This is a genomic window from Nocardioides sp. NPDC058538 (assembly GCF_042719275.1).
Lineage (GTDB): Bacteria > Actinomycetota > Actinomycetes > Propionibacteriales > Nocardioidaceae > Nocardioides.
Genome location: NZ_JBHXNY010000023.1, coordinates 1 through 54,763 on the forward strand (window position 1 = coordinate 1; position 54,763 = coordinate 54,763).

Below are 54,763 nucleotides of genomic sequence, written 5' to 3' on the forward strand. Positions count from 1 at the left end.
GACCAACACGGTCCCCTCGAGCGCGAGAGCGGACCGTGTTGGTCTCGACACGCCTCCGCCTAGCGGCTCCGGCGGCTCGACCAGCGGGGACGGCAAGGTTGCGGATCCGCTGCGGCACCACGGCGACGTCGAGGTGGGGGAGGGGCTGCTCGACTTCGCGGTGAACGTCTACCCGGGCGCGCGGCCGGTGTGGCTGGACGAGGCGCTCCACGAGTCGCTAGCGTCGGCGGCCTACCCCGACGAGGAGCCGGCGCGGGCAGCGTTGGCCAAGCACCACGGCCGCGAGCGGGCGGAGGTGCTCCCGACGGCGGGGGCGGCGGAGGCGTTCACGCTGGTCGCCAGGGCCAGGCCATGGCGGCGGCCCGTCGTCGTCCACCCCCAGTTCACCGAGCCCCACGCGGCGCTCGAGCAGGCCGGCCACACGGTCACCGAGGTGCGTCTGCGTGCCGAGGACGGGTTCGCCCTCGACCCGGTGGCGGTGCCCGACGACGCGGACCTGGTCGTCGTGGGCAACCCGACCAACCCCACCGGTGTGCTCCATCCCGCCGACACCCTCCGAGAAATCCTTCGGCCAGGCCGGCTGGTCGTGGTCGACGAGGCGTTCATGGACGCGGTCCCCGGCGAGCCCGAGACCCTCACCGCGGAGCGCGCAGAGGGTCTGCTGGTCATCCGGAGCCTGACGAAGCACTGGTCGATCCCCGGCGTACGCGCCGGCTACGTTGTCGGCGACGCCGACACGATCAGAGACTTGGAGGCGGTGCGTACGCCGTGGTCGGTCTCGGCCACCGCGGCCGCCGCGATGCTCGCCTGCGCCACCGAGCGCGCCAGCGCCGAGGCCCGCGAGCGCGCCGAGCGGATCGCCACCTGGCGCGACCATCTCGAGACCGGTCTGCGGGACCAGCAGATCGAGTACGTCCCCTCGGCCGCCTCCTTCGTCCTGGCCCGCCCGGGCGCCGGAGTCCGTGAGGCCATGCGCGACCATGGCATCGCCGTACGCCGTGCCGACACCTTCCCCGGCCTCGGCCCGGACTGGGTGCGGATCGCGGTACGCCCCGAGGGCCCGACCGACCAGCTCCTGGCCGCGCTGCGCCGGACCCGGGAAACCCCGTGAGCCCGCGGGCGATCGGGCTCCTGGCCGGCTTCGCGCTGGACCGCCTGCTCGGGGACCCGCGGCGATACCACCCGGTCGCCGGCTTCGGCACGGTCGCGATGAAGGTGGAGCACGCCTGGTACGCGGACGAGCGAGCCCGTGGCGTCCTCCACACCGCGACGCTGGTCGGGGGAGCGGTGGCCCTCGGAGCCGCCGCGGAGCGACTCGCTCCAGGCCGGATCGGGACGACCCTGGTGACCGCGGCCGCGACCTGGGCCGTCCTCGGCGGCCGCTCGCTCGAGCGAGAGGCGCTTGCCGTCCACGAACATCTAGACCGCGACGACCTGCCTGCCGCCCGGCAGCGGCTGACCCACCTCGTCGGCCGGGACACCGCCGAGCTCGACGCCTCCGACGTCTCCCGGGCCGTGGTCGAGAGCGTCGCCGAGAACACCTCCGACGCCGTGGTCGCACCGCTGGTGTGGGGCGCCGTCGCGGGCGTACCCGGCCTGCTCGGCTATCGCGCCGCCAACACCCTGGACGCGATGGTCGGGCACCACAACGACCGCTACGAGCGCTTCGGCTGGGCCAGCGCCCGCCTCGACGACCTGCTCAACCTGCCCGGATCCCGCCTCTCCGGCCTGCTCACGCTGGCCGCCGCGCCGTCACGGGCCAGGCAGGGGTGGGAGGCCTGGCGCCGCGACGCCGCGCGGCACCCGAGCCCGAACGCCGGCGTCGTCGAGGCATCCTTCGCCGGCGCCCTCGACATCCGCCTCGGCGGTACGAACCGCTACTACGGCAACCGGGTCGAGCACCGTGCGGTGATGGGCGACGGCCGCGCCGCCGCCCCCGCCGACGTCGTCAGCGCCACCACCCTGGCACGCCGGGTCGGCATCGGCGCGGCCCTGGTCGCGGCCGGGTACGCAGCGGTGACTCAGCGCCCGTGACGGAAGGCCCGTGCCATGACCGCGGGCGGAGCGTCGGCGATGCCCGGCCCGCCGGCGCGGGTCCACTGGGCCAGGGCGTCGGCGACTCGGGCCGAGCCGGCCCGGGCGACCCAGACCGGCCGCGCGCCGCGCTGCCGTCCCTCGGGTGAGGGGCCGACGACCACGACGTCGGCCCGCTCGCAGGGGCCGAGGCAGTCGGCGACACGTACCGTCGCCGACTCCCCGGCCGCGGTGTTCAACGTGGTCAGCACGGCGGCATGGTCCACCCCGGGCGACTTCCGCTCGGTCCCGCAGCAGCAGCCGCGGCAGACCGTCAGCGTCGGCCGCTCGAGGGCGGGGTCGCTCATCCTTCGCAGGCCTCGCAGTCGGGGCCGTTCTCGATGGCGCAGACCGCGGCGTCGCTCCAGTCGTCCCAGCTGAGGTCGTCGATGGCGTCGGTGGTGGTCGGGTTCTCGTTCATGGTCATGCCCCTGTGGTCGAAGTGGTCGAAGTGGACTGCTTGCTGGCCTGGATGCCGGCCCGGGAGCGCAGGTAGTACAGGCTCTTGATGTTCGGGTCGAGCAGCGCGAGCTTGTGGATCTTGCTGATGTACTGCGGGGTCGCGTCGGCCTGGAAGAACAGGTTGAGCGACTGGGCCTGGTCGATGTAGACCTGCCGGTCCGACGCGCGGGCGAGCAGGATCTCCTGGTCGATCTCGTAGCCGGTCTTGAAGACGTCCTTCTCGTGCTCGTCGAGCCAGTCGACGTGCTGGACCGAGCCGCCGTGGTCGACGATGTCGTCGATGTGCGCCTGGTCGTAGACCCCGCGCTCCTCCATGACCTCGACGAGGTTCTGGTTGGCCCGCGGCATCTCCCCGGCCGAGGTGGTCTGGTTCCAGACGCATGCGACGTACGGCTCGATGCCCTGGCTGGTGCCGCCGACGATCACCGCGGTGCTCATCGTGGGTGCGATCGCCATCAGGTGGGAGTTGCGCCGCCCGACGCACCACTCCGGGATGCCCGCGACCGAGCCCATCCACCGCGACGCGGCATCGGCATCGGAGGAGATCCGCTCGAAGATGTCCTTGTTGAGCGCGGCCGCCTTGTCCGACTCGAACGGCACCCGCTGCTTCTGCAGGTAGTCGTGGTAGCCCATCACGCCCAGCCCCAGGCTGCGGGCCTTCTCGGTGTAGCGCACCGCCCGCTCCAGGCCGCGGATGGTGCGGGCCTTGCGCAGGAACGCCTCGGCGACCGCGTCGAGGAAGACGGTCGCGACGTACGCCGTGTCCTGGTCCTTCCACTCGTCATAGGTCGAGAGGTTCAGCGAGGAGAGTACGCAGGTGTAGGAGTGGTCCTCGTCGCTGAACAGGGTGATCTCCGAGCACAGGTTGGAGGCCTTGTTGGCCAGCCCGTTGGCCCGGTAGGACTCGGTCTGGGCGGCGTTGACGGTGTCGACCTTCCAGATGTAGCCCTTGCCCAGCACCACCCGGATCTTGAGCACCCGCTGATAGCGCTCCAGAGCATCGCGATCCCCGGCCAGCATCCGGTCGATGAACGCCTGGCTGAAGATCCAGCCGATGTTCTTGTTGGCGGGCTCGCGGAAGATCAGGTCGGCGAGCTCGTAGAAGTCCGGGTGATCCACCGGCAGGTAGCCGGCCCAGGAGCCGCGGCGGGTGGCGCCCTGGCTGATCTGGTTGGTCATCTCCACGAAGTTGCAGAAGACCGGGACCACGCCGTTGGCCTTGCCGTTGTCGCTGAACTTCGCGCCGCGGGGCCGGACATCGCCGAGGTACGCCGAGGTCCCGAACCCGTTCTGGGAGAGGATCGCCGCCTCCTTGAGGGTCTCGTAGAAGCCCCACACCGAGTCCTCGACGTACGAGCCCTCGCACGAGACGGGCAGACCCCGGTCGGTGCCGAGGTTGGACAGCACCGGCGTCGACGGCGAGAGCCAGCCGTTCCAGATCGCCTCGAAGAACCGCTCCGTCCAGGAGACGCCGTCCTCGCGGGGGTACATCTCGTCGGCGAGATCGCCGGCGGTGCTGGCGATGGTCTCGTAGCGCTCCCGCACGCTCTGGCCCTCGACGGTGTACTTCGCCTTGAACATCGCGTAGCCAGCGGTGGTCATGAAGGCAGGCACCGTGCCCGACGCCTGCAGCGCCTTGCGCTCGGCGGAGAGCGCCTCCCAGTTGTTGTTGCTCATTAGAAGCTGAACTCCGTCTCGCCGATGTTGCGGTTGTATTCGTTGCCGGTGACCTGGAAGAAGTCGTGGAACTGGGTGCCGTTGATGCCGCTGTAGAACCACTCGGCGATCGGGTTGGCCTCGACGTTGAACAGCGGCTCCATCCGCATGTTCTCCAGGGTCATGTCGATGCGGGACCTCACGAAGGTCTCCAGGTCGGCCTGGTCGATGCCGGCGATCGGCCCGTGGTCGAAGAGCATCTCCACGATCCGGGCCTCGTGGGCGTAGAGGTGCTCGGCGACGCCGCGAACCCTCGCGAAGAGGTCGTCACGCTCGGCCTCGAACTTGTCGGCAGGGACGGTCGCGGCGTACTCCTCGAGGGTGGTGTTGAACAGCCAGGCGCCGCCGGTGGCGTGCAGGTTCTCGTCGCGGGCGGAGAAGTTGATGCCGCTGATCACGTTCTGCAGCAGGTTCTTTCCCCCGGACTGGAAGTGCTTGAGGAAGGCGAAGTTGGAGTAGAGGACGCAGTTCTCCATCAGCGTGAAGACGCTCAGCGCGTAGAGCAGGTCCTCGTCGGCGATGGCGTCCCACACGAACGCGATCCGCTCGGCCAGCACCGGGTCGTTCTTGTAGGAGTCGTAGAACTCCTCGGTGTCGATCATCAGCGTCTTGTTGAGCTTCGCGTAGAACGGCGCGTGCATGTTCAGCTCGGCGAACGAGAAGGCGTTGGTCATCATCTGGACCTCCGGACGCGGGAACGCGTGGAAGAGCCGGTCGCCCCACACCTCGCCGCCGAGGATCAGCTCGTAGATGGTGAACAGCTTCAGCGTCGTCTTGACCGCGGCCTGCTCGGCGTCGGTCATGTTGACCAGGAAGTCCTGCTTGTCGTTCTCGACCGGGATCTCCTCGGCGGTCCAGAAGATGCTCCGCTGCTTCTTGGCCAGGTCCTCGGCCATCGGATAGTCGAAGACGTACGCCGACTTCTCGGTGCGGATCGGTAGACCCTCGGTGTCGATCATGTCCGTGCCCTTCTCGCGCGGGCCCCCGGCCCGCTGGATGTCTCGTGCATCCGTGCCGGGGCAGGAGGGGACGGCGTCGTACGCGCTCGATCCCCTGACCTTCCCTCGAGGTCGCGGACCCCACCATGAGGTGGGCACTGGCAGGTCTTCGGACTCGTGGGCGTCTCGTGCTCGGTCCTAGTGGCCGTCGCTTCCCAGGAGCCGGCTTGCTCCCAGTGCTTCGTGACGGCGGTCGTTCCCACTCACCGCTGCGGGGCAGTCCCGGACTCACACCGGGTTCCCTCTTGCCTCTCCCGCCCCGTCGCCGAGGTGGGAGAACCAGCTGCGAGGACCACTATATGCGGGAATTACACCAATGCAACTTCCTAGATCTTGTGTTCAGCCGTGTCGTCGGAAACGTTCCCGACGCCGGCCCCGTGGCCCGTGCTAGCCTCTGCGCCGAGTCGAACGCATCCTGATGGATGCCAGGGAACTCCGGTGTGAATCCGGGACTGGCGCGCAGCGGTGAGGGCGACGGCGATGCCAGCAAGCCACTGGGGACCAGTCCCTGGGAAGGCGGCCTCGCCGGGTGAACCCGAGTCCGAAAACCTGTCGGCTCAGATGTACGTCACGGCCCTCGCGACCAGGGTCCAGAGGACCTGAGAGGCCGACCGCCGTGGAAACGCTGTCCCGCGAGACCCTGAGTCCGCGCCGTGCTCGTGACCGCAGACGACGAGTCCCGTTCGTGCCGCTGATGGCCGGGCTGCTGCTCGCCTCGGCGCTCAGCGCCGTCGCGTCCCTGGCCTTCGGGTCCGAGCGGATACCGATCGGTGAGGTCATCGCGGCGGTCGGCGACCGGCTCCAGGGAGACGCCACGGGGAAGTGGGACGTGATCGTGTGGGAGCTGCGCGTCCCCAGGGCGCTGATGGCGCTCGCCGTGGGCGCCGGCCTGGCCGTGGCCGGTGCCGGCATGCAGACCCTGGTGCGCAACCCGCTCGCCGACCCGTTCCTGCTCGGGATCAGCTCGGGCGCCTCGGTGGGAGCGACGGCGGCGATCACCACCGGGGCGCTGGGCGGCCTCGGCATCTACGCGGTCTCCGGCGGGGCGCTGCTCGGGGCGGTCGGCTCGGCCGTGCTGGTGTGGCTGGTCGCCACCGCACAGGGCGGGTTGACCCCGATCCGGCTGGTGCTCTCGGGTGTCGTGCTCTCCTCGGGGCTCTCCGCGATCGCCTCGTTCCTGGTCTTCATGAGCGATGATCCGCGCGCGGCCGACTCGGTGATGTTCTGGATGCTCGGCAGCGTCGGTGGCGCCAGCTGGGAGAAGCTGTGGCTGCCCGCGGTCCTCAGTCTCGTCCTGGGGCTCGGCATGCTGGCGCTGCACCGTTGGCTGGACGCCCTGGCCGCCGGCCCCGAGACCGCTGCCGCGCTCGGTGTGAACGTCGCGGCGCTGCGTACGACTCTGTTCGTCGCGCTGGCCGTGCTGGTCGGGGTCCTGGTCGCGGTCAGCGGTGGGATCGGGTTCGTCGGGCTGATCGTGCCGCACGCGGCCCGGCTGCTCGTGGGCGCCCAGCACCGGGTCGTCCTCCCGGTCGCGGCGCTGGGCGGTGGGCTGTTCCTGCTGTGGGTCGACGTCCTGGCGCGGCTGGTGGCGCGACCGCAGGAGATCCCGCTGGGGGTGGTCACAGGTGTCGTCGGGGCACCGCTGTTCCTGTTGTTGCTGGGCCGTGGGCACTACCGGTTCGGAGGCGGACGATGAGCGGGCACGACGCCGGGACCGTGCTGCGGCTACGTGGCGTCGGCGCCCGTCTGGGCACGCGCGAGGTGCTTCGCGACGTCGATCTGGACGTACCGGTGGGCACCCGCCTCGGAATCGTGGGGGTGAACGGCGTGGGCAAGTCGACCCTGCTCCGGATCCTCGCCGGGGTGCTGCGGCCGAGCGCCGGGCGGGCGCATCTCGCCGACGAGTCCGGCCGGCTCCACGAGACCGCCCGGATCGGCTCGCGTGAACGCGCCCGGCGGATGGCGTACGTCCCCCAGGAAGAGGCGGTCTCCGCCGAGCTGCTCGTCGGGGAGATGGTGGCGCTGGGCCGGGTGCCCCGCACCCGGCCCTGGTCCCGGGGCGGACGGCAGGAGCGCGAGATCGTGCGGGCGGCTCTCGACGCCGTCGGCCTCGCCGACCGCATCGACGACCCTTGCGAGCGGCTCTCCGGCGGCGAGCGGCGCCGGGCGGTGATGGCCCGCGGCCTCGCCCAGGAGTGCCCGGTGATGCTCCTGGACGAGCCCACCAACCATCTCGATGTCGCCTGGCAGCTGCGGTTGCTTCAGAGCGTCGCCGACCGGGCCGAGACCCTGGTCGCGACCATCCACGACCTCGACCTGGCGCTCCGATCCTTCGACCGGCTGGCGGTCCTCGGTCGGCCGCCGGGCAGCGAGCCCGCCGGCGATCCACAGAGTGGCCCGGCGACCGTCGTGGCCCATGGCCCGCCTGCCGAGGTCCTCGACACCATCCGCGTCGAGCACCACTTCGGCGTCGGCTCGGTCCAGGTGCCGCATCCACATCTGGACCAGCCCCACCTTCTCATCCACCCTCGGAAGGACCGATCGGCATGACCCAGCGCATCACCAGCCCCGTACGCCCCGGCCTCGTCTGCCTCGCCGCGCTCGCGCTCGGCACCACGATCCTGACGGCCTGCGGCGCGGAGGATTCCGCCGTCGACGAGGCGGGGGAGGGCACGATCACCGTCGAGAACTGCGGTGAGGAGCTCACGGTCGACGAGCCGGTGAGCGAGCTGTACGCCTACGACGGCGGGATCATCTCGATCGCCCTGGCGGTCGGCGCCCGCGAGGAGCTCGTCGCCGTCACCGGTCTGGCCCGGGACCAGCAGCTCCTCGAGCTCGCCTACCCCGAGGACCGAGTCGACGAGCTCCAGATCGTGGGCGAGGAACACCCCACGCTGGAGACCGTCCTGGCTCTCGACCCGCAGCTGATGTTCGCGGGCTGGGGCTACGGGTTCAGCGAGTCGCGCAACCTGGTGCCCGAGATGGTGCAGAAGCGGGGCATCGACACCTACCTGCTCAGTGAGACCTGCCGCCAGGAGGACGGCGACCGCGGCACCATGGAGGCCTGGACGGCGCTGCGTACCGACCTGCTCAACATCGGCGCACTGACCGGCCACGACGAGACCGCCAAGAAGGTCGTCGCCGACATCGACGAGCGCCGCAAGGCCTTGGAGAGCGCCCCGCGGCCTGCCGAGGCGCCGACCGCGTTCCTCTTCGACTCCGGCACCGACGCGATCTTCACCTCCGGCTCCTTCGGCGGACCACAGGCGATCTTCGACACCGCCGGAGTGACCAGTGCGACCGCCGATGTCGAGGACACCTGGACGGAGGTCGGCTGGGAGCGCTTCGCCGCTGCAGAGCCCGACGTCATCTACTTCGTGGACTACCCGGGGCAGTCCTACGAGGAGAAGGTCAAGGTCCTCAAGGCCAACCCTGCCTCCCGTGATCTGCCGGCTGTCAAGGAGAACAGATTCGTCAACCTGCCCTACGCGATGTGGGTCTCCGGCCCGCTCAACATCGACGCCGCCGAGTGGGTGCGGCGCTCGCTGGAGCACTTCGGTCTCGCCCCCGAGTCCGGGATCGAACCGACGCTCGACATCAGCGATCTCACCAACCTCGCCGGCAACGAGTGGCTCCGCTGAGATCCCGCTATAGTGCACGCAACGGACATGAGGAAGCCGGTGGAACTCCGGCACAGTCGCGCTACTGTGACATCGCCTCGCGGCGGTGGAGTCAGACCCGAGTGTCCGTCCAACCCCAACGAACAGGGACGCAGCTATCCCTGAGGAGGACATATGTCGCAGCACGCTGTGGCGCCCGTCGCCGGCGCAGAACTGCCCACCATCCCGCTCCGTGAGCTGGCCCCCTGGGCCCTCTTCTTCGGTCTGCTCGGTCTCCTGGTGCTCTTCTTCATCAGCGCCGACCAGGGCGCCGTCTCGATCCCGTCCGGCACTCTGATCCACGAGTGGGTCCACGACGGTCGCCACCTGCTCGGTTACCCCTGCCACTGATGAGCCCGCGTGCATTTCTCGTACGCGGCCTGCTAGCTGGACTCCTCGCCGGAGTCGCCACCTTCCTGGTGGCGTACTCCGTCGGTGAGCCGCAGGTCGGTGCTGCCATCGCGCTGGAGGAGTCGGCCGGCGCCGACGGGCACTCGCACTCCCATGCCGCCGAAGGTGACGAGGGTGGAGCGGAGGCCGCCGAGGTCTCCCGCACCAACCAGAGCACCTGGGGGCTGCTGACCGGCACCCTGGCCGTCGGCGTCGCGCTCGGGGGCATCCTCGGGCTGGTCGCCGCTCTCGCTCTCGGGCGGATCGGGCGGCTCACGCCGGGACAGTCGACCGCGCTCGTCACCCTGATCGGGTTCGTCGCGGTCGCGCTGGTGCCGTTCCTCAAATACCCGGCGACCCCACCGGCGGTCGGCAGCGGCGACACCATCGGCGTCCGCACCGCGGTCTACTTCGCCTTCCAGGCGCTCTCGGTCGTGGCGGCCGTGGTCGTGACGTACGCCGCCGTGCGGCTGCGCGGGCGCTTCGGCACCTATCTCGCCGTGGTCGGCGCGATCGCGGCCTACCTGGTCGTGATGGTCGTCGCGGGGGAGCTGTTCACGACGGTCAACGAGGTCGGGGACTTCCCGGCCGACACGTTGTGGTTCTTCCGCCGGGCCTCGCTGATCACGCTCGCCACCATGTGGGGTGTGATCGGAGTGGCGCTCGTCGGCCTCGTCGGCCGGCTCTACGCGCAGGAGCGGGCCGTTGCCGAGCGCAAGGCACTCGCTGCCACGTTGTGACCCACGCCGAGTCGGGTCAGGATGAGCCGACTCGGCGGTCAACGCGGGAGGCGGTAGGCCTCCACGGGGCGGCCGTCGGCCAGGTGATCACGCACGATCACCCGGGCGGCGGCCGCTTCCACGTTCCCGTACCAGACATCGTCGGGCTGGACGCTGAGCACCGGCGCCTGGTTGCACGGGAACTGGCACCCGGTGTGGGTGATCAGCAGGTCGTCGTCGCCGAGACCGACCTCCATCGCGCCCAGGATCACCGCCCTGGCGGTCTCCTCCGAGCCCTTCGCGGTGCAGCGCGGGCCGCGGCAGACCAGCACCTGACGTACGTGTTCGGGGACTCGTTCCCAGGCGGGCGAGGTCAACCCGGGCTCGGTGCCGGTGATCGGCCGGGTCTCGATCAGCACGTCGGCGAGGTCGTCGTGCGTGGTCGCCAGCCGGGTCGCGACCTGGATCTCGGGGCGGTCACCGGCGCGCTCACGCCACCAGTGGGCGGCGATCCGGCGCAGCCAGGACTGCCCGGGGGCGAGCGGGCCGAGGCTGACGCCGGCCAGCGTGATGGTTTCGGCTCCGGAGTCGGCGATCCGGGTCAGCTCGGCGGAGAGCGAGGGACCGCCCATCTGCAGGAACGCGAGGCTCGCGTCGAGCTCACCGGCCCAGCCGAGCAGGTCCTGACGCCGGGCGACGTCGGTCACCGACATCCCGACGACCACTCTCATCCGAGGCTCCGGACCCAGGCGACCGCGTCGGCGACGTCGTCGACGGTGCGGACGCCGTCGGCGGCAGTGGGGCGGCGTACGACCACGACGGGCACCCCGAGCTCGGCCGCCGCGGCCATCTTCGGCCAGGTGAAGGAGCCGCCGGAGTCCTTGGTGATGAGCACGTCGGTCCCGTGCTCGCGCATCAGTGCCAGCTCGCCCTCGATCTGGTAGGGGCCACGGCTGGTCAGCAGTGTCCACGGCTCGGGAAGCTCGAGGTCGGGCCGGTCGACCACCCGGGCGAGAGTCGCGTGGGCGGCGAGCGCGGGGACGAAACGGGCCAACTCCTGGCGCCCGACGGTGATGAAGGGACGCGTCCCGAGACCGGCGGCGAGCGTGGCGGCCTGGTCGTGGGTGTCGACGTAGGCCCAGGACGGGTCCGCGGGCCAGCCCGGCCGCTCCAGCCGGAGCAGCGGATGGCCGGTCCGCGCGCAGGCCGCGGCCGCGTTGGCCGAGATCCCGCGCGCGAACGGGTGCGTCGCGTCGACTACCGCGTCGAAGTGGTCGAGAGCCCCCCTCAAGCCCTCGACCCCTCCGAAGCCGCCGATCCGCACCGCGCCCACCGGCAGCCGCGGCCGGGCCACCCGTCCTGCCAGCGAGGAGGTGACGTCCACGCCCTCCTCGACCAGCCGCGCCGCCAGGTCCCGAGCCTCCCCGGTCCCGCCCAGGATCAGGAGCCTCATTGGATCCCCTCGCTGGTCGAGCCGTCGCCCTCGCTGGTCGAGCCGCTTCCCCCGCTGGTCGAGCCGCCGGAGCCGCTAGGCGGAGGCGTGTCGAGCGTTGTATCGAGCTTGTCGAGATGACCAACACGGTCCCCTGTCGCGCTCGATGGGACCGTGTTGGTCTCGACACCACGTCGTTCGTCCCTCACGACGTCGGCTCGACCAGCGGTGGCGGCTCGACCAGCGGGGGAAGCGGCTCGACCGACGGCGGAGACGGCCAGGTCGAGCAGGGCGTCGACGTCGAGGTGCTCCTCGACGAGGTCGCCGATCAGGTCCAGGCGGCGTTCGCGGGCGGCCGGGAAGGAGACCGTGGACGGCTCGCGGCCGAGCGTCGCGGCGAGGAACGCACCGCGCAGCGCGTCGCCCTCCAGGCTGCCGTGCCACATCGTCCCGAAGACCTGTCCCGAACAGGCACCGCCGAGGAATTCCGAAACCCCATCGCCGCGGGTGATCCGGCCGTGGTGGATCTCGTAGCCGCTCGCCTCGACGCCGAGCGCCGACCCGGTGGGCAGGCGAAGGTTCTTGGCGGGGGTGAAGTCGGTGCGTACGTCGAGCAGACCCAGCCCCTCGACCTCTGCGACCGATCCCTCGACGCCGTCGGGGTCGGCGATGACGCCGCCGAGCATCTGGAAGCCGCCGCAGATCCCGAGGAGCGGGCGGCCGCGGCGTACGTGCTCGGTCAGGGCCACGTCGAGGCCGCGCGAGCGGAGCCAGGCCAGGTCGCTGATCGTGGAGCGGGTGCCGGGCAGGACGACCAGGTCGGCGTCGGCGACGTCGGCGGGCGAGGAGGCGAACACGACGTCGAGGTCCGGCTCCAGGCCGAGCGCGTCGACGTCGGTGAAGTTGGAGATGCGGGGAAGGCGTACGACCGCGACCTTGCGGGTGGCACCTGCCGCCGAACGGCGCCCCTCGAGGTCGAGCGCGTCCTCGGAGTCGAGCCACAGCGACGGCTCCCAGGGGAGCACGCCGAAGACCCGGCGCTGGGTGAGCGACTCCAGCGAGTCGAGTCCGGGCTTGAGCAGCCCGGCGTCGCCACGGAACTTGTTGACCACAAAGCCGCTGATCAGAGCCTGGTCCTCAGGCTCGAGGAGCGCCAGGGTGCCGTACATCGCAGCGAACACCCCACCCCGGTCGATGTCGCCCACGACCACGGTCGCCAGCCCTGCGTGCCGGGCCAGGCCCATGTTGACGTAGTCCCCGGCTCGGAGGTTGATCTCGGCCGGGCTCCCCGCGCCCTCGGCGACGATGAGGTCGAAACGCGAGGCCAGATCGTCGTACGCCGCGTGGGCCGCGGTCGCCAGATGCCGGCGCCCCGCCTCCCAGTCGTGCGAGGACACCTCGCCCGCGGGATGCCCCATCAGGACCACGTGGCTGCGGCGGTCGGAGCCGGGCTTGAGCAGCACCGGGTTCATCGACGGCTCCGGGGTGACCCGCGCCGCCAGCGCCTGTACCCACTGCGCCCGGCCTATCTCGGCGGTCGTCCCGTCGCCTCCTCCGGGGGTCGAGCCTGTCGAGACCACCATCGAGTTGTTGGACATGTTCTGGGCCTTGTAGGGCGCCACCTTGACGCCGCGGCGGGTGAACGCCCGGCACAGCCCGGTCGTCACGACCGACTTGCCCGCATCCGAGGTGGTGCCGGCGACCAGCAGCCCGCTCATCGGGGCGTCCGCGGAGCCCGCAGGAGGTAGACGTCCATGACCCAGCCTGACGTCTCCCGCAGCCGCGTGCGAGCCGACTCGATCGCCGGCAGGACCTCGCCGACGGTGCCCGCGACCAGCTCCTCCTCGGGGGTGCCGAGGTTGCCGCCCCACCAGATCCGCCAGTCCTCGAGCCCGGGGAGGTCGACGACACGGTTGAGCATCACCACGAGGTTGTCGTGCCCGGCCTCGACGGCCTCGAGCACCGCGCGGCCAGTGGTGACGTAGAGCGGGCGCCCGACGTCATGGAGGACGAGTCGATGGCGGGCGGCGAGCAGCTGCACCGAGGAGATCCCGGGGATGACGTCGACCTCGACGTCGAGCTGTTCAGCGATCTGGTCGACGACCCGGATCGTGGAGTCGTAGAAGGCGGGGTCGCCCCAGACCAGGAAGCCGACGTCGCCGGGGTGCTCGGCCAGCACGTCGAGGTAGCGCTCGACCCGGGCGCGGTGCCAGTCGGCGACCGCCTTCCGATACTCGGCGTCGGTCCCGGTGAACTCCTCACGCCGCTCACGGGGCGCGTCGGCGACCTTCACCACTCGCGCCGGCGTGGACAGATGGCGGTCGAGCAGCTCCTCGCGGGCCCGCACCAGCGGATCCGGCATCCCGCCCTTGGCCGTGCCCGACTTGTCGGTGACCAGGAAGTAGTCGACCGACCGCATCGCGCTCACAGCTTCGAGAGTGACCTGGTCGGGGTCGCCGGGGCCGACGCCGATGATCTTGATCCGACGCGTCACTCTTCCTCCAGGTCACCTTCGATGTCGAGGTAGATCTCCTGCATCTGCGCGACGAGCTCGGGGTCCGGCTCCTCCCAGAGCCCCCGCTCGGCCGCCTCGTGCAGACGCTCGACGATTCCGCGCAGCGCCCACGGGTTCGAGGATCGCATGAACTCCTGGTTGGTCTCGTCCAGGACGTACTCGCGGGCGAGCTTCTCGTACATCCAGTCCTGCACGACACCGGCGGTCGCGTCGAAGCCGAAGAGGTAGTCGACGGTCGCGGCCAGCTCGAAGGCGCCCTTGTAGCCGTGGCGCTGCATCGCCGAGATCCAGCGCGGGTTGACCACCCGGGCCCGGAAGACGCGGTTGGTCTCCTCCTGCAGCGTGCGGGTCTTGATGGCGTCCGGCGAGGTGGAGTCGCCGACGTACGCCTTCGGCTCGCTGCCGGTCAGCGCGCGGACGGTCGCGAGCATGCCGCCGTGGTACTGGAAGTAGTCGTCGGAGTCGGCGATGTCGTGCTCGGCGGAGTCGACGTTCTTGGCGGCGACCTTGATCCGGCGGTAGTTGGCGCGCATGTCGTCGGCCGCCGGGGCGCCGTCGAGGTCGCGGCCGTAGGCGAAGCCGCCCCACGCCGTATAGACGTCGGCGAGATCCTGGTCGGAGCGCCAGTTGCCGGCCTCGATCACCTGCAGGATCCCGGCACCGTACGAACCCGGCTTGGAGCCGAAGATCCGGGACGTCGCGCGGCGCTGGTCGCCGTGATCGGCGAGGTCCTCGAGGGTGTGCGCACGGACGAAGTTGTCGGTGTCCGGCTCATCGAGGTCGGCCACCATCCGGACCGCGTCATCGAGCATCGAGACGACGTGCGGGAATGCGTCACGGAAGAACCCGGAGATGCGTACGGTCACGTCGATCCGGGGGCGGCCCAGCTCTTCGAGCGAGATGACGTCGAGGTGGGTGATCCGGCGGGAGGCCTCGTCCCACGCAGGTGCCACCCCGAGCAGTGCGAGCACCTCGGCGACGTCGTCGCCGGACGTACGCATGGCGGACGTGCCCCACACCGAGAGCCCGACCGATGTCGGGTAGTCGCCGGTCTCGTCCAAGTAGCGCTGGAGGAGCGAGTCGGCCATCGCCTGCCCGGTCTGCCACGCCAGCCGCGACGGCACCGCGCGTGGGTCGACGGTGTAGAAGTTGCGACCGGTCGGAAGTACGTTGACGAGCCCCCGCAGCGGCGAGCCCGACGGCCCCGCGGGGACGAAGCCACCGTCCAGCGCGTGCAGGACGGCGGACAGCTCGTCGGTCGTCCCGTTCAGCCGGGGCACCACCTCGGTCGCGGCGAAGGCGAGCACCTGCCGCACGGCCGGGTCGTCGTGGAGCGTCTCCGCGACCGCCGGGTCCCAGCCGGCGGCGTCCATCCGCTCCACCAGACCGCGAGCCTGGGTCTCGATCTCGTCGACCGCGCGGGTGTCGGCGCCCTCCTTGAGACCGAGCGCCGCACGCAGCCCGGGCACGGCGCCGCCGACGCCGCCCCACACCTGCGCGGCACGCAGGATCGAGAGCACCAGGTTGACGCGTGCCTCACCCTCGGGTGCGGCGCCCAGGATGTGCAGGCCGTCGCGGATCTGGGCGTCCTTGATCTCGCAGAGCCAACCGTCGATGTGGAGCATGAAGTCGTCGAAGTCGTCGTCCTCGGGCCGCTCCTCCATACCGAGGTCACGGTGGAGCTCGGCGGCCTTCATCAGCTGCCAGATCTCGCCGCGGATGGCGGGCAGCTTGGCCGGGTCCATGGAGGAGATCCGGTCGTACTCCTCCATCAGCGACTCCAGCCGCGCGATGTCGCCGTAGGACTCCGCACGCGCCATCGGCGGCACCAGGTGGTCGATGATCGTGGCGTGCGCCCGGCGCTTCGCCTGGGCGCCCTCGCCGGGGTCGTTGACCAGGAACGGGTAGATCAGCGGCATGTTGCCGATGGCCGCGTCCGGACCACACGAGGCTGAGAGCGCGGCGTTCTTGCCGGGCAGCCACTCCATCGAGCCGTGCTTGCCGAGATGGACGACGGCGTCGGCGCGGAAGCCGTTCTCGAGCCAGCGGTAGGCGCCGAGGTAGTGGTGCGACGGAGGCAGGTCGGGGTCGTGGTAGATCGCGACCGGATTCTCGCCGAACCCGCGTGGCGGCTGGATCAGGATGACGATGTTGCCGGCCTGGAGCGTGGCGAGCACGAGCTCGTTGTCGTCGTTGACAAAGAGGTTCCCCGGGGTCGGGCCCCAGGTCTCGACCATCTGTTCACGCAGGTCAGCGGGGAGATCCGTGGTCCACTCGTCGTAGTCGGCCTTCGAGATGCGTACGTGGGCGTCGGTGAGCTGGGCGTTGGTCAGCCACTCCTCGTCCTGGCCGCCGGCGGCGATCAGGGCATGGATCAGAGCGTCGCCGGCCGCGGTGTCGTCCGTGCCGTCGAGGATGCGTACGACCTCGTTGTCCTGCCCCAGGTCATAGCCCTCCTCGCGGAGCCGGCGCAGCATCCGGATCGCGGAGACCGGGGTGTCCAGGCCGACCGCGTTGCCGATCCGGGAGTGCTTGGTGGGGTAGGCGGAGAGCACCAGCGCGAGCCGCTTGTCCGGGTTGGGGGTGTGCCGCAGGCGGGCGTGGTTGACCGCGATCCGGGCGACCCGCGCGGTGCGCTCGGGGTCGGCGACGTAGTGGGGGAGGCCCTGCTCGTCGAGCTCCTTGAAGGAGAACGGGGCGGTGATGATCCGTCCGTCGAACTCGGGGATCGCGATCTGGTTGGCCGAGTCGAGCGGCGTGACGCCGTCGTCGGAGACCTCCCACTCCGCGCGCGAGCTGGTCAGGCACAGGCCCTGGAGCACCGGGATGTCGAGCGCCGCCATCCGCTCCACGTCCCAGGCCTCGTCCTCGCCACCGGCGCTGGCCGAGGCGGGCACCGAACCGCCTGCCGCGAGCACGGTCACGATCAGCGCGTCGAGGGTGCCGAGCGCCTCGTAGAGGTCGTCGGGGGCGGAGCGGAGCGACCCCGCGAAGACGGGTACGCCGGTGGCCGCGCCGGTCGCGTCGATGGCATCGGCCAGTGCGTGCGCGAACGCTGTGTTCCCGCTGGTCTCGTGGGCGCGGTAGTAGAGCACCCCGATGCGCGGACGAGCCTCGGCCGCCGGCTCGGGCCGCTCCGCGAACCCCCAGGCCGGGACGGCCGCCGGCGGCTCGAACCCGAAGCCGGTCAGCAGGACCGTGTCGGAGAGGAAAGCGTGCAGCTGGGCGAGGTTCGTCGGCCCACCCTCGGCGAGATAGCGGTGAGCCTCGGCGGCGACACCCATCGCAACGGTGGAGTGCTCCATCAGCTCGGCGCTCGGCTGCTGCTCGCCGCCGAGCACCACGACCGGCGTGCCGCGCTCCTTGACGGCGCTCAGCCCGTCCCAGAGATCGGTGGGCGAGCCGAGGAGCCGGAAGACCACGAGGTCGGCGTCGGCCACGACCTGCTCCAGATCGGTCGCTCGCGACGGGTTCGCCCAGGCGTAGTCGGCGCCGCTGGCACGTGCCGAGAGCAGGTCGGTGTCCGAGGTGGACAGAAGGGCGATGCGTACGCGTGCAGAGTCGGCCATGCCGAGTTCCTCCTAGGGGTTCTCGCCCCGTCGATCGGTCGGATTGCCCGTGGCCAGTGTCTGGCTGTGTCCGTGCCCAGAAGCTGTACGGACGTCACAGTGGCGGAACCGCCCCGGACTCTCACCGGGTTCCTGCGCCACGAGCGTGCTCGCAGCCTACCTCCTGGGCTGCTGCGTCCTCGGGCCGGTGGCGTCGGTGGCGGAAGTTCGTTCGCGGAGAACAGTGAGCATGTCTTCGACTGATCCGCCCGGGTCGGTGATCGGGGCCTGGACGTGCCGCACGACGCCGTCCGGGTCCAGGAGGAGCGAGACCCTCTTGAGCCGGTCAGCGCCGCCGGCACGGAAGACCGGCAGCCGGTAGGCGCCTGCGGCAACCCCGTCGGTGTCGGAGGCGAGGTCGTACGGCAGGTCGGCATGTTCCGCGAACGCGGCCAGCTGGTCGGGGCGCTGGGTGCTCACCCCGACCACCCGGGCGCCGACCTTCGTGAAGTCGGAGTAGTGCTCGGCATACGTCTGGCACTCCAGCGTGCAGCCCCGGGTCCCGGGGATATCGCCCCAGCCCGGGGGGTAGCCGTGGCTCTTCGGCGCATAGGCACCGGGGAAGAAGAAGGCGACGGTCCAGGTGTCCTCGCCGGTCAGGTGGAGGCGGGTGTCGCGGTGCGAGGTGATCTCGACGCCCGGCGGCGTCGTGCCGAGCAGGTCCTCGAGGCGGCGCTCCTCGTCCGGTCCGGCGGTCGCGGTCAGGGTGCCGTCGCCCATGACGTACCGCGTTCCCCACTCCTGGAGAGCGACCAGGACGGGCAGTAGCCCGCGGCCGCGCCCGGTCAGCTGGTAGTCGTAGCGCAGCGGGCGGTCGGTGTAGGCGTGCTTGGCCAGGACGCCGTCGGCGACGAGCGAGTTGAGGCGCTCTGTGAGCGCGCGGCGGCTGAGCCCGAGCTCACGGACCAGCCCGTCGAACCGGGTCACCCCGGCGGCGCACTCGCGCACGATCAGCAGGCTCTGCCAGTCGCCGATGACGCCGAGCGCCTGCGCGATCCCGCAGTCGGCGTCGGTGAGGTCATCGCGGCGCATCGGCGTCTCCTTGATCGGTCGGGCAATTCGGGTGGCGGCCTCGACGCATACATGGTTGCATATAGTTCCAATTTGGAACTCACTAGGAAGGGCTCGGATGGAAGAGGTACGCCGCGTGGCGCGGTCATTCTGGCTTTACTGGTCCGCCGGCACCTTGAGTGGCGTCGGGACCGCGGTCACTGCCGTCGCATTGCCGCTGACCGCGGTGACGGTGCTGGGAGCGAGCGCGTTCGAGATGGGGCTGCTCGCGGCGGCCGGGTATCTCTCCTGGATCCTCATCGGCCTGCCCGCGGGTGCGATCGTGCAGCGACTCCCGTTGCGCCGCGTACAGGTCCTCGCGGATCTCGCGCGCGCCGCCGCGGTCCTCAGTGTTCCGTTGGTGTGGTGGGCAGGCGACCTCACGCTGGTTCAGTTGCTGGTCGTCGCACTCGCGGTCAACTTCGCCGAGGTGCTCTTCTTCGCCGCGAATACGACGTTCCTGCCGAGCGTGGTCCCGAAAGAGCAGCTGACCAGCCGAAACAGCCTCATCTCCGGCACTCACGCCGCGACCCAGCTGGGTGGGCCGTCGCTCGGCGGTGTGCTTGTCCAGGTGATCGGCGCCGTCCCGGCGCTGTTCGTCGATGCCCTCTCGTACCTCGGCTCAGCGATCCTGCTGCAACGGCTTCCTGAACGTCGTCAGCCCCAGGGCGACACCTCGGAGTCGATCGCATCGATGGTGGCCGAGGGCTGGCGGTTCGTGACCCGGCACCCGGTGATGGCGCCGGCGACATGGTGGGCCTGCGTGGTCAACTTCGTGTGCGGCGTTCAGCTCGCGTTGTTCGCCTACTACCTGGTCCACGAGCTCGACACCCCGCCCGGTCTCGTCGGCATCCTGCTCGCCTCCGAGGGCATCGGCTCGCTGGTCTTCGCCGCGATCACACCCTGGCTGGTTCGTCGATTCGGCTCCGCCAGGGTGCTGATGTTCGAGGGCCTGCTCGGTGCGGTCGGGGCGGCGGTGATCCCGCTCGGCAGCGGCTGGGTCGGCTGGGTCTGCTTCGCTGCCGGAAACCTGCTCTTCGCCGGCAGCGTCGTGCCAGGCAGCGTGGTCACCCGGACCTACCGGCAGGTCGCCAGTCCGCCGGAGCTGCTCTCCCGCGTGATGGCGACCGTGCGGTTCGTGTCGTGGGGAGTCATTCCGGTCGGCAGCCTCGTGGCCGGCCTGAGCGCGGAGCTGATCGGTCCCCGTCTCACGCTCCTCGTATCCGCTGCGGTGCTCCTGCTCGGACCAGTCGTTCTCTGGGGGAGCCCGATCCGGACGCTGCGCAACCTCGAGGACTTCGAGGAACCGGGAGCGAAGGTCGGCCTGTCCGCCGCTGACAGGTGAGGTCCTATCTGCTCTGCTCGGACGCCCACCAGGCCTCGCGGGTGATCTCGTACTCGACCTCGCCGTCGGCGTGCCCGGCGAGCGGTTCCTCGAAGTCCTCGTGGAAGGCGCGTACGAAGCTCATCCCGACGGAGACCATGGTCGCGCGGGACGCTTCGTTGACCGCCATCGTCTGCGCGATCACCCGATCGATCCCGAGGTCCTCGAACCCGTGGCGGAGCAGCTCGAGCGAGCCTTCCTTCGCATAGCCCTTGCGCCAGTGGCGTTGCGGGAGCCGGTAGCCCAGCTCGGCGGCATCGGTGAGCGGCGGGTTGTCCGGCGGCTCGAACATGTAGAGCCCGACGGCCTCACCGTCCGCGTATCCGATCCACTTGCCCAGCGCCTCCGTCTCCTTGGCCACCCGGATCCACTTCTGCATCCGCTCCTCGGTCTCCTCCGGCCTGAGCGCGCGGGTGAACAGATGGCGGAGCACCACGGGGTCCGAGTTGAGCTCGACGAGGAACGGCAGATGCTCCTCGGAAAGCGGGACCAGGTCGAGGCGCTCGGTGCGCAGACGGGCTTGCGGCATGGGGGCGACGCTAGTGAAGACGTACGCCGCAGGCATCTGGTTTCTGGGGCGATCCGGGTGCGACGTCGTGCGACTCTCAATTGACAAATGTGTTTGTCAATTGCATCCTGGATCTTGTGAGCAACGGCATCATCTATGTCGACGAGCCGGACCGGGTGGCCGCGGCGCTGTCGCCTATTCGTCGGCAGCTGCTCGGTCACCTGCAGGAGCCGACGTCTGCTACCCAGCTCGCTGCCGTGCTCGAGCTGCCTCGCCAGCGGGTGAACTACCATCTGCGGGCGCTCGAGTCGGCCGGGTTGGTGGAGCTGGTCGAGGAGCGGAAGCGTCGCGGATTCGTCGAGCGGATCGTGCGTGCGAAGCCGGGTGCGATCGTGGTCGACCCATCAGTGATGAGCCGCGGATCCGAGTCTGCTGAGAGCGCCGGGCGGATCATGGACCAGTTCGCCGCCGACCACCTGGTCGGGGTCGCGGCAGCCACCGTGCGGGATGTGGCCCGTATGCAGGTCAAGGCAGACGAGCAGGGCAAGCGCCTGCTCACGCTCACGATCGAGGCCGCCGTGCGCTTCGCTGACGCCGCCGACGTGCACAGGTTCACCGAGGAGCTGACCGAAGCGCTGCGGCGTACGGCCGAAAGCTTCGACAGCCCGACCGGTCGTCAGTACCGCGTGGTCATCGGCGGGCATCCCGCCCCGGCCGCGGTGACCGAACCGTCCGAACAGGAGCAGAGTGATGAATGACATTCAGCGCGGCGAGACGCCGCGGATCGAGGTCACCGCGTCGGCCTCGGCCGATGCCGCATGGCAGGCGCTGCGGGACCCGGCCGTCATCCGACAGTGGCACGGCTGGGACACCGATGAGACCGAGGCCGAGATCGACTCGATCTACTTCACCGACGTCGTCGAGGAGGCCGACCGGCGCATACTGGTGACCAACGGCGGCGACAGGTTCGAGATCCGGCCGGATGGCGACGGCGTCCGAATCACGCTGACTCGTGCGCCGTTGTCCGGCAACCCGGACTGGGACGCGTACTACGACGATGTCACCGAGGGATGGACGTCGTTCATGCAGCAGCTTCGGTTCGCGCTCGAGCGCCGGCCGGGCATGACCCGCCGCACGCTGTTCTTCGCCGATCGCGGCACCTACCCGGGCACCGTCATCGAGCGGCTCGGCCTCGACGCAGTCGCCGGGCAGCCCCGGGGCAGCCGCTACACAGCGACGATCGCCGGCGAGGACGTGGCCGGCGAGGTGTGGTTCCGCTCGACGCGCCAGCTGGGCGTGACGGTCGACGCATGGGGCGAGGGCCTGCTGGTGATCGCCGACACGGCGCCGTCGGACGCCGACGCGGCCGGCACGTCGATGGCCATCCTCAGCACGTACGGCCTCGAGGGCGCCGACTTCGGGCAGCTCGACACGAGGTGGGCCGGCTGGTGGGCCGATCACCGCGCCGGGGAGTGATCCCCAGCCAGGTGGCGCAGGGCGCGGTGGGCGGCGTGGTAGCCGCACATGCCGTGGACGCCGGCGCCGGGCGGGGTGGCGGCGGAGCAGAGGAACATCCCGGGGATGCCGGTGTCGTAGCCGGCGAGGGTGGGCCGGACGATGAGCTGGCGAAGGGTGTTGGCGCCGGTTGAGATGTCACCGCCGACGTAGTTGAGGTTGTACGCCGCGTAGTCGGCCGGTGTGGTGACGTGCGTCGCCACGATCTGGTCGCGGAAGCCGGGGGCGAAGCGCTCGATCTGGGCCAGCACCGCGTCGGTGGCGTCGCCCTCGTAGCCGTGTGGGACCTGCGCGTAGGCCCAGACCGGGTTGAGGTCTCCCGCCGAACGGGACGGGTCCGCGACGTACTGCTGACCCAGCAGCACGAACGGACGCTCCGGCATCCTGCCCGCCGCGATCTCCCGCTCGCTGGTCGCCACCTCGGCGATCGTCCCGCCGAGATGGACGGTGCCGGCGCGGCCGACCTCCGGGTCACGCCACGGGATCGGCCCGCGGACCGCCAGGTCGAGCTTGTACGCCGCGGGGCCGTGCTGCCACCTCCGCATCGCCCGGCGCGGCCGCTCGGGGAGGGCGGCACCGGCGATGTCGGCGAAGCCGCCCGGACTGGTGTCGAACAAGGTGACATCGGCGTCCGGAAGGTCGGCGAGGTTGCGGACGGTGGTGCCGGTGACGACGGTGCCGCCCAGCTCCTCGAGCCGCTCGGCCATGGCGAGGGTGATCGCGTGGGAGCCGCCCTCGGCGACCGGCCAGCCGTAGCGATGCCCGCTCACCACGAGCATGGTGCCCACGGCGGCCGTGCCCGGGCGGTCCAGCGGCTGGAACGCGTGCGCCGCGCACCCCGCGAAGAGCCCCTTCGCCGCCTCCTCGCGGAAGGCCCGCGCGAGCACGGTGGCCGGTGGCGCTGCGCGCATCCCGAAGCCGGCCAGGCGGAACGGATGCCGGGGGAGTCGCACCATCGGACCGAGGACGTGGTCAGAGATCGCGTCCCAGCCGCGTACGACCGGGCCGAACACCTGCTGCCAGCGCTGTCCGTCGGCGCCGAGGCCCGCGGCCGTCTCATCGACGGAACGGTGCAGCAGCGCGGCCGTGCCTGTGTCGAGCGGATGGGCGAGCTCGACCTCGGGAAAACGCCAGGTCAGGCCGTACTTCTCCAGCTCGAGACCGCGAAGGAAGGGTGAGGCCAGGCCGAGCGGATGGATCGCCGAGCAGATGTCGTGGCGCAGCCCCGGCAGGGTCAGCTCGGCGGTGCGCGTGCCACCGCCGACGGTCTCCGCCGCCTCGAGGACGGTGACCGCCACGCCGTGCTGCGCGAGCACGATCGCCGCCGCCAGGCCGTTGGGTCCGGCGCCGACGACGGTGCCTGAATGCGGCTTCATGGCCCAGTTCTTACGCTGGTCGAGCCGCGAGCGCCAGCGAGCGTGTCGAGACCAACACAGTCCCGTCGAGCGCGACAGAGGACCGTGTTGGTCATCTCGACAAGCTCGATACAACGCTCGACACGCCGTCCTTCGTTCCTCACGACGGCGGCTCGACCAGCGGAGGGCTCATTCGTTCAGGCTCCGTCGTTCAGCACCCGGTTGGCGACGGCGAAGGCGGTGTTGGCGGCAGGTACGCCGACGTAGATCGAGGTCTGCAGGAGCACCTCGATGATCTCCTCGCGGGTCAGTCCGTTGGTGAGCGCGGCGCGGAGATGGAACTCGAGCTCGTCGAAGTGGCGGCCGGCGACCAGGGCGGTGAGGACGCCGATCGAGCGGTCCCGGCGGGCGAGGCCGGGGCGGGTCCAGATCGTGCCCCAGGCATAGCGCGTGATCAGGTCCTGGTAGTCGCGGTTGACGTCGGTGATCGCGGCGGTGGCCCGGTCGACGTGGTCATCGCCGAGCACCTGGCGGCGTACGTTCATCCCGGCCGCGTAGGCCGGGTCCGACGCGGTCACGTGGGAGGTGATCAGCGTGGAGACGGCGTGCGGTGCCTCGGCGGGAGCGAGGTGGCCGACGGCGTCGAGGACGACGAGCCGCCCGTTGCGCACCCCGACGGCGATCTCCTCGAGCGAGGCCGGCGGGGTCGGGGCGTCGTCGACACCCGCGACCGCCAGGACCGGTGCGGCGATCTCGGCGAGCCGGCCGCGGACGTCGTACGCCGCCAGCGCCTCACAGACCAGCGCGTAGCTCTCCGCGTCGGCGTCGCGCAGCGAGTGGAGCAGGGCGCCGCCCCGGGCGGGCTCGCGCTCGAGGAAGCCGGGGGCGAACCAGCGCTGGGTGGAGCCGGCGATCTGGGATGCGGTGCCAGCGGCGCGTACGGTCTCCGCACGGTCGTTCCAGCCTTCGGGCTCGCCGATCTTGGCGCCGGTGTTGGTGAGCACCGCGGCGCTCACCCGGGTGGGTGCGTCGAGCAGGAGCTGGAGGCCGACGGCGCCGCCGACCGAGTCACCGGCGTAGGCGAAGGTGCCGTGGCGCTCGCCGCGGTCGGTGAGGACCCGGTCGACGCAGGCGAGCACGCCGGCGGCGAGGTCGGCCATCGAGAACGGCTCCTTCGCGGGGGCGCCGTGGCCGTGGCCCGGGAGCTCCCAGCCGATGACGTGGAACCCGTCCGCGAGCAGTTCGGCGGTGGCGGCCCAGAGCGCCGTCACTGAGGTGCCGAGGGAGGGCCCGACGACCAGGAGCGGCCTGCTCGGGTCTCCGGCCAGCTCGACGGGGGTGATTCTTGGCGTCATCACAGGTCCTTCCAGATTTCGTGGGCGCGGGTGACCGCGGAGTCGATGAGGGCGTCGGCGGCACCGAGATAGTCGTCCAGGCCTGCGGCGGCCTCGGTCCCGGCAAGGATCTCGCCACCCACGAACCCGGTCAGCGACCGCTGCTCGGCCAGCAGGTCCGCGCCGGCGGCTTCGGCCGTGGCGCGCATCCGGGCGGCGTCGACGCGGAGCCCGGCGAGAAGCTCGGTGGTCTGCGAGGCGGCGACGACGCTGCGGCGAGCAAGGGTCTGCAGGGTCTCCCACTCGACGTGCCAGGCGCCGTCGGGACGCTCGTCGACGTAGGTCGCCGCAGCGGTGTGGAGCGTAGAGGCCAGCGGGGGAGCGGCGAGCGCGTGGCGACGGATGAGGACCGAGAGCACCGGGTTGGCCTTGTGCGGCATGGTCGAGGAACCGCCGCGCCCCTCACCGGCCGGCTCGGCGAGCTCGCCGATCTCCGGGCGGGTCAGCAAGGTGACGTCGGTGGCGATCCGGCCCCAGGTGTCGGCCGCGGTGACCAGCGCGTCGGCGGCCGCGGTCAGCGCGGCGCGGTTGGTGTGCCAGGGGGCTCGCGAGGCCAGTCCGAGGGTGGTCGCCGTGGTCGCGGCCGCCTCGTGGGCGGCGGTCACGGGATCGCCGAGACCGCGGAGCCGGGCCAGGCCGACGACCGCGGCCAGGGTGCCGGCCGCGCCACCGATCTGGGCGGGCAGCGACGTACGCGTCCGGCGCAGGGCCTCGGCGGCGTCGCTCAGGCCGGAGAGCCAGGTCGCGGCCTTGAGCCCGAAGGTGATCGGCACCGCGTGCTGGGTCAGGGTGCGCCCGGACATCACCGTGGCGCGGTGGCCCCGAGCGAGGCCGACCAGCGACCCGGCCTGCGCGGCGAGCTCGTCCTCGACCCGGTCGAGCACATCGCGCAGGCAGAGTATGAGCGCGGTGTCGACCACGTCCTGGCTGGTCAGGCCCTTGTGGAGCCACCGGGCGGCCTCACCGTCGAGCCTTCCACGCAGGAGCTTGACGAGACCGATGACCGGGTTCCCCCCGGCTTCAGCACCTTCGGCAAGCCCTGGGGCATCGTCGGCGGAGACCAGGCCGGCCAGCGGCGTACCTGCTTCCTCGGGGGCGATCCCGGAGGAGACGATCGCGGCCAGCCAGGCTTCCTCGACCCGCACCATCGCGGCGAGGTAGGCGGCCTCGGAGAAGAGATCCCCGGCGCGCTCCTCGCCGGGCCACAGCAGCGACATTCGACTCCTCAGCGGTAGGTGAGAAAGGTGGTCTCGCGGTCGCCCTGGAGGTGGATGTCGAATCGCAAACCGGTTGCGTCCGCGGTTGCCACCAGCGTCGCACGCTCGTCCTCGGACAGCGACACCAGCAGGGGGTCGCCGGCGTTGGCGGGGTGCTCGGGCAGGTAGATCCGGGTGTGCAGCTTGTCGAGCAGCCCGCGGGCGAAGACGGTGAGAGCGAAGAACGGCGCCGAGCCGTCCTCGGACGCCCCCGGGAGCACCGTCGAGAACGTGTAGTGGCCGTTCAGGTCGGTGTCGGCGCGGCCCCAACCGGTGAAGGTCCAGCCGTCGCGGTGCAGCGACCCCTCGGCCTGCGGGACGTTGCCCTCGGCGTCGGTCTGCCAGATCTCGAGGAGCGCGTCGGGGATGGGGTTGCCGGCGCCGTCGTAGACCCAGCCGTGCAGCCGGATCGAGCCGGCGCTGCCCGGCGGGACCAGGTCGGCGTCGCCCTCGTAGGGGAGCGCGTAGCCGAAGAAGGGGCCGATCGTCTGGCCTGGCGTGGCCGAAGCGGAGCCCGGGGCAGTCTGGTTCGGGGTGCTCACAGGTCGCCCTCCTCGGGCTCGGTCCAGGTGCGGCTCGGGCCGGTCAGGACGATGTCCCAGCTGTAGCCCATCGAGTACTCGGGGGTGGAGAGGTCGTGGTCGTACGTCGCGACCAGAGCATCACGAGCCTTCTGGTCCGTGATCGACTGGTAGATCGGGTCGAGCGCGAAGAGCGGGTCGCTGGGGAAGTACATCTGCGTGATCAGCCGCTGCGTGAACGCGCGGCCGAAGAGCGAGAAGTGGATGTGCGCCGGCCGCCAGGCGTTGATGTGGTTGCCCCACGGGTAGGGGCCGGGCTTGATCGTCTGGAACCGGTAGCGCCCCTCGGAGTCGGTGATGCAACGGCCGACGCCGGTGAAGTTGGGGTCGAGCGGTGCCGGGTGCTGCTCGCGCTTGTGGACGTAGCGGCCCGCGGAGTTCGCCTGCCAGATCTCGACGAGCTGGTTGCGTACGGGGCGCCCCTCGCCGTCGGTCACCCGGCCGCTGACCGTGATCCGCTCGCCGATCGGCTCGTTGCTGCCGGCGATGGTCAGGTCGGCCTCGAGCGGCTCCACGTCGGAGTTCCCGAAGCACGGGGCCCACAGCTCGATGGTCTCGGGGTCGGCATGGCGCGGGTCCTTGGTGGGGTGGCGCAGGATGCTGGACCGGTAGGGCGGGTAGTTCAGCAGGGGTTGACGTACGTTCTGGCCCGCGGAGTCGGCCTCGATGCTGTTCGCCTCGAGCTGGGCGATCTCGGCCGAGAGGTCGGCTTGAGTCTCGACTGGTTGTTTCTTGGTGGGCGCTGTCACGCTCCGAACGCTAGGTGCCGGAGGCGTACGATGAAAGCATGGACTTCCGCTGAGCGAAAGGGTTGGGAGAGATGGCAGGAGGCAGCGGAGGCCGTACGGTCGCCTCCCGCGTGCTCGGTCTCATCGGCGCCTTCGACGCCGGTCATCGCCGGCTGACTCTGAGCGAGCTCGCCTCCCGCGCGGACCTCTCCCTCCCGACCGCCCACCGCCTGGTCGCCGAGCTGGTCGAGTGGGGCGCCCTGGTGCGGGAGGTGGACGGGACGTACGCCGTCGGCCGCCGGCTCTGGGACGCCGGTCTGCTCGCCCCGGTCGCAACCGACCTGCGCTCGGTCGCGGCCCCGTTCCTCCATGACCTCTACGGCGCGACGCTGGAGACGGTCCACCTGGCTGTTCGCGAGGACGACCACGTGCTCTACCTCGAGACACTCCGCGGGACCCGCAACGTACCCATCGTCTCCTCGGTCGGCTCGCGCCTGCCGATGTACTCCACCGGCGTCGGCAAGGTGCTCCTGGCCCATGCGCCCGAGGACGTACGCAACCGGGTGCTGGCCGGCCCGCTCAGACCCTTCACCCGCCACACCATCACCACCCCCGGCCTGCTGCGGCGCCAGCTCGACCGGGTGATCACCGAGGGATACGCGACCACCGCCGAGGAGATGACCCTCGGCGCCTGCTCGGTCGCGGTCCCGATCACCACCGGCTCCGGAGTCGTCGGCGCCCTGGGCATCGTCGTCTCCGACCTCCGCCGCAACCGCCTCCGCCTCGTCTCCGCCCTCAAGGTCGCCGCGCAAGGCGTCTCCCGCGCCCTCCCCTGAGTCCGGTAGTCGATCCGTCGTTCCCCGCTGGTCGAGCCGCCGGAGCCGCTAGGCGGAGGCGTGTCGAGCGTTGTATCGAGCTTGTCGAGATGACCAACACGGTCCCGTCGGCGCTCGATGGCGCCGTGTTGGTTTCGACACGCTCGCTGGCGCTCACGGCTCAACCAGCGAGGCCTGGACCCGGCGGGGTGGGGTACCTTGCGCGGGTGACGATCCAGACCCCGCACGAAGACGTACGCCGCGCCGCCGTCGAGCGCCTCGGCGCCCTCGCGACGCCTCCCGGAGCCCTGGGCCGCCTGGGCGAGCTGGCGGTCTGGGTGGCCGCGTGCCAGGGCGAGGTGCCACCGCGGCCGATCGAGAACGTACGACTCGTGATCTTCGCCGGCGACCACGGCGTCGCCCAGCACGGGGTCTCGGCGTTCCCGCCGGCGATCACGGGCGCGATGGTGCGTACGTTCCTGGGCGGCCGGGCCGGAGTCAGCGCGCTCGCGAAGGCGCACGGCGTACAGGTCCGGGTGCTCGACCTCGGCGTCGATGAGGAGTTTCCAGACCTCGACGAGGCCACCCGGGAGGCGCTGACCCAGCACAAGATCCGGCGGGGGAGCGGCGCGATCCACCTCGAGGACGCGCTGAGCGCAGAGGAGACCCGGGCCGCGCTGGAGGCCGGTGCCGCGGTGGCCCGCGAGGAGATCGCCGCCGGGGCGCAGCTGCTGATCAGCGGCGACATGGGCATCGGCAACACCACGCCCGCGGCCGCGATGGTGGCCGCCGGACTCGGGCTGCCCGCGAGCGAGGTCACCGGTCGTGGGACCGGCATCGGCGACGATGCTCTGCGGACCAAGACCGACGTCATCACCGCGGCCCTGGATCGCGCCGGTGAGCGCGCCGGCGACCCGATCGAGACCCTCGCCGCGCTCGGCAGCGCCGACCTGGCCGCGACGACCGGCTACCTCCTCGAGGCCGCCCGCAGCGGCACCCCGGTCCTTCTCGACGGCCTGATGAGCGTCGCCTGTGCCCTCACCGCCGACCGGATCGAGCCGGGCGCCGCGACCTGGTACGCCGCCGGCCACCGCTCCACCGAGCCCGCCCAGTCGATGGCCCTGGAGAAGCTCGGCCTAGAGCCGCTGCTCGACCTCGACCTGCGCCTCGGCGAAGGCTCCGGTGCCGTCGCCGCGGTGCCGGTCGTACGCAGCGCCGTCGCACTGCTGCGCGACGTCGCCCTGCTCTCCGAGCTCGCTCCGGGAGATCCTGCCTGATGCTCGTGCGGGACGCCTGGCGTCTCGCGGTCGGCACGCTGACCGCGATGCCCGTGCCTCCTCCCGAGCACGTCGATCGCCGTCGTGCCGCGGTGGCGATGGCGGTGGCGCCGCTGGCGGTGTTACCGCTCGCGCTGGGGGCCGCCGCTATCGCACTCCTGGGGCAGCTCACCGGACTACCGCACCTGGTCACCGCCCTCCTCGCGATCGGCGTCGTGGTCGCCGGCAACCGAGCGCTCCACCTCGACGGTCTCGCCGACACGGTCGACGGCATGGCCGCCTCCTATGACCGCGAGCGCTCGCTGGCGGTCATGAAGACCGGCACCTCCGGCCCCGCCGGCGTCACCGCGATCGTCCTCGTCCTCGGTCTCCAGGTGGCGGCACTCGCCTCCCTGCTGGAAGGGGAGGTCGTACGCACCTCGGTGCTCGCCGCTGTCGCCGTCTGCGCCTCGCGCGCGGCCCTGGCGCTGTGTTGCACTCGCGGTATCAGGCCGGCGCGCGAGGACGGGTTAGGGCGTACGTTCACCCAGACCCTGTCACCCCTCGTCACCGTCCTCGTCTGGACCGTCGTCGCGGCCGCCCTCGGCGGCGCCTGCGCCTGGGCTGGACTGCCTTGGTGGCGAGGAGCCCTCGCCGCTGCCGTTGCCGCTGCCGTCGTCGGCGCGATCATCCTGCGGGCGATCCGGCGGTTCGGGGGAGTGACCGGCGACGTCTTCGGTGCGGCCGTCGAATCCACGCTGGCAGCGCTGCTCGTCACCTTGGCCTGACACGCCCCGCTGGTCGAGCCGGATTCGTGAGGAACGAGCGAATCCGTGTCGAGACCAACACGGTGACCTCCGCGCTCGATGGGGCTGTGTTGGTCTCGACACGCTCGGCCGTAGGCGGCCTCGCGGCTCGACCGACGGGGCGGCTAGAGCTTCAGGACCCGTCCGGCGATGACGAGATGCACCTCGTCGCACGCCGCGGCCAGCCGCTGGTTGACCAGCCCGAGCAGGTCGCGGAAGAGGCGGCCCGATCGATGGGCCGGCACGACCCCGAGGCCGACCTCGTTCGTCACCAGCACCACATCGCCGCCCTGCTGCTCCAGTACGGCAGCAGCGTCCTCGACCAGCGCCGAGACCGCCGCGGTCGCCATCTCCGACGTGGCCTCCCACAGCTGGCGGGAATCCATGACGGCCGTGAGCCAGGTACCCAAGCAGTCCACCATCACGGCGTCGCCGTCGGTCAGCCCCTCGGCCAGCGCCCCCGCGAGATCCCGAGACTCGACCGTACGCCACCCCTCCGGCCGCCGAGCCCGATGCGAGGCCAGTCGTGCAGCCCAGTCAGGATCCGGCTCCTCCTCGACCGTCGGCCCCGGCGCGACGTACGCGACCGAAGTCGCCGCCGCGAGCAGCGACTCGGCGTGCCGGGACTTCCCCGACCGCACCCCACCCGTCACCAGAATCCTCACTCTGTCAGTCTCCCAGCCATCGCATAGCCTGCGCCCATGACCCCAGAGCGCATCGCGCTGATCTCGGACGTACACGGCAACCTGACCGCCCTGGAAGCCGTCCTCGCAGACATCGACGCGAGAGGGATCACCCGGATCTTCAACCTGGGCGACTACGTCGGCAAGGGCCCGCGAGGCCGAGAGGTGGCGGAGATCTGCCGAGAGCGGTGCGAGGTCAACATCCTCGGCAACTGGGAGGACTTTCTCCTCGCCCCCGAGCCCGACTTCGGCCGCGAGTCGGTGGGGCTGATGTGGTGGCGGCTGCAGGCATGGGAGCAGGCGGAGTGGCTGCGTACGCTCCCGTTCTCCCACGACTTCACGATGAGCGGCCGCCGGATCAGGCTCTTCCATGCCTCCGAGGAGACGGTCCACCGACGGGTCAGGTTCGACCATGACGAGCAGGAGTTCCTGGGCCTGTTCCAGAACACCGAGGCCACCGGCTTCGACCGGCCCGAGCCCGACATCGTCGGCTACGCCGACACCCACGACCCCTACTACGAGACCGACCGGGACCGGCGCACCGTTTTCAACACCGGCAGCGTCGGCAACTGCATGAGCGACCCGACCCCGGTCTACGTCATCCTCGAGGGCGTGATGGACAGCGATCAGGAGGCCCCGTTCGGCATCCAGTGGGTCCGGGTGCCCTACGACGCGGAGGCCGAGATCGCGTACGCCGCCGAGGAAGGCATGCCCGAGCTCGAGGAATACACCTACGAGCTGCGGACGGGCTTCTACCGAGGCAACCTCAGGGACGGCGAGCAGCCGACCTACCACCGCAAGGGGTAGATCGGCTCTTCACCGCTCCAGAAGCTGAAGCCGTCAACTGATCTTGCGCCGGTAGACAGCCATGGCGGCGGCGTACGAGACGACCAGGATGCCCACGCACCAGGCCAGCGCGACCCAGATGTCGTCACCGACCGGCTGCCCCGCGAAGAGTGCCTGGATGGTGTTGACGATCGAGGTGACCGGCTGGTTCTCGGCGAAGGCGCGCACCGGGCCGGGCATCGTCTCCGTCGGCGCGAACGCCGAGCTGATGAACGGCAGGAAGATCAGCGGGTAGGAGAACCCGGTGGCCCCCTCCATGGTCTGGGCCGCCAGCCCGGGGATGACCGCGAGCCAGGTCAGCGCCAGGGTGAGTAGCGCCAGGATCCCGGCGACCGCGAGCCAGGCGCCCAGGTCCGCCGAGGTGCGGAACCCCATCACGAACGCGACGCCCAGGATGATCACCATGGTCAGCATGTTGGCCACCATCGAGGTGCCGACATGCGCCCACAGCACCGCCGAGCGGGCGATCGGCATCGACTGGAACCGCTCGAAGATCCCGCTCTTCATGTCGGTGAAGAGCCGAAGCGCGGTGTACGCGATGCCCGAGGCGATCGCCATGACCATGATCCCGGGGAGCACATAGTTGACGTAGTTGTCGGTGCCGGTCCGGATCGCGCCGCCCAGCACATAGACGAAGAGCAGCATCATCGCGATCGGTGTGAGCGCGGTGGTGATGATCGTGTCGGGGCTGCGGGTGATGTGCCGCAACGAGCGGCTCAACAGAGTGCCGGCATCGGCGAATGCGTGCTTGGTCATGCCTGTCCTCCTTGATGGGTGCCTGCTCGGTTGGTGGAGCCGGTGAGTGAAAGGAAAATTTCTTCCAGCGACGGCTGCTTCTCGACGTACTCGACCTTCGCCGGCGGCAGCATCGCCTTGAGCTCGCCGAGGGTGCCGTTGGCGATGATCGTCCCGCCGTGCAGGATGGCGATCCGGTCGGCGAGCTGCTCGGCCTCCTCCAGGTACTGCGTGGTGAGCAGCACGGTGGTGCCCTGCGCGGTCAGCTCGCGAACGACCCGCCACACCTCCAGGCGTGCCTCCGGGTCCAGCCCGGTGGTCGGCTCGTCCAGGAAGATCACCGACGGCGAGCCGATCAGCGACATGGCGATGTCCAGCCGCCGCCGCATTCCACCGGAGTACGTCGCGACCTTCCGGGCGCCCGCCTCGACCAGGTCGAAGCGCTTCAGCAGCCCGTCGGCCACGTCGCCGGGGGAGGGGAGGTGGCGCAGCTTCGCGACCAGGATCAGGTTCTCCCGCCCGGTCAGGATCTCGTCGACCGCCGCGAACTGGCCGGTCAGCGAGATCGCCTCCCGTACCCGCTGCGCCTCGTCGACCACCGATGCACCCTCGACCAGCGCCGCGCCGGCATCAGGTTTCAGGAGCGTCGAGAGGATGCGTACGGCCGTGGTCTTTCCGGCTCCGTTGGACCCGAGCAGCGCGAAGATCGTGCCCCGCGCCACCTCGAAGTCAACCCCTCGCAGAACCTGGTGGTCCTTGTAGGACTTCTCCAATCCCCGTACGGAGATGGCAGCTGTCGCGCTCATGACTCGTCCTCCTCGTTGCTCTGCTCATTTGTGATGGTCTGAATGGCCTCGTTGAGCCGGGCGCGCTCCTTCTTGATCCAGGCGCCCTCGGAGTAGTTCCTGGCGAACTCCTCGGCGAACTCGACCGGGTTGTCGCCGACGATCGCGCTGACCGGGGTGCCGTCGGCGGCGGCCTGCTCGAAGAGCTCGAGGAGGTCCTCGGCCATCGCTGTCACGATCGCGCCGTCGGCGATGCCGGCGGAGTACATCAGGTAGCGCTCGACCGCGTCGTGCGCCTTGCGGTGGTTCTCGGGGAGCTGCTGCTTGCGGGCCTTGAGCTGCCGCCAGCGCTTCTTCAGCTCGAGCTCGCCGACGACGGCCTCGAACATCGATCGGATCGACATGCCTTACTTCCCTTCCGTACGAAGGTTCTCCAGCCGTTCGGCCAGGAACCCCCAGGTGGTCCAGAACTCTTCGAGGTACTTCTCGCCTGCGGTGTTGAGCGAGTAGACCTTCCGTGGCGGCCCCTTCTCGGACGGCCGCTTCTCGACGTCCACCAGTCCGTTCTTCTCGATCCGGACCAGCAGCGCGTAGACCGTGCCCTCGGCGATCTCGGTGAACCCCTGGCTCCGCAGCCAGGTCGTGATCTCGTATCCGTACGCCGGGTTGCCGGTCAGGAACGCCAACACGATCCCCTCCAGCGTCCCCTTGAGCATCTCGGTCATCTGCTTGCCCATCGGGCACCTCCCCTCTGCCCATCTCGGGCTACTCAGTGTCGCTGACTACCGGTACATAGTAGCGCTGAGTAGTGGCGCTGGGTCAAGTCCTATCGCAAGCAGAAATGCCAGCGGCGCTGGTACGACGGTTGTGGCCGTCGCACCAGCGCCGCTGGCCCGTGTCCTGGGGTGTGCTCAGCTCGTGGTGTCCACGTCGGAGGCTCGCTCGAGCGCCGTGGAGAGCAGGTCCGCCACATCCACAGATGCCTCACTGTCCCCGCTGTGCGTCACCCCGACCCCGACGAGGCGTCCGTCGTCCGTCTCCGCGAACGCGATGCTGCCGACCTCGACAGGGTTTGACGACGTACTCGTGAACGTGAATCCCAATGCTCCGTCAGGAAGCCCGCTGATCGGCTCCGCCGTCGCCTCGCCGTAATCGCCCTTGTCGGCATCTGCTGTGCACTCGTCGACAGCCTCCTGGATGGCGGTGAGCATCGACCCGGCATCGGGGTAGTTCCCTCCACCGGGAACGAACACCGTGGCGCCGACGACATCCCCGTTCTGGAGCGTGTACTGGTCGCCGGTCGTCCCGTCTGCAGCAGTCGACAACTTCCCTTCCAGGTATCCAAGTGCGTCACACCAACCGGTGCCTGGCGCGCCCTGGCTCCCGTCCACGGTCTTCTCGACCTCCGGAAGGGCGTCGGCATCGAGCAGCGTCGGTTCGGCGCCGCAGGCCGTCAGGAGCAGCGAAGCAGCACACAACAGTGCCGCCAGACCGCGCGTTGCACTACTTGTAGTACTCCAGGAAGGCATCCTTGTATGTCCCTTCGAAGTCGCCGCTGGTCACGTACTCGTTCAGGTAGTTCATCGCCTCGTGAGCGTAGCGATCCACGTCGTCGGGTGGGACGTCGGACATCTTGATGACTTGCCCGTCGCGGTGGAACGTCTCGTCCGTGGCGGGGATGTCGATGACGCCTGCCCGCTCGAGCGCGAAGAGTGCGTTGAGCTCTACGCGGTTGATGCCCTCGGAAGCGCGGACGTTCGCGTTGTCGGTGGCTGCAGCCGCTTCGTTGGCGAACTTCTCGCCGGCGGCGTCCTTGCCGAGGTCGATCGCCTGGCCGACGCCGTAGTCGATCAGCTTGCTACCGATCTCGCCGACCTGCTCGGCGCCCGGGAGGGGCACCATCCCGGCCACCTCGCTCGTCAGGTCGATGAACGCCTGACGCTGGGCGTCACGGTCCTTCGCGCCATCGATCTCGACCTCACCGACGGCATGCTCGGCGAAGCCCTGGAGGTGGCCGCCGCGCTCGAGAACGTCGCGCAGCTCGGTGCGCAGGCCTGGGTCATTGGGATTCTGTGCCAGCTCGGCGGCGATGTTGTTGATCTGGGTCTGCTGGAAGGTGCCCACGCCCTCGGCGATGCTTGTCATCCCGTCCTGCGTGCTCATGGAGACCTTCATCATGTTCTCGAGGTCGCCCGCGTAGAACTTCGGGTAGGGATCCATCTTGCCGTAGTGGTCGAGCGAGAACGGCTCGGTTCCCGGCTCGCCCGAGTGGTCGGGGTTGTGGAGCGCAGCGTCGATTCCGGGGGTGTAGAACTTCATCAGCTCTGCCACATGGGGCGAAGCGGCCTTGGCGTCCTCCGCGTTGAAACCCTCGTTGTCGCTCACGTCGTGGAAGAACTTCGACACCAGGCCCGTCGTCTCCTGCGGGTGCTCCTTGAGGAGCTCCTGGTTGGTGCCGATGCCCTCGGCGAGCTCCGAGATGCCGGCGTAGCCGTCGGCCTGCCAGGTCCGCTTGTCGAAGTAGAACTCCTGGCGCTCGTTTCCGTGCTCACCTGTGAAGAACTCGAGGCCCTGCTCCGGGTGATCGCCGAGGTTGCCCATGATGGCGGCCATCGGGTCGGCGCCGTAGCCGTTCTCGCCCGAACCCAAGGGGCCATGGCCGGTGTGGTGATACCAGGTCTTGGCGTCGAGCGGACCATCAGCCTGCTCGAACTTGTCAAGCTCTTCGGCAGCCCCGAGGACCAAGTCGCCGTTGAGGTCGTGGTCCTTCATCAGGTACGCCAGCACCGACGCTCCGCCGGTGCCGCCCCAGTTCGGGTATCGATCCCGAAGGGCGTCCTGCTCATCGTTGGAGAGGTAGACCCCTGAGGGGCCGGCGTACTTCACGATGTCGTGGCCGAACTGCTCGGCCGGGAAACCGGGGTCGTTCGAGGCCGATGCGAGACCGCTTCGGAGGTTGGATGCGAGTGTGTTGAGAGAGCCGGAGTCCGGCGACTGCATCCGCAGGTATTCCTCGATCCTCGCCATGCTGGCGACGGTGCCGTCCGCCCCGAGGTCTTTGTAGAGCCCGGCGGCGACGGTCGTGTCGTCGGTGTAGGCGCTCAGCATGGAGTTGAGGCGGTCGGCCTCTTCCTTGCTGAGCTTGTAGTCGTCGTCGTTCAGCGTGCTGTCGAGGCGGTCGCTGATCTCCTTGCCGAGCCGTGTCTGAGCATCCGGCGGGAGGGCGTCGATGTAGCCGTCGTACTTGCCCGGATCGCTGAGCATCTTGTCGATGAGCTCGTCTTCGGGCAGGTTGCGCAGCTCGGGCGGCAGGCTGGCCTGCTCGATCGTGCCATCGCCACCGTCGTAGTCGCCCTTGGTTGCGTGATTGAGGACGGCCGTCAGGTCCGCGTCGGCGGACGCGGCGTCGGTCAGCGCATCCTGGATGGTCTGGGCGAGCTGCTGCATCGTGCCCTTGTCCTTGTCCGGGTCTTTCTCGTCCGGGCTCGGATCGGTGATCTGTACGCCGCCGGAGAAGGAGACCTTCCAGCCTCGGCCGGTCGCGTCGTCGTAGGCGTGCTTGGCGTTGTCCTTGGCCTTCTTGATGGAGGCGGCGGCCTCGTCGAGGGCATTGATGACCTGGGACAGCGGAGCCGCCATGTCGTTGAGGTCGGCGATCAGCCGACGATGACGGTTCTCGGCACGGGTGGACGCCTCGCCGACCCAGGTGTCGGGGACCTTGCCGGCGTCCATCTCGTCCTGCTGGTCCTGGAAGCTCTTGCGGGCGGTGTTGAGCTGGTCCGCGGCGGTGTCGAGCTCTTCGGGCTTCCAGGTCTGCAGCTGCTCATAGGTGACGGCCATCAGTCTCTTCCGATCATTGCTTCGCGGTAGCGCGCCTGCTGAGCCGTGATGGTGTCGGCCTCCACGATCGCGTCGGCGTCGGCGACGGTGGTCGACTTGTGGTCGCGGGCGTCCTTGACCCACTTGTCCTTGTCGCTCTTCCACTCGGTCTTGAGGCCGTTGGCGGCGCCCGCCGACGTGCTTCCCGGCAGCGCGGAGGCGACCTTGCCCATCGGGCCTTCGAGATCGAGTCCTGCGACGGCTTCGGCCGCGGTCCCGATGGAACGGGCCGCGGTCTTCACCTGCGGCGCCACGATTTCGACGTTCACGAGAGGGTCCCCCAAGACGTTCGGAGCGATTGGTAACTCTCTCCTACCCCAAATTCCGGGTTTCAAACACAAATCGTCGAGAAATCTTGTACCGAGCAGTTCCCGCACCTGGACGCGCTCACCTGCGCGGATCTGCCCGTGGGTGCCAAACCTTTGGGATAACGTCTCGGGCCATACGAGGCCGTCCAGCACCGGCAGGACGGGCGCGATCCAACTTGATGGAAAAGGGCGCGATGTCACAACCGAACGAGGCGGCAGGGGCGGGACCGGCATGGTCGGCGCCGAGCCCGCCAGCACCTGCTGGCGGTCCGCGAAACGGCCTAGGACTCGGGCTGGCCGGGCTGGGGCTCGGGGCGGGAATGCTGGTGATCGTCGCCCTGGTGCGCGTGGTCGTGGGCATCCCAGATGTCAGCAAGAGCTACTACAACTCCTTCTACAACATGGAGGACCGCCCGGTCGTCTGGCTGATCCTCGGGCTGCTCATGATCGCCTCGATCATCCCGATCGCTGCCGCGGTGGTGCTCGGGCATCTCGGTCTGAACCGGGCGAAGGCGGCCGGAACAAGCGCCGCGGCCTCAGGGATCGCGCTCGGGATCGGCTACACGCTCGTGGTCTTCTGGGTCGTACGACTCATCAACGCGATCACGAACACCGCACAGTTCAATGGCGGAATCAGGATGGTCATCGAGTACGTCGGCCTCTGGGCTTGAGGACGACGTGTCCCGGACGCCGTCAACGTACGTCCGCCCAGAACCTCTCGAGCTCGGCGTCGAGCTCGGCAGCGACCTGCATGGGCAGGGAGTGGGTGGTCTTCGGCCAGACCTTGACGGTCGCGCGGGGGAGCAGCTCGGCTCGCTCGGCGGCGTCCTCGCCACCGGCCAGCGACTTGTCGCTCGCGATCGCGACGTAGACCGGCATCCGCAGTGACCGGATCTGCTTGTCGCTCAGCCGCGAGGGCGTCGGCAGGCTGCCGGAGTCGAAGTGCGCCGTACCGGCGGCGATCATCCGGGCCATCGGGTCCTCGGGATCGACCTCGTCGTCCTCGACACCTCCGATCCGGTTCAGCGCATGGTCGCGCCAGGAGTCGGGCAGGAACGGGAGCGCGGCAACCGCCGACCAGCCGATCGCCCAGGCGGGCAGCATGCCGAACGTCATGATCGGCTCGAGCAGGGTGAGGCTGGCCAGCCGATCCGGGTGGCGCACCGCGACGGCCGCGGCGAGCCCGCCGCCCTGGGAGTGACCGACCAGGTGGATCCGGTCGAGTCCGAGACCAGCCAGCGCCTCCTCGACCCAACGGGCGTTGTCGTCCATCCCGCGCAGCGGCAGAGTCTGCTCGGAGAGCCCGCTGTCGCCGATCGCGTCGAAGGCGTAGACGGTGCGGTGCTCGGCGAAGTCGCGCAGGTTCTCTCCCCACATCGGTACGCCGCTGGCCCGTCCCGGCACCAGCACGACCGGAACCTCATCGACCGGGTCCGGGTTGATCCAGGCGTACGCACGGACCGTGCCGAAGGTGGTCTCCACGTCGTGCGTCTTGGTCGGTTTCGGCAGCGCAGCGAAGGCCGCGTCGTACGCCTTGATGTAGGCCTGGCGTCCAGCAGGGCTGCGGAAGTGGCCGACGCCGGGGCCGCTCGTGCCGAGCACCATCACCAGGCACCCGGTCGAGACGACCGCGATGACGGTGAGGAGCACCACCGGCCAGCGCCGGCGCTTCCTGCGCGGTTCGATGTGCTCATCCCGAATGTCCTCGTCCATGTCGTCCCCCGATAACGATGCGATCGCATTGAAACCTATTGCGATGCGACTGTATTGCTAACCTGGGCGCCATGCCAAGAGCCGTCGACCACGAACAACGCCGGTTCGAGATCGTTGCCGGGCTCTGGCAGGTCGTTGCCGAGCAAGGGATCGAGGGCGTCAGCCTGCGGACCGTCGCCGCCCGGGCCGGCGTCTCGATGGGTCGCGTACAGCACTACTTCGGCACCAAGGACGCGCTGGTGATCGCCGGCATCGATCTGCTCGTCAAGCGGGCCGTCATCGAGTACGAGGCGACCGCCGTCCGTCCGCCGCAGGACCGCCTCCTCCACATCCTGCTCCAGCAGATCCCGGCCACCGACGCGGGCCGCATCGGGGTCACCGTCTGGTACGCCTACGTCGCCAAGGCGATGACCCACCCCGCCGTACGCGCGATCCTGGCCGAGGCGACGAGGGTCGGTGTCGAGGAGTGCACCCGCCATATCGAGGAGGCTGACGGTCTCGAAGAGGCCGAGGCGCGAGCATGCGCTATCGAGCTGCTCGCGCTCTCCGACGGCCTCACCGTGCGAGTCCTCATCGGAGACATCACCGCCGAAGAGGCCGAAGCCTCGATCCGGGCGTACACGTCGCGCCGGATGCAGTCCCCGGAATGACGCCAGCTGCGATCGGGTCGCAGCGGCGTACGGCCCTTAAGGTCTACGGCGTGGTCGGGAATGAGGATCTGGGCTCGCCGTGGATGGCGACGGTGCGCCGGGTTGCCTGGACGGTGACGGGGGTGTTCAACGCCCTGATCGGGCTGGCCATCGGCGTCGGGTCGGTGGTGGCGGACGGTGGCACGTACGGGCCCTATCTGCTGGGGACCGGCTTCGGGATCCTGCTGTTCCTGATCGGTGTGCATGGACTGGTCACCAAGGGCGTACGTCCGGCCGGGAGCGCCACGCGCAGGACCAGGCGGCTGGGTGTTGCCGCCGGCGACGGGATCGTGATCCGGCTGAGGCGAGGGCCGGGAATCTGCGGAGAGCTGATGCTGGTGTGCTTCGTGGCGATGCTGTGCCTGGCGGCGGGGCTCGGCTTTCGGGCCGGCAATCTGTTCGTCGGGCTGCTGTTCATGCTCCTTGCGGTCTTCTTCGCCGTGGTCGTGGCCGAGCACGCGACGACGCTGGGGCTGCGACGAGCAGTGCTGATCACGCCCGAGGCGCTGACGGTGGAGCTCGGCCCCGAGACGGCCTCGGCGGCGTGGGCGGACCTCCGTGTCGACATGTTCGAGCAGGTCATGAGCCCGAACGGGATCACGGTGAGGAACCGTTTCCTCGAGATCACCGCGCGTGGCGATGCGCCGTCGTGGACGGTGACGCGACGTCATCGGATCCGGCTGATTCCGAAGCGCTGGCGCAAGGGCGTCGTCCGGATCGGCTACCCGCTCCTCGACCGCCCCGAGCAGGTGCTCACGACGTTGAGGTCGCTGCAGCGGCGTACGGACGAGGGCCGCCGGGTGGTGCTGTCCAACGACACGACCCTGACCTATCTGACCGGAGACCTCGAGATCTCGCCGTTGTCGGTGACGGACGCAGGTCAGGCGCTGTAGTGCCAGAGCTGTGACCACGGCCGCGTCGCGGTGTCGCAGACATGGATCGGGGCGCCGTTCTCCTCGTTGTCGGCACCTTCGCGGTTGTGGAGCGAGGCGACCTGCCGGCAGCCGTCGAAGAAGCGGTCGGGTTCATCGAACCCGACCACGACGATCGGTGTGGCGCCCTTCGGCGGCTGCTCCCAGAACCGCCAGCCGTTGTGCCCGCTGTGGACGGGAGCCCCCGTGCCATACCACTCCAGAGCCCCGGCTTCTCCGTAGTTGGCGGTGAAGACCACGGCCGTACGCTGCTGGGCGGGTGTCAGGTCGTCGACGACCGCCCGTACCTGGGTGGCGTACTGAGGCCAGCCGATCGTCTCCAGCTGGTCCTCGCCGGCGGCGGTGTAGAAGGAGCTGGCGTAGGTCTTCGCCGGGATCACCGGGAGGTTGATCGGCCAGGCGGGGATGGTCAGAAGTGCCAGGCCGGCGCCGAGAAGGCCGACGGTGCGCGGTCGCAGTCGCTCGGCGACCACCACGGAGCCGGCCGCGACCAGCGGCGGGAACAGGCCGGCCAGGTAGTAGCCCTTGCCGCCCGCGATCAGGAAGAAGCCCGCGACCAGCACGAACGCGACGGCGACCGGTCGGAGGAGCGCCCACTCGCGGCGCCGGAAGAGCGCTACCAGACCGATGATCCAGATCGGCGTGATCACCGGGCTGAGCAGGATCAGCGCCTGGGTGACGTACCCGATCCGTCCGGCCAGCCCGCCGTACTCCTCCCGGATGTCCTCGGAGAGGTCGAGCACCGGCCAGTCGTGCTCGAGCTGCCAGAGGAGGTTGGGAATCCACAGGACCAGCGCGGTGAGCCCGGCCAGCCATGGCCACGGCGTGGCCAGGTTGCGCCGGGTCGCCGGAACGAGCGCGATGCCGAGCAGGATCGCGCCGAGGAGGAAGACCACCGAGTGCTTGTTCTCCAGCCCGATCCCCGCGGTGATCCCGGCCGCCAGCCAGAACAGCCCCCGCTGCCGCCAGCCGTCGGCGATCAGCGCCCGGGCCACCAGCACCAGGATCGCGGTCCAGGCCAGCGCGTCGAAGGTGGCCGTCGAGTGCCAGTGCCCGAACGTCATCGTGACCACTCCGACGGCCACGAGTCCCGCGGTGAGCACCTGCGCCGTACGCCTGCCGCCGAGCAGCCGTGCGAACTCTGCCGCCAGCAGGACCAGTCCGACCATCGCCAGCAGACTCCACAACCGCAGCACGACGAGGTTGTACGGCGCGATCTCGGTCGCGACCCGCGCCAGCAGCGGTGTCAGCGCCGGCTGGTCGGGATATCCCCAAGCCAGCCGCTGACCTGCGGAGACGAAGTAGAGCTCGTCTCGATGCGGCCCGTAGAACGGGCTCATCGCCAGCAGTACGGCGGCCTGCGCGGCGACCACGAACCCGACAGCGGGGGAGTACCGCGGACGGGTCACGCCTCTGAGCGTAGGGGCCCCGCGCGTACGACGGGGAGGTTGCCACGGATTACTTGCTGGTAACCGGTGCGGATCTCCCCGTCGTACCGACCGCTTACGCCTCGACCAGACCCGGCCGACCGGCTTCGGTGAAGAAGCGACCGCCGACGGTGAGCGGCGCCCCGGGCGCGCTGACCTGGGCGACGTTCTTGTACGTGATCTCCGCGCCGTCAGCATTCAGGGAGACGGTCGTGTAGCCACGGAGGCCGTTGTAGAACTTCATGTGCGGGTTGCGCTCCAGGTAGGCGGCCCAGTTGGCGGGATGCTCGGCGCCGTTGCCGCCGGAGGTGATGGAGCTGGTGACGATCTCGGTGCCCATGATCCGCGAGGACGGGTCGTCGAAGTCGTCGTGGATGTTCAGCCCGTAGTGGACGTGTACGTCGCCGGTCAGCACCATCAGGTTCGACTGCTCGGACGCCTTCCAGCCGTCGAGGATCCGGCGCCGGGAGGCGGGGTAGCCATCCCAGGAGTCCATCGACCGGGTGCCGTCGCCGGAGGGGTTGTCGCGGCGGGAGAAGGTGACCTGCTGCGGGACGACGTTCCAGAGAGCCGAGGAGCGGCGCCAGCCGTCGATCAGCCACTGCTCCTGCTCGTTCCCGGGGAGCGTCATCGACTCGGCCTCGGACTCCGCCGACGGGACCTTCCAGCCGTCGCCGTTGGCCTGGTTGGTGCGGTACTGCCGGGTGTCGAGGATGTCGAACTGCGCCAGCCGGCCCCACCGCAGCCGCCGGTAGAGCCTCAGGTCGGAACCGGACGGCTGCTGCGGGAGCCGCAGCGGCTGGTTCTCCCAGTAGGCGCGATAGGCGGCGGCGCGGCGTACCAGGAACTCCTCCGGCGGACCTGCGTTCTCCGGGGTGTCGGCGGCGTAGTTGTTCTCGGTCTCGTGGTCGTCCCAGGTGACGATGAACGGGTGCGCCAGGTGGGCGGCGATCTGGTCCGGGTCGGACTTGTAGAGCCCGTAGCGCGCCCGGTAGTCGTCCAGCGTGACGGTCTCGTGGTTGAGGTGCGCCGGCAGCGGCTCGGTGTAGCCGCGCGCCCCGGCGGAGGCGTTCACGGCGTACTCGTAGAGATAGTCGCCCAGGTGGAAGACCGCGTCCACGTCCTCGCCGGCGAGATGCTTGTACGCCGTGTAGTAGCCCTGGTCGTAGCGCTGGCAGGAGGCGAGGGCGAAGGTCAGCGACGACACCGCGGCCCCCGCGGCCGGGGCGGTCCGGGTCCGGCCGACCGGGCTGATCCACTGGCCGACCCGGAAGCGGTAGAAGTACTCGGTCGCCGCGTCCAGGCCGCGGACCTCGGCATGCACGGAGTGGTTGAACTCGGGGTGCGCGGCAGCCGTGCCGCGGCGTACGACGCGTCTGAAACCGGCATCGCGGGCCACCTCCCAGCGGACATCGAAACGCGACGGCGGCACCCCGCCGGTGGGCTCCAGGGGGAGCGGCGCGAGCCGGGTCCACAGCAGCACCGAGTCGGGCAGCGGGTCGCCGGAGGCGACCGCGAGGGTGAACGGGTCCGAGGTGATGTCGGCGGGGGAGCCGGCCGGGGCGGCGAAGGCGCCCGTACGTGGCAGGCCGGTCGTGAAGGCCAACGCGGTCGCGGCGGCCGAGACGGTCAGGAAGCGGCGGCGGTCGAGACCGCGGAGGGCGCCACGGAGATCAGGGCGGAGATCAGGAGAGTTGCTGGGGGCAGGCATGGACGTGCTCCTGTCGATATGGGGGTTATCGACAACAGCGAAGCGGTGCCCGGTGAAGGCCGCGTGAAGTGCGGGGGAGGGGTGGGCTACGGCTTGGGGCCGGCGACGGGCTCAGAGACCGGCCGGTGCACCGGACAGCCCGGCGCGAAGGTGCCGAGGTCCTCGGTGTTGAAGCCGTGGGGATAGCTGCGAACGCGGGGCATGTCCCGGACGTACGCGGGCTTCCTCCGTGCCGGGAGCAGCGCGACGATGCGCGCGCGGGCCTTCAGTGCCCCACGTGACAGCGTCCGGGCGAGCCGCCCCGGCTCGGGGTAGTCGAACGCCTCGAGCAGGTGCGGCTCCATCAGCGACAGCGAGAAGATTCGGATCACCGGAGCCAAGGGCCGCGGGTAGAAGGTCGTCAGCAGCTCGAGGGTCGAGTCGGCGACGGCACGGCCGCCCTCGTCGTACGCGAAGTGCTCGGCCTCGTAGGAGTCGAGGAGCTGCTCGAACTCGGCATAGGTCGCCGGGATGTCCTTGATCCCCATCCGCTTCCCGAGCGCCTGGTAGTAGCGCAGTGCGGCGAGCTGCTCGTCGGGGGTCGACTGCCGCCAGCCGAACTCCTGGTTCCAGCGCCGGGGGATCACCACGAACGTGGAGAGGACGTAGACCATGTCGTCGTTGGAGATGTCGTACATCTTGTGCATCTGGTTGATCCGTCGCACCGCGGCCCGGCCGCGAGGACTGTCCAGGTCCTCGATCGCCGCGTCCTCCAGCAGCAGCGCGGTGTCGTCGTAGCGCTTCTGGGTGCTCTCGGTGAACTGGTGCGTGTCGGCCAGCAGCCGGCCGATCGAGGGCACCGCGTAGGTCCGGAACAGTGCGAAGCTGAGTGCCTGAGTCGTGTCCCAGGGGAACTCGTAGAGCCCCAGACGCCTCGAGATCTCCTGGAACTCGGTCTCCGGGTCCAGCCCTGCTGTGCGCGACTTCCTGGCCATGATGCCTCCTCGCTCGATACATAATCGTATCGTGACTTGGCTCACCTGTCGTGGCTCTCCCCGTAATGTCTTCGAGCATGGAGAAGTCGGGAACGCAGACGCCCCTGTCCCTCGCTGCCGCCGAGGCGGTCCGAACGTACGCCGCCACCACCCGCTCCGCTCTCGGATCCGCCGAGTCCCCGGTGATCTCGTACGCCGGTCTGTGGCTGCTCCTCGCCTCGCTGGCGCCCGCGGCGGAGACCGAGACCGACGAGATCCTCGGATTGAACCGCGCCGCCGCGCGGGCCGCCGCGCTGACCCTGCTGGAGGCGCCGCACCCCACGATCGGGGCGGCGGTCGCCGGCTGGCTGCGCCCCGGGGTGGAGCTGACCAAGGGCCTGCCGATCGTGCTCGACCCGCTCCCGGACCAGGCCGGGCTCGACGCGTGGGCCGATGAGCACACCCGCGGGCTGATCAAGGAGTTCCCGCTCGAGATCGACGCCCAGACGCTGCTCGTGCTCGCCTCTGCGCTGGTGGTCACTCCGCGCTGGAGCGAGCAGCTGGAGCAGGGCGAGGGCGGGCTGCTGCTGCTCGAGAGCGGCTTCCAGGCCGTCGTGGAGACCGAGGCCGCCGGCCCGGTCGCGGTCGCCAGCCCGTCGAGCGAGGACGGCATCTCGGTCTACTCCGTGATCGCCGAGGAGGGCGTGTCCGCCGACGACGTGTGGCGGGCCACCGACGAGGTCGTCCGGAGGATCGACGCCGGCGAGGTCCATGACCGCACGTTCGATGCCGGCCAGGAGGACGGGCACGCCTGGACGGTCCGGGAGGTCACCGCCTTCGGCAGCGCTCCGTCCGACCGCTGGCGCAGCCACCTGCCGGAGTGGAACGCGGAGGACCGTCACGACCTCTCGTCCGCGCCGGGGGTCGCCGAGATCGCCCGCGGAGTGATGGCCGCGGTCGAGGAGGAGACGGAGGCCGTCTGTGTGCAGAAGGCGGTCGCGTCCTACGACCGTGAGGGCTTCAGGGCGGCCGCGGTGACCGGGATGATGGTCCGCGCCGCCGCAGCGGCGCCGCGCGAGACGACGGTGCGCCAGATCGACCTGAGGTTCGACCGGCCGCACGCGGTGGTGGCGGTCGCACGCGGAGGAGCCTGGGAGGGCATCCCGCTCTTCGGCTCCTGGGTGACCCCGGCATAATTTCCGTCATGGACGAGCTTCCCCCGATCGCCGGCCGGTACCGGCTTCTCACCCTGCTCGGAGCCGGTGGCATGGGCGAGGTCTGGCGGGCGCGTGACACCGTCCTCGACCGCGACGTCGCAGTGAAGCTGCTGCGGGATGTGGATGACCCCACGATGGCCGAGCGGTTCCGCCGTGAGTCGCTCTCGACCGCCCGGGTCGTCCACGACGACGTGGTCAAGATCTTCGACGCGGGCAGCGACGACAACGACGTCTTCCTGGTGATGGAGCTGCTGCCTGGTCCGACCCTGGCCGAGCCGCTGCAGCAGCGCGGCGCGATGCCGGTCGACATGGCCGTCGAATACACCCGCCAGGTCGCCGGCGCGCTCAGCGCCGCCCACCGGGCCGGCGTGGTGCACCGCGACATCAAGCCCGCCAACCTCATGTTCGACGGGGACGGCCGGCTGACCGTGCTCGACTTCGGCATCGCGTACGCCATGACGGGGGTCGACGCCGGGCTGACCCAGACGGGCCACGTGATCGGCAGCCCGTCCTACCTCTCGCCCGAGCAGGCCTCCGGCGACCCGGTCGGGCCGCCCGCCGACGTCTACTCGCTCGGCTGCGTGCTCTTCGAGATGCTCACCGGCAAGGTGCCCTACTCCGCGCCGCACCCGGTCAAGATCCTGCACATGCACCTCAGCGAGCCGGTGCCGCGCATCACCGACTTCCGGGCGGTGCCCGCGCCGCTGGCTCGGCTGGTCACCCGGATGCTCGACAAGAACCCCGCCGCCCGGCCCTCGATGGACCAGGTCGGTCACGAGCTCGGCTATGTCCTCAGTGGTGCAGACCCCGATGCCACCGACCGGCTCTCCGCCGGGCAGGCGCCACGGCCGACCCAGGCGATGGCGCCGCGCCCGTTCGACGAGCCGATGGCGCTGGCCAACTCCCGCACCGGCGTCCTGCCCAGTCCTGGCAACCCGCCTCCGGTCCGCGGGCCGCGCCCGGGGTCGCTGCGGAAGTTCCCGACCGGTCGTCTCCTCGGCGCCGTTGCGATCGTGGTCGCGTGCGTCTTCGCCGCCTCCTGGCTGGCCGCCTACGAGCCCGCGCCCGCCGAGGCCCAGCCGTCCCAGAGCTCCGACAACTCCGACAACACGGACACCAACACCGACAACTCTGACAACTCCGCTGATGAGCCCGTGGACAAGTCGGACAACAAGACTCTCAACCGCCTCGACAAGCTCGACCGCTGGCGCGAGAACCTGGAGGGCTGGAGCGTCATCGACGAGGGTCAGTCCCAGGAGTGGGAGGACCAGATCCAGCAGATCCGTGACCTCGTCGAGAAGGGCGAGAGCGCCAAGCGCGAGATGGAGCAGCTCCGCGAGGAGTTCGACAACCTGAGCAAGCGGGACGGCAAGGACGGCGAGAAGATCCTCGACGGGCTGCTCAAGGGCAACTGACCTGAGGAAACGGGTGCGCGACCCGGGGGCGAGGGTGCAGACTTCGCGTCCATGACCCGACTCCAGCTGGCCCGGATGGCGGTCTTCATCGCCTTCGCGGTCCAGGGACTCACCTTCGCCTCCCTGATCACCAGGCTCGAGTCGATCGCGACGAAGCTCGACCTCGGCGCCGGCGACGTCTTCGTCGTGCTCGGCGTCACCACCGCGGTCGGGGCGGTGGGCAGCGTCGTCGCGGGTCACCTCGCCACCAGGGTCGGCAGCGCTGCGACCCTCTCGCTGATGCTCTGCGGGGCCTCGCTGGCCGCGGTCGCGCCTGCCTTCGCGCCGACGATGGTGACCCTGCTGGTCCTCATCGGCGTCTACGGCTTCTTCCTCGGCGGCGTCGACGCCTCCATGAACATGCAGGGCACCGCCACCCAGGACGCGTACGGACGCCCGCTGATGAACGGGTTCCACGCGATGTGGAGCGCGGCGGCCGTCCTCGGCGCCGTCTATGCGACGGCGACGATCGCCCTCGGCGTACCTCTGGGTCTGGACATGATCCCGATCGCCGTCATCGGCCTGGCCGCCAACCTCGCCACGTTCCGGCTCCTGCTGCCGCCGGAGGCGGTCGACGCGGCAGAGAAGCGGATCAGCGGTACGCAGCACCCGAAGCCTCCGCTGCCGTGGCTGCCCCTCCTCCTGGTCGCGGTGCCGACGTTCGCGATGTGGTTCATCGACTCGGCGGCCTCCGCCTGGGGCGGGATCTATGTCGTCGATGGACTGGGCGCCGCAGCGGCGGTCGCGCCGGCGATCTATGCCGCCTACCAGCTGGTGCTCCTGGCCGTACGTCTCCCCGGCGACCGCCTCGTCGCCCGCTTCGGTCCCGAGCGGGTGATCCGCACCGGCGGCATCGTCGGCGTCGGCGCGCTGGTGCTGATCGTCGTCGCCCCGCACTGGAGCGTGGCGGCCGTCGGCTTCGCCGTCCTCGGCGGCAGCCTGGCGATGGTCCCGCCGCAGTCCTTCGTCGCCGCCGCCCACATCTCCCCGGACAACGCCGAGGACGCGATCGCTCGGGTCAACCTGGCCAACTACGCCGGCTACCTCGCCGCCGCCTCCCTGATCGCCGCGGTCGCCGAGGTCTTCGGCGAGCGCTCTATGTTCCTCATCCCGCTGGCGATCTCCGTGCTGATCCCGCTGATGGCCGGCCGCTTCGCGACCCGCCCGGCTCCCGAGTCTCCGGAGACCGTGAAACTGGGTTGATCCGCGCCAGAAATTTCCCCGTGGTTTCTTGACTCATTCAAGATTTGGCGTAGTGTCTGGGGTGTGGGGAACCCGGACTACGAACAGCTGCTGAGAGGTGCCTCCCTGCGCGTCACTCGCCCGCGAGTGGCCGTTCTGGGGGCCGTCACCGAGAACGCGCACGCCGACACCGAGACGATTCTCGGAGCGGTGCGCGAGCGGCTTCCCGACGTCTCCCATCAAGCCGTCTACGACTCCCTCGCCGCTCTCTCGGCGGCCGGGATCGTACGCCGCATCCAGCCGTCCGGCTCGGTGGCTCGTTACGAGACCCGGGTCGGGGACAACCACCACCACGTGGTCTGCCGCTCCTGCGGGGCGATCGCCGACGTCGACTGCGCCGTCGGCCATGCGCCCTGCCTGACGGCATCTGATGACAACGGTTTCACGGTCGACGAGGCCGAGGTCATCTACTGGGGCACCTGCGCGGACTGCAGCCTGTCCCAGGGGTAGAGCCCGAGCCGGCTGAGCTCGTCATCGGCCGGTGCAACACATGTGAATCACAGCGTCTGGCAGCAGCCAGTCCGATCAGAAACGGATAGGAATCTCATGTCTGAAGAGGCCGTGAGCAAGTGCCCGGTGATGAACGCAGGCCGCGTTCACCCCACCGTCGGCAGTGCCAACCAGGAGTGGTGGCCGAACAAGCTCAACCTGAAGATTCTCGCCAAGGACGCCCCTGTGAGCGACCCGATGGGCGAGGACTTCGACTACGCGAAGGCTTTCGAGTCCCTGGACCTGCCTGCCGTCAAGGCGGACATCGCCGCGGTCATGACCGACTCCAAGGAGTGGTGGCCGGCTGACTTCGGTAGCTACGCCGGGCTCTTCGTCCGGATGGCGTGGCACGCCTCCGGCACCTACCGCAGCCACGACGGTCGCGGCGGCGCCGGCCGTGGCCAGCAGCGCTTCGCGCCGCTCAACTCCTGGCCGGACAACGTCTCCCTCGACAAGGCCCGTCGTCTCCTGTGGCCGGTCAAGAAGAAGTACGGCAAGAACCTCTCCTGGGCCGACCTGATGGTCCTGGCGGGCAACGTGGCCATGGAGGAGGGCGGCTTCAAGACCTTCGGCTTCTCGGGCGGTCGCGCGGACGTCTGGGAGTCCGACGATGACATCTACTGGGGTCCGGAGAAGGTCTGGCTCGACGACCAGCGCTACACCGGCGACCGCGACCTGCAGGCGCCGCTGGCCGCTGTCCAGATGGGTCTGATCTACGTCAACCCGGAGGGCCCCAACGGCGAGCCCGACCCGATGAAGTCCGCGGTGGACATCAAGGAGACCTTCCGCCGTATGGGGATGAACTCCGAGGAGACCGTCGCCCTCATCGCCGGTGGCCACACCTTCGGCAAGACCCACGGTGCTCACCCCGACGATCTGGTCGGCCCCGACCCGGAGGCCGCGCCGCTGGAGAACCAGGGCATCGGCTGGAAGAACGGCCACGGCACCGGTGTCGGCGCGGACGCACTCACCTCGGGCCTCGAGGTCACCTGGACCTACCACCCGACCCGCTGGGACAACGAGTTCTTCCACATCCTCTACGCCTACGAGTGGGAGCTGTTCGAGTCGCCGGCCGGCGCCAAGCAGTGGCGTCCGAAGAACGGCGCGGGCTCCGACATGGTTCCCGAGGCGCACGGTGAGGGCAAGCGCGAGCCGCGCATGCTCACCTCCGACCTGGCGCTGCGCGTGGACCCGGAGTTCGACGAGATCTCCCGCCGGTTCAGGGACGACCAGGAGGCCTTCTCCGACGCGTACGCCCGTGCCTGGTTCAAGCTGACCCACCGCGACATGGGTCCGAAGAGCCGCTACGTCGGCTCCGAGGTCCCGGCCGAGGACCTGCTCTGGCAGGACCCGCTCCCCGCCGAGGGTGGTGCGACCGACGAGGCCGCGATCTCCGCCGCCAAGACCGCGATCGCCGCGTCCGGTCTGAGCGTGCAGCAGCTGGTCTCCACCGCGTGGAAGGCGGCGGCCACGCACCGTACGTCCGACCACCGCGGTGGTGCCAACGGCGGTCGCATCCGTCTCGAGCCGCAGGTCTCGTGGAAGGTCAACCAGCCCGAGGAGCTCAAGCCGGTCATCGCGAAGTTCGAGGAGATCGCGGCCGCGACCGGTGTCTCCTTCGCCGACGTGCTCGTCCTCGCCGGTGGCGTGGGCGTCGAGCTGGCCGCCAAGGCCGCGGGCCAGGACGTGACCGTCCCGTTCTCCGCCGGCCGCGTCGACGCGACCCAGGAGCAGACGGACGTCGAGAACTTCGCCTGGCTCGAGCCGGTCGCCGACGGCTTCCGCAACTACGACTCCGGGTTCCTCAACCTCCCGACCGAGTTCCTGTTCCTCGACCGGGCGAGCCTCCTCGGCCTCTCGGCCCCCGAGGCCACGGTTCTGGTCGGCGGTCTGCGTGTGCTCGGCAACAACTGGGACGGCTCCGACCTCGGTGTCTTCACCAAGACCCCGGGCGTGCTGACGAACGACTTCTTCGTCAACCTGCTCGACTACGACCAGCAGTGGACCCCGTCCGCTGACGAGGCGACCTACACCAGCTCCAACGGCTGGACCGGTTCCCGCGTCGACCTGGTCTTCGGTGCCAACTCCGAGCTCCGCGCCCTGGCGGAGGTCTACGGTGCCGACGACGCCAAGGAGAAGTTCGTCAACGACTTCGTCAAGGCGTGGGTCAAGGTCATGGAGAACGACCGCTTCGACCTCAAGCCCCGCTGATCATAGGGATCTGAGGCCGTACGCCGCGGCGTACGACTGACACGGAGGCCGGCCCCTTGCGGGGTCGGCCTCCGTTGTCATACCCACCCGGGTAGGATCAACGGCCGCCGCAGTCAGTTGCCTAGGTCAGGTGGAGCAATGGAACACCGGAGCGCCGAGCCTCCGAAGGGTCCGACCGGTCCGCCGCCGTCGTGGAGACCACCTCCTCCGCCCGCTCCACGGATCGCGGCCGAGCCGCCCCGGACCACGCCCAGCAGGCCTGGCGCGCGTCGCGCGGCGCCCAAGCCGTCCTCCGCCAGCGTCTGGCTCGCGAAGGCCGAACCCGCCAAGAGCTGGGCGGCCGAGAAGTGGGCGGCGGCCAGAAGCTCGACGTCCACGGGTTCGACATCGGGGTCCTCGAAGACCTCGCCGAGCTGGCGACGCTGGGGGAAGGTCACGGCGAAGGTGGCGCTGGTCGGGTTCCTGGCCATCGCCCTGATCGGGTCGGTGACGGCGATCGTGGCCTACAACCGGATCAAGGTGCCCGACCCCAACGCCGCGTTCGAGGTCGAGACCTCCTTCGTCTACTACGGCAACGGCAAGACCGAGCTCGGCCGCTACCAGGACGGCGACCAGAACCGGATCAAGCTCGACGCCGACGACATCCCGGAGACCGTCAAGCACGCCGTGGTGGCCGCCGAGGACCGTACGTTCTACGAGAACAGCGGCGTCGACGTGAAGGGCATCGTGCGGGCCGCGTTCTCCAACACCACCGAGGGCACCTCGGGTGGTGCCTCCACGATCACCCAGCAGTACGTCAAGAACTACTACCTCAGCGCCGAGCGCTCCTACTCGCGCAAGCTGAAGGAAGCGGTCATCGCCCTGAAGCTGACCAGGCAGAAGAGCAAGGACCAGATCCTCACCGACTACCTCAACACGATCTACTTCAACCGCGGCGCCTACGGCATCGAGGCGGCCGCGAAGGCCTACTTCGCCAAGTCCACCAAGGACCTGTCGCTGCAGGAGACGGCGGCGCTCGCGGCCATCCTCAACAACCCGGCCGGCTTCGACCCCGCCAGCAGCACCTTCCGTGGCGAGGAGAAGCTGCTCGGCCGCTACCAGTACGTCCTCTCCGGCATGGTCGACCTCGGCTACCTGAAGCAGGCCGACGCCGACAAGGTGAAGGACGCGCTGCCGAAGTTCCCCGCGAAGACGGTGCCGAGCCGGCTCGGCGGCCAGCGCGGCCATGCGCTCACCATGATCAAGGCCGAGCTGCTCGCCCTGAAGGGCGCCGACGGCAAGCCGCTGTTCACCGAGGAGAAGATCGACAGTGGTGGCCTCCGGATCACCGCGACGCTCTCGCCCAAGGTCATGAAGGCGTCGGCGACCGCGGCCAAGACCGTGAAGCCGAAGAACCGCAAGGCGTACGTCAAGGGCGACCCCGAGCAGAAGAACGCCCTGCACGTGGCGACCGCCTCGGTCGACGTCGAGTCCGGAGCCCTGCTCGGCTTCTACGGTGGCCAGGACTATCTCGACAGCCAGCACAACTGGGCCGCGACCGGTGGTCACGCCGGGTCGACGATGAAGGCCTTCGCCACCGCGGCGGCGATCGCGAAGGGATACTCGCTGAACTCGACGTGGGCGGGTGACTCGCCGTTCACGACCTACACCGGCGCACCCGTCGTCAACGAGGGTGAGCAGGCGGGGATCGCCGACGGGATGGACTATGGCCAGCACATCACGATGCTCAAGGCGATGGAGCAGTCGGTGAACACGGCCTTCATCGACATGACCGAGTCGATGGGTGGCCCGGAGGAGGGCCGCAAGGCGATCTACGACACCGCGGTCGCCGCGGGCGTCGCCCCGGCGAAGGCGAACCCGAAGTTCCCGGGGATCCCCAGCACCACCACCGACTTCGATCACAAGGCCGACGACCGGATCGCCCTCGGCCGCGCCAACGTCAGCCCGATCAACATGGCCAACGCCTACGCCACGATCGCCAACGGCGGCTACCGCCACGACGTACACGTGGTGAAGAAGGTCCGCGACCGTGCGGGCAACGTCCTCTACAGCTGGAACGGCCGGAAGCACGCCCGGCACGCGATCTCCGAGGACATCGCCGCCGACGTGACGTACGCGATGCAGGGCGTGGTGCAGAGCGGCTCGGGCCAGAAGGCCCAGAGCATCGGCCGGCCGGTGGCCGGCAAGACCGGCACCGGCACCTGCACCAAGGCGCAGTACGTCTGCTCGTCGTGGTTCGTCGGGTTCACCCCGCAGATCGCCACCGCCGTGCGCTACTCGCGCGGCAACGGCGAGGGGAAGCTCGACGGCGGCTGGATGCCGTCCTACTTCGGCGCCGACTATCCCACCGAGACCTGGGCGGCCATCATGGCCGAGGCCATGGAGGGCAAGGAGAACGAGAACTTCCCCGAACCCGTCTATGTCGACGGTCAGGATCCCGAGACCGGACACGAGGAGGAGCTGATCGCTCCGCCCGCTCCGCCGGAGGAGGAGGACGACGGCGAGGAGTGCGACCCGGTCTCGGAGTTCTTCGGCACCTGCGAGAGTGACGGCGAGGACGGCCGGGGTGGCGGCAACCCCTGGGAAGGCCGTCCGTGATGTGAGATCCGTGCCCACGGATCGAGACGACGAGTTGGAGGGCGTACGCGGTCTCCGGCACCATCTTCGGCGAAGGTCACGACTGCCAGCGCGAAGCCCCGGCTTGCTGGCGGGCAACCCTCCCACGCGGTGGGGTGCTCCGGGTGACGACCAGGCCCTCGCCGAGGTGGCGTGGGCAAGCGCGTGCTTCGCCGGGCAGCCCTGGGGAGCCATGACCCGAAGGGTGCCCCCATGTCCCTGCTTCCGCTCGTCGGCTCGAACACGCAGGTCCCGCTGCTGGACGGAACGACCACGACGTACGCCCACCTCGATGTCGCCGCGTCGGCACCGGCGCTGCAGAGCGTGGCCGACCGGGTGGCCGAGGTCCTGCCCTGGTACGCCTCGGTGCATCGTGGCGCCGGCTACCTGTCCCAGGTCTCGACCGCCCTCTACGAGGAGTCGCGCGCGACGATCGGCGCCTATGTCGGCGCTCGTAAGGACGACGTCACTGTCATCACTCGCAACACCACCGACTCGGTGAACCTGCTGGCCGGCTGCGTACCCGGCCGGGTGCTCGTCCTCGACATCGAGCACCACGCCAACCTGCTCCCGTGGCGCCGCGTCGAGGCCGGTGTGACCGTGGTCGCCGGCCGGGACACCCTCGCCGGCACCATCGACGCCCTCGCCGGCGA

52 protein-coding genes and 4 riboswitches (1 of these 56 cut by a window edge) are annotated in these 54,763 nt (G+C 69.9%); of the genes, 24 read left to right on the plus strand and 28 right to left on the minus strand.

Going from position 1 to position 54,763, the window contains the following annotated elements; all coding sequences use genetic code 11:
• Nucleotides 1–1,111 (plus strand): Rv2231c family pyridoxal phosphate-dependent protein CobC (gene cobC, locus ACFWQC_RS19420; protein ID WP_378681492.1); only part of this gene is annotated, 1,111 nt, incomplete at its 5' end.
• Nucleotides 1,108–2,034, plus strand: coding sequence for a cobalamin biosynthesis protein (locus ACFWQC_RS19425; RefSeq protein ID WP_378681495.1), 927 nt, complete (start codon nt 1,108–1,110; stop codon nt 2,032–2,034). The genes cobC and ACFWQC_RS19425, both read left to right, overlap by 4 nt.
• On the opposite strand, the gene ACFWQC_RS19430 is transcribed toward ACFWQC_RS19425, so the two are convergent.
• The 3 genes from ACFWQC_RS19430 to ACFWQC_RS19440 form a co-directional block, all read right to left on the minus strand.
• Nucleotides 2,022–2,381 carry a (2Fe-2S) ferredoxin domain-containing protein gene (locus ACFWQC_RS19430; protein ID WP_378681498.1) on the minus strand — a complete coding sequence of 120 codons (360 nt, stop codon included), beginning with the start codon at nt 2,379–2,381 and terminating at the stop codon, nt 2,022–2,024. The genes ACFWQC_RS19425 and ACFWQC_RS19430 overlap by 13 nt on opposite strands.
• Nucleotides 2,382–2,496: 115 nt before the next feature.
• Entirely contained in the window at nt 2,497–4,212 is a 1,716-nt protein-coding gene (locus ACFWQC_RS19435) for a ribonucleotide reductase N-terminal alpha domain-containing protein (protein ID WP_378681501.1), read from the minus strand.
• Nucleotides 4,212–5,210 carry a ribonucleotide-diphosphate reductase subunit beta gene (locus ACFWQC_RS19440; RefSeq protein ID WP_378681503.1) on the minus strand — a complete coding sequence of 333 codons (999 nt, stop codon included), beginning with the start codon at nt 5,208–5,210 and terminating at the stop codon, nt 4,212–4,214. The genes ACFWQC_RS19435 and ACFWQC_RS19440 overlap by 1 nt, the downstream gene beginning before the upstream one ends.
• Before the next feature lie 121 nt (nt 5,211–5,331).
• Nucleotides 5,332–5,548, minus strand: a riboswitch (cobalamin riboswitch).
• An 89-nt stretch (nt 5,549–5,637) separates the two neighbouring features.
• A riboswitch (cobalamin riboswitch) is annotated at nt 5,638–5,821 on the plus strand.
• Nucleotides 5,822–5,943: 122 nt separating this feature from the next.
• Here ACFWQC_RS19440 and ACFWQC_RS19445 point away from each other — a divergent pair.
• The 5 genes from ACFWQC_RS19445 to ACFWQC_RS19465 all read left to right on the plus strand — a co-directional run bounded on the left by ACFWQC_RS19445 (nt 5,944) and on the right by ACFWQC_RS19465 (nt 10,038).
• The gene (locus tag ACFWQC_RS19445) at nt 5,944–6,945 is read left to right on the plus strand and encodes a FecCD family ABC transporter permease (RefSeq protein WP_378681746.1); all 1,002 of its coding nucleotides are present in this window, start codon (nt 5,944–5,946) and stop codon (nt 6,943–6,945) included.
• On the plus strand, nt 6,942–7,799 hold the full coding sequence (locus tag ACFWQC_RS19450) for an ABC transporter ATP-binding protein (RefSeq protein WP_378681506.1): 858 nt from the start codon (nt 6,942–6,944) through the stop codon (nt 7,797–7,799). The genes ACFWQC_RS19445 and ACFWQC_RS19450 overlap by 4 nt, the downstream gene beginning before the upstream one ends.
• Nucleotides 7,796–8,890, plus strand: coding sequence for an ABC transporter substrate-binding protein (locus tag ACFWQC_RS19455; protein ID WP_378681509.1), 1,095 nt, complete (start codon nt 7,796–7,798; stop codon nt 8,888–8,890). The genes ACFWQC_RS19450 and ACFWQC_RS19455 overlap by 4 nt, the downstream gene beginning before the upstream one ends.
• Nucleotides 8,891–9,043: 153 nt before the next feature.
• On the plus strand, nt 9,044–9,259 hold the full coding sequence (locus ACFWQC_RS19460) for a CbtB-domain containing protein (protein WP_378681512.1): 216 nt from the start codon (nt 9,044–9,046) through the stop codon (nt 9,257–9,259).
• Nucleotides 9,259–10,038 (plus strand): CbtA family protein, encoded by a 780-nt coding sequence (locus tag ACFWQC_RS19465; protein WP_378681514.1) that lies wholly within the window; start codon nt 9,259–9,261, stop codon nt 10,036–10,038. Before ACFWQC_RS19460 ends, ACFWQC_RS19465 begins: the two co-directional genes overlap by 1 nt.
• 38 nt (nt 10,039–10,076) lie before the next feature.
• Here ACFWQC_RS19465 and ACFWQC_RS19470 read toward each other — a convergent pair whose 3' ends face one another.
• The 6 genes from ACFWQC_RS19470 to ACFWQC_RS19495 all read right to left on the minus strand — a co-directional run bounded on the left by ACFWQC_RS19470 (nt 10,077) and on the right by ACFWQC_RS19495 (nt 18,604).
• Entirely contained in the window at nt 10,077–10,748 is a 672-nt protein-coding gene (locus ACFWQC_RS19470) for a ferredoxin (RefSeq protein WP_378681517.1), read from the minus strand.
• Nucleotides 10,745–11,470, minus strand: a complete 726-nt coding sequence (locus ACFWQC_RS19475; RefSeq protein ID WP_378681520.1) for a cobalt-precorrin-6A reductase — start codon at nt 11,468–11,470, stop codon at nt 10,745–10,747. Before ACFWQC_RS19475 ends, ACFWQC_RS19470 begins: the two co-directional genes overlap by 4 nt.
• Nucleotides 11,467–13,167, minus strand: a complete 1,701-nt coding sequence (locus ACFWQC_RS19480) for a cobyric acid synthase (RefSeq protein ID WP_378681523.1) — start codon at nt 13,165–13,167, stop codon at nt 11,467–11,469. The genes ACFWQC_RS19475 and ACFWQC_RS19480 overlap by 4 nt, the downstream gene beginning before the upstream one ends.
• Nucleotides 13,164–13,943 (minus strand): precorrin-6A synthase (deacetylating), encoded by a 780-nt coding sequence (cobF, locus tag ACFWQC_RS19485; protein ID WP_378681526.1) that lies wholly within the window; start codon nt 13,941–13,943, stop codon nt 13,164–13,166. The genes ACFWQC_RS19480 and cobF overlap by 4 nt, the downstream gene beginning before the upstream one ends.
• Nucleotides 13,940–17,533, minus strand: a complete 3,594-nt coding sequence (gene cobN, locus ACFWQC_RS19490) for a cobaltochelatase subunit CobN (RefSeq protein WP_378681529.1) — start codon at nt 17,531–17,533, stop codon at nt 13,940–13,942. Before cobN ends, cobF begins: the two co-directional genes overlap by 4 nt.
• A gap of 33 nt (nt 17,534–17,566) precedes the next feature.
• Nucleotides 17,567–17,690, minus strand: a riboswitch (cobalamin riboswitch).
• On the minus strand, nt 17,690–18,604 hold the full coding sequence (locus tag ACFWQC_RS19495; protein WP_378681531.1) for a winged helix-turn-helix transcriptional regulator: 915 nt from the start codon (nt 18,602–18,604) through the stop codon (nt 17,690–17,692). It overlaps the preceding riboswitch by 1 nt.
• A 97-nt stretch (nt 18,605–18,701) precedes the next feature.
• On the opposite strand from ACFWQC_RS19495, the gene ACFWQC_RS19500 reads away from it, so the two are divergent.
• Nucleotides 18,702–19,967, plus strand: coding sequence for an MFS transporter (locus ACFWQC_RS19500; protein WP_378681533.1), 1,266 nt, complete (start codon nt 18,702–18,704; stop codon nt 19,965–19,967).
• A gap of 4 nt (nt 19,968–19,971) precedes the next feature.
• On the opposite strand, the gene ACFWQC_RS19505 is transcribed toward ACFWQC_RS19500, so the two are convergent.
• Nucleotides 19,972–20,535 (minus strand): GNAT family N-acetyltransferase, encoded by a 564-nt coding sequence (locus tag ACFWQC_RS19505; protein WP_378681536.1) that lies wholly within the window; start codon nt 20,533–20,535, stop codon nt 19,972–19,974.
• Between the two features lie 116 nt (nt 20,536–20,651).
• Here ACFWQC_RS19505 and ACFWQC_RS19510 point away from each other — a divergent pair, with 116 nt between their 5' ends.
• Nucleotides 20,652–21,272 carry an ArsR/SmtB family transcription factor gene (locus ACFWQC_RS19510; RefSeq protein ID WP_378681539.1) on the plus strand — a complete coding sequence of 207 codons (621 nt, stop codon included), beginning with the start codon at nt 20,652–20,654 and terminating at the stop codon, nt 21,270–21,272.
• Complete coding sequence (locus ACFWQC_RS19515; protein ID WP_378681542.1) at nt 21,265–21,990, plus strand: SRPBCC domain-containing protein; 726 nt, start codon at nt 21,265–21,267, stop codon at nt 21,988–21,990. Before ACFWQC_RS19510 ends, ACFWQC_RS19515 begins: the two co-directional genes overlap by 8 nt.
• Here ACFWQC_RS19515 and ACFWQC_RS19520 read toward each other — a convergent pair.
• From ACFWQC_RS19520 to pcaH, 5 genes are all read right to left on the minus strand, one after another.
• On the minus strand, nt 21,972–23,405 hold the full coding sequence (locus ACFWQC_RS19520) for a phytoene desaturase family protein (protein ID WP_378681545.1): 1,434 nt from the start codon (nt 23,403–23,405) through the stop codon (nt 21,972–21,974). The two genes, ACFWQC_RS19515 and ACFWQC_RS19520, sit on opposite strands and share 19 nt — an antisense overlap.
• A 176-nt stretch (nt 23,406–23,581) precedes the next feature.
• Nucleotides 23,582–24,739, minus strand: coding sequence for an alpha/beta fold hydrolase (locus tag ACFWQC_RS19525; protein ID WP_378681548.1), 1,158 nt, complete (start codon nt 24,737–24,739; stop codon nt 23,582–23,584).
• Nucleotides 24,739–25,995: a lyase family protein gene (locus ACFWQC_RS19530; RefSeq protein WP_378681551.1), complete on the minus strand. Its 1,257-nt coding sequence runs from the start codon at nt 25,993–25,995 to the stop codon at nt 24,739–24,741. The genes ACFWQC_RS19525 and ACFWQC_RS19530 overlap by 1 nt, the downstream gene beginning before the upstream one ends.
• A gap of 8 nt (nt 25,996–26,003) precedes the next feature.
• Nucleotides 26,004–26,576: a protocatechuate 3,4-dioxygenase subunit alpha gene (gene pcaG / locus ACFWQC_RS19535; protein ID WP_378681553.1), complete on the minus strand. Its 573-nt coding sequence runs from the start codon at nt 26,574–26,576 to the stop codon at nt 26,004–26,006.
• A complete protein-coding gene (pcaH, locus tag ACFWQC_RS19540) occupies nt 26,573–27,364 on the minus strand; it encodes a protocatechuate 3,4-dioxygenase subunit beta (RefSeq protein WP_378681556.1) in 792 nt (263 codons plus the stop codon). Before pcaH ends, pcaG begins: the two co-directional genes overlap by 4 nt.
• 71 nt (nt 27,365–27,435) lie before the next feature.
• Here pcaH and ACFWQC_RS19545 point away from each other — a divergent pair, with 71 nt between their 5' ends.
• The 3 genes from ACFWQC_RS19545 (at nt 27,436) to cobS (ending at nt 30,202) form a co-directional block, all read left to right on the plus strand.
• The gene (locus ACFWQC_RS19545; protein ID WP_378681559.1) at nt 27,436–28,179 is read left to right on the plus strand and encodes an IclR family transcriptional regulator; all 744 of its coding nucleotides are present in this window, start codon (nt 27,436–27,438) and stop codon (nt 28,177–28,179) included.
• A 206-nt stretch (nt 28,180–28,385) separates the two neighbouring features.
• On the plus strand, nt 28,386–29,435 hold the full coding sequence (cobT, locus tag ACFWQC_RS19550; protein ID WP_378681562.1) for a nicotinate-nucleotide--dimethylbenzimidazole phosphoribosyltransferase: 1,050 nt from the start codon (nt 28,386–28,388) through the stop codon (nt 29,433–29,435).
• Nucleotides 29,435–30,202, plus strand: a complete 768-nt coding sequence (cobS, locus tag ACFWQC_RS19555; RefSeq protein ID WP_378681565.1) for an adenosylcobinamide-GDP ribazoletransferase — start codon at nt 29,435–29,437, stop codon at nt 30,200–30,202. The genes cobT and cobS overlap by 1 nt, the downstream gene beginning before the upstream one ends.
• 143 nt (nt 30,203–30,345) lie before the next feature.
• On the opposite strand, the gene cobU is transcribed toward cobS, so the two are convergent.
• The gene (gene cobU / locus ACFWQC_RS19560) at nt 30,346–30,885 is read right to left on the minus strand and encodes a bifunctional adenosylcobinamide kinase/adenosylcobinamide-phosphate guanylyltransferase (protein WP_378681567.1); all 540 of its coding nucleotides are present in this window, start codon (nt 30,883–30,885) and stop codon (nt 30,346–30,348) included.
• 36 nt (nt 30,886–30,921) lie between these two features.
• On the opposite strand from cobU, the gene ACFWQC_RS19565 reads away from it, so the two are divergent.
• The gene (locus ACFWQC_RS19565) at nt 30,922–31,710 is read left to right on the plus strand and encodes a metallophosphoesterase family protein (protein WP_378681569.1); all 789 of its coding nucleotides are present in this window, start codon (nt 30,922–30,924) and stop codon (nt 31,708–31,710) included.
• Nucleotides 31,711–31,743: 33 nt separating this feature from the next.
• Here ACFWQC_RS19565 and ACFWQC_RS19570 read toward each other — a convergent pair whose 3' ends face one another.
• The 7 genes from ACFWQC_RS19570 to ACFWQC_RS19600 form a co-directional block, all read right to left on the minus strand.
• Nucleotides 31,744–32,505, minus strand: a complete 762-nt coding sequence (locus tag ACFWQC_RS19570; RefSeq protein WP_378681572.1) for an ABC transporter permease — start codon at nt 32,503–32,505, stop codon at nt 31,744–31,746.
• Entirely contained in the window at nt 32,502–33,290 is a 789-nt protein-coding gene (locus tag ACFWQC_RS19575) for an ABC transporter ATP-binding protein (protein ID WP_378681575.1), read from the minus strand. Before ACFWQC_RS19575 ends, ACFWQC_RS19570 begins: the two co-directional genes overlap by 4 nt.
• The gene (locus ACFWQC_RS19580) at nt 33,287–33,673 is read right to left on the minus strand and encodes a DUF1048 domain-containing protein (RefSeq protein WP_378681578.1); all 387 of its coding nucleotides are present in this window, start codon (nt 33,671–33,673) and stop codon (nt 33,287–33,289) included. The genes ACFWQC_RS19575 and ACFWQC_RS19580 overlap by 4 nt, the downstream gene beginning before the upstream one ends.
• Nucleotides 33,674–33,676: 3 nt before the next feature.
• Nucleotides 33,677–34,006 (minus strand): PadR family transcriptional regulator, encoded by a 330-nt coding sequence (locus ACFWQC_RS19585; RefSeq protein ID WP_378681581.1) that lies wholly within the window; start codon nt 34,004–34,006, stop codon nt 33,677–33,679.
• Between the two features lie 174 nt (nt 34,007–34,180).
• Nucleotides 34,181–34,798, minus strand: coding sequence for a hypothetical protein (locus ACFWQC_RS19590; protein ID WP_378681584.1), 618 nt, complete (start codon nt 34,796–34,798; stop codon nt 34,181–34,183).
• Nucleotides 34,773–37,109: a WXG100 family type VII secretion target gene (locus ACFWQC_RS19595; RefSeq protein WP_378681587.1), complete on the minus strand. Its 2,337-nt coding sequence runs from the start codon at nt 37,107–37,109 to the stop codon at nt 34,773–34,775. The genes ACFWQC_RS19590 and ACFWQC_RS19595 overlap by 26 nt, the downstream gene beginning before the upstream one ends.
• The gene (locus ACFWQC_RS19600) at nt 37,109–37,417 is read right to left on the minus strand and encodes a hypothetical protein (RefSeq protein ID WP_378681590.1); all 309 of its coding nucleotides are present in this window, start codon (nt 37,415–37,417) and stop codon (nt 37,109–37,111) included. The genes ACFWQC_RS19595 and ACFWQC_RS19600 overlap by 1 nt, the downstream gene beginning before the upstream one ends.
• Before the next feature lie 233 nt (nt 37,418–37,650).
• On the opposite strand from ACFWQC_RS19600, the gene ACFWQC_RS19605 reads away from it, so the two are divergent.
• Nucleotides 37,651–38,127, plus strand: a complete 477-nt coding sequence (locus ACFWQC_RS19605) for a hypothetical protein (protein WP_378681592.1) — start codon at nt 37,651–37,653, stop codon at nt 38,125–38,127.
• A 22-nt stretch (nt 38,128–38,149) separates the two neighbouring features.
• Here the strand turns inward: ACFWQC_RS19605 and ACFWQC_RS19610 are convergent, their stop codons facing one another.
• On the minus strand, nt 38,150–39,169 hold the full coding sequence (locus tag ACFWQC_RS19610; RefSeq protein WP_378681595.1) for an alpha/beta fold hydrolase: 1,020 nt from the start codon (nt 39,167–39,169) through the stop codon (nt 38,150–38,152).
• A gap of 71 nt (nt 39,170–39,240) precedes the next feature.
• Here ACFWQC_RS19610 and ACFWQC_RS19615 point away from each other — a divergent pair, with 71 nt between their 5' ends.
• Entirely contained in the window at nt 39,241–39,819 is a 579-nt protein-coding gene (locus tag ACFWQC_RS19615; RefSeq protein WP_378681597.1) for a TetR/AcrR family transcriptional regulator, read from the plus strand.
• Nucleotides 39,816–40,751 carry a hypothetical protein gene (locus ACFWQC_RS19620; protein WP_378681600.1) on the plus strand — a complete coding sequence of 312 codons (936 nt, stop codon included), beginning with the start codon at nt 39,816–39,818 and terminating at the stop codon, nt 40,749–40,751. Before ACFWQC_RS19615 ends, ACFWQC_RS19620 begins: the two co-directional genes overlap by 4 nt.
• On the opposite strand, the gene ACFWQC_RS19625 is transcribed toward ACFWQC_RS19620, so the two are convergent.
• From ACFWQC_RS19625 to ACFWQC_RS19635, 3 genes are all read right to left on the minus strand, one after another.
• Nucleotides 40,739–42,199 carry a glycosyltransferase family 39 protein gene (locus ACFWQC_RS19625; RefSeq protein WP_378681602.1) on the minus strand — a complete coding sequence of 487 codons (1,461 nt, stop codon included), beginning with the start codon at nt 42,197–42,199 and terminating at the stop codon, nt 40,739–40,741. The genes ACFWQC_RS19620 and ACFWQC_RS19625 overlap by 13 nt on opposite strands.
• Nucleotides 42,200–42,293: 94 nt before the next feature.
• A complete protein-coding gene (locus tag ACFWQC_RS19630; RefSeq protein WP_378681605.1) occupies nt 42,294–43,928 on the minus strand; it encodes an alkaline phosphatase D family protein in 1,635 nt (544 codons plus the stop codon).
• Between the two features lie 86 nt (nt 43,929–44,014).
• A complete protein-coding gene (locus ACFWQC_RS19635) occupies nt 44,015–44,902 on the minus strand; it encodes an oxygenase MpaB family protein (RefSeq protein WP_378681608.1) in 888 nt (295 codons plus the stop codon).
• A gap of 77 nt (nt 44,903–44,979) precedes the next feature.
• Between ACFWQC_RS19635 and ACFWQC_RS19640 the strand changes: the two genes are divergently transcribed.
• The 5 genes from ACFWQC_RS19640 (at nt 44,980) to katG (ending at nt 51,494) form a co-directional block, all read left to right on the plus strand.
• Nucleotides 44,980–46,077 (plus strand): hypothetical protein, encoded by a 1,098-nt coding sequence (locus ACFWQC_RS19640; protein ID WP_378681611.1) that lies wholly within the window; start codon nt 44,980–44,982, stop codon nt 46,075–46,077.
• Between the two features lie 8 nt (nt 46,078–46,085).
• Complete coding sequence (locus ACFWQC_RS19645) at nt 46,086–47,513, plus strand: protein kinase (RefSeq protein ID WP_378681614.1); 1,428 nt, start codon at nt 46,086–46,088, stop codon at nt 47,511–47,513.
• A 51-nt stretch (nt 47,514–47,564) separates the two neighbouring features.
• Nucleotides 47,565–48,755 (plus strand): MFS transporter, encoded by a 1,191-nt coding sequence (locus ACFWQC_RS19650; RefSeq protein WP_378681617.1) that lies wholly within the window; start codon nt 47,565–47,567, stop codon nt 48,753–48,755.
• 63 nt (nt 48,756–48,818) lie between these two features.
• Nucleotides 48,819–49,244: a Fur family transcriptional regulator gene (locus ACFWQC_RS19655; RefSeq protein ID WP_378681620.1), complete on the plus strand. Its 426-nt coding sequence runs from the start codon at nt 48,819–48,821 to the stop codon at nt 49,242–49,244.
• A gap of 96 nt (nt 49,245–49,340) precedes the next feature.
• A complete protein-coding gene (gene katG, locus ACFWQC_RS19660; RefSeq protein WP_378681623.1) occupies nt 49,341–51,494 on the plus strand; it encodes a catalase/peroxidase HPI in 2,154 nt (717 codons plus the stop codon).
• A gap of 113 nt (nt 51,495–51,607) precedes the next feature.
• On the opposite strand, the gene ACFWQC_RS19665 is transcribed toward katG, so the two are convergent.
• Nucleotides 51,608–51,964: a hypothetical protein gene (locus ACFWQC_RS19665; RefSeq protein WP_378681626.1), complete on the minus strand. Its 357-nt coding sequence runs from the start codon at nt 51,962–51,964 to the stop codon at nt 51,608–51,610.
• Here ACFWQC_RS19665 and ACFWQC_RS19670 point away from each other — a divergent pair.
• Nucleotides 51,939–54,092, plus strand: coding sequence for a transglycosylase domain-containing protein (locus ACFWQC_RS19670; protein WP_378681629.1), 2,154 nt, complete (start codon nt 51,939–51,941; stop codon nt 54,090–54,092). The two genes, ACFWQC_RS19665 and ACFWQC_RS19670, sit on opposite strands and share 26 nt — an antisense overlap.
• Nucleotides 54,093–54,166: 74 nt before the next feature.
• A riboswitch (SAM riboswitch) is annotated at nt 54,167–54,280 on the plus strand.
• Nucleotides 54,281–54,323: 43 nt separating this feature from the next.
• Nucleotides 54,324–54,763, plus strand: the beginning of a protein-coding gene (locus ACFWQC_RS19675) for an aminotransferase class V-fold PLP-dependent enzyme (RefSeq protein ID WP_378681632.1). The gene runs 880 nt beyond the window's last position; 440 of the gene's 1,320 nt are visible here — the first part of the coding sequence; the start codon lies at nt 54,324–54,326; its stop codon lies beyond the right edge, outside the window.

Excerpts from the sequence above, each read along its gene's own strand:
- ACFWQC_RS19530 (WP_378681551.1), bottom strand. The coding sequence starts at position 25,995 with ATGTCGCTGCTGTGGCCCGGCGAGGAGCGCGCCGGGGATCTCTTCTCC.
- ACFWQC_RS19520 (WP_378681545.1), bottom strand. The coding sequence starts at position 23,405 with ATGAAGCCGCATTCAGGCACCGTCGTCGGCGCCGGACCCAACGGCCTG.
- cobS (WP_378681565.1), top strand. The coding sequence starts at position 29,435 with ATGCTCGTGCGGGACGCCTGGCGTCTCGCGGTCGGCACGCTGACCGCG.
- ACFWQC_RS19595 (WP_378681587.1), bottom strand. The coding sequence starts at position 37,109 with ATGGCCGTCACCTATGAGCAGCTGCAGACCTGGAAGCCCGAAGAGCTC.
- ACFWQC_RS19570 (WP_378681572.1), bottom strand. The coding sequence starts at position 32,505 with ATGACCAAGCACGCATTCGCCGATGCCGGCACTCTGTTGAGCCGCTCG.
- ACFWQC_RS19505 (WP_378681536.1), bottom strand. The coding sequence starts at position 20,535 with ATGCCGCAAGCCCGTCTGCGCACCGAGCGCCTCGACCTGGTCCCGCTT.
- ACFWQC_RS19645 (WP_378681614.1), top strand. The coding sequence starts at position 46,086 with ATGGACGAGCTTCCCCCGATCGCCGGCCGGTACCGGCTTCTCACCCTG.
- katG (WP_378681623.1), top strand. The coding sequence starts at position 49,341 with ATGTCTGAAGAGGCCGTGAGCAAGTGCCCGGTGATGAACGCAGGCCGC.
- ACFWQC_RS19495 (WP_378681531.1), bottom strand. The coding sequence starts at position 18,604 with ATGCGCCGCGATGACCTCACCGACGCCGACTGCGGGATCGCGCAGGCG.
- ACFWQC_RS19640 (WP_378681611.1), top strand. The coding sequence starts at position 44,980 with ATGGAGAAGTCGGGAACGCAGACGCCCCTGTCCCTCGCTGCCGCCGAG.
- ACFWQC_RS19460 (WP_378681512.1), top strand. The coding sequence starts at position 9,044 with ATGTCGCAGCACGCTGTGGCGCCCGTCGCCGGCGCAGAACTGCCCACC.
- cobN (WP_378681529.1), bottom strand. The coding sequence starts at position 17,533 with ATGGCCGACTCTGCACGCGTACGCATCGCCCTTCTGTCCACCTCGGAC.
- ACFWQC_RS19585 (WP_378681581.1), bottom strand. The coding sequence starts at position 34,006 with ATGGGCAAGCAGATGACCGAGATGCTCAAGGGGACGCTGGAGGGGATC.
- ACFWQC_RS19450 (WP_378681506.1), top strand. The coding sequence starts at position 6,942 with ATGAGCGGGCACGACGCCGGGACCGTGCTGCGGCTACGTGGCGTCGGC.
- ACFWQC_RS19650 (WP_378681617.1), top strand. The coding sequence starts at position 47,565 with ATGACCCGACTCCAGCTGGCCCGGATGGCGGTCTTCATCGCCTTCGCG.
- ACFWQC_RS19515 (WP_378681542.1), top strand. The coding sequence starts at position 21,265 with ATGAATGACATTCAGCGCGGCGAGACGCCGCGGATCGAGGTCACCGCG.
- ACFWQC_RS19545 (WP_378681559.1), top strand. The coding sequence starts at position 27,436 with ATGGCAGGAGGCAGCGGAGGCCGTACGGTCGCCTCCCGCGTGCTCGGT.
- ACFWQC_RS19635 (WP_378681608.1), bottom strand. The coding sequence starts at position 44,902 with ATGGCCAGGAAGTCGCGCACAGCAGGGCTGGACCCGGAGACCGAGTTC.
- ACFWQC_RS19580 (WP_378681578.1), bottom strand. The coding sequence starts at position 33,673 with ATGTCGATCCGATCGATGTTCGAGGCCGTCGTCGGCGAGCTCGAGCTG.
- ACFWQC_RS19470 (WP_378681517.1), bottom strand. The coding sequence starts at position 10,748 with ATGAGAGTGGTCGTCGGGATGTCGGTGACCGACGTCGCCCGGCGTCAG.
- ACFWQC_RS19445 (WP_378681746.1), top strand. The coding sequence starts at position 5,944 with ATGGCCGGGCTGCTGCTCGCCTCGGCGCTCAGCGCCGTCGCGTCCCTG.
- ACFWQC_RS19615 (WP_378681597.1), top strand. The coding sequence starts at position 39,241 with ATGCCAAGAGCCGTCGACCACGAACAACGCCGGTTCGAGATCGTTGCC.
- ACFWQC_RS19565 (WP_378681569.1), top strand. The coding sequence starts at position 30,922 with ATGACCCCAGAGCGCATCGCGCTGATCTCGGACGTACACGGCAACCTG.
- ACFWQC_RS19610 (WP_378681595.1), bottom strand. The coding sequence starts at position 39,169 with ATGGACGAGGACATTCGGGATGAGCACATCGAACCGCGCAGGAAGCGC.
- ACFWQC_RS19430 (WP_378681498.1), bottom strand. The coding sequence starts at position 2,381 with ATGAGCGACCCCGCCCTCGAGCGGCCGACGCTGACGGTCTGCCGCGGC.
- ACFWQC_RS19620 (WP_378681600.1), top strand. The coding sequence starts at position 39,816 with ATGACGCCAGCTGCGATCGGGTCGCAGCGGCGTACGGCCCTTAAGGTC.
- ACFWQC_RS19465 (WP_378681514.1), top strand. The coding sequence starts at position 9,259 with ATGAGCCCGCGTGCATTTCTCGTACGCGGCCTGCTAGCTGGACTCCTC.
- ACFWQC_RS19575 (WP_378681575.1), bottom strand. The coding sequence starts at position 33,290 with ATGAGCGCGACAGCTGCCATCTCCGTACGGGGATTGGAGAAGTCCTAC.
- ACFWQC_RS19480 (WP_378681523.1), bottom strand. The coding sequence starts at position 13,167 with ATGAGCGGGCTGCTGGTCGCCGGCACCACCTCGGATGCGGGCAAGTCG.
- ACFWQC_RS19435 (WP_378681501.1), bottom strand. The coding sequence starts at position 4,212 with ATGAGCAACAACAACTGGGAGGCGCTCTCCGCCGAGCGCAAGGCGCTG.
- ACFWQC_RS19630 (WP_378681605.1), bottom strand. The coding sequence starts at position 43,928 with ATGCCTGCCCCCAGCAACTCTCCTGATCTCCGCCCTGATCTCCGTGGC.
- ACFWQC_RS19665 (WP_378681626.1), bottom strand. The coding sequence starts at position 51,964 with ATGGCCAGGAACCCGACCAGCGCCACCTTCGCCGTGACCTTCCCCCAG.
- ACFWQC_RS19525 (WP_378681548.1), bottom strand. The coding sequence starts at position 24,739 with ATGACGCCAAGAATCACCCCCGTCGAGCTGGCCGGAGACCCGAGCAGG.
- ACFWQC_RS19500 (WP_378681533.1), top strand. The coding sequence starts at position 18,702 with ATGGAAGAGGTACGCCGCGTGGCGCGGTCATTCTGGCTTTACTGGTCC.
- ACFWQC_RS19475 (WP_378681520.1), bottom strand. The coding sequence starts at position 11,470 with ATGAGGCTCCTGATCCTGGGCGGGACCGGGGAGGCTCGGGACCTGGCG.
- ACFWQC_RS19590 (WP_378681584.1), bottom strand. The coding sequence starts at position 34,798 with ATGCCTTCCTGGAGTACTACAAGTAGTGCAACGCGCGGTCTGGCGGCA.
- ACFWQC_RS19605 (WP_378681592.1), top strand. The coding sequence starts at position 37,651 with ATGTCACAACCGAACGAGGCGGCAGGGGCGGGACCGGCATGGTCGGCG.
- ACFWQC_RS19440 (WP_378681503.1), bottom strand. The coding sequence starts at position 5,210 with ATGATCGACACCGAGGGTCTACCGATCCGCACCGAGAAGTCGGCGTAC.
- ACFWQC_RS19455 (WP_378681509.1), top strand. The coding sequence starts at position 7,796 with ATGACCCAGCGCATCACCAGCCCCGTACGCCCCGGCCTCGTCTGCCTC.